General features: G+C 62.2%; 62 protein-coding genes and 1 riboswitch (2 of these 63 only partly in view). Of the genes, 25 read left to right on the top strand and 37 right to left on the bottom strand.

Annotated features, from left to right (window positions below; all coding sequences use genetic code 11):
- The 4 genes from infC to ACX3VQ_RS09185 all read left to right on the top strand — a co-directional run.
- Positions 1-434, top strand: partial view of a translation initiation factor IF-3 gene (gene infC / locus ACX3VQ_RS09200; protein ID WP_462570284.1) — the 3' portion only. The gene continues 85 nt to the left of window position 1, outside the view; 434 of the gene's 519 nt are visible here — the last part of the coding sequence; its start codon lies off the left edge, out of view; its stop codon occupies positions 432-434.
- Positions 435-469: 35 nt separating this feature from the next.
- Positions 470-1,879: an SLC13 family permease gene (locus ACX3VQ_RS09195; RefSeq protein WP_462580632.1), complete on the top strand. Its 1,410-nt coding sequence runs from the start codon at positions 470-472 to the stop codon at positions 1,877-1,879.
- A gap of 344 nt (positions 1,880-2,223) precedes the next feature.
- The gene (locus ACX3VQ_RS09190; protein WP_462570286.1) at positions 2,224-3,543 is read left to right on the top strand and encodes a cystathionine gamma-synthase family protein; all 1,320 of its coding nucleotides are present in this window, start codon (positions 2,224-2,226) and stop codon (positions 3,541-3,543) included.
- A 44-nt stretch (positions 3,544-3,587) separates the two neighbouring features.
- Positions 3,588-4,409 (top strand): SDR family NAD(P)-dependent oxidoreductase, encoded by an 822-nt coding sequence (locus tag ACX3VQ_RS09185; protein WP_462580631.1) that lies wholly within the window; start codon positions 3,588-3,590, stop codon positions 4,407-4,409.
- Between the two features lie 66 nt (positions 4,410-4,475).
- On the opposite strand, the gene ACX3VQ_RS09180 is transcribed toward ACX3VQ_RS09185, so the two are convergent.
- On the bottom strand, positions 4,476-5,009 hold the full coding sequence (locus ACX3VQ_RS09180; RefSeq protein WP_462570289.1) for a J domain-containing protein: 534 nt from the start codon (positions 5,007-5,009) through the stop codon (positions 4,476-4,478).
- A 160-nt stretch (positions 5,010-5,169) separates the two neighbouring features.
- Here ACX3VQ_RS09180 and ACX3VQ_RS09175 point away from each other — a divergent pair, with 160 nt between their 5' ends.
- Positions 5,170-5,340: a hypothetical protein gene (locus ACX3VQ_RS09175; protein ID WP_462570290.1), complete on the top strand. Its 171-nt coding sequence runs from the start codon at positions 5,170-5,172 to the stop codon at positions 5,338-5,340.
- Here ACX3VQ_RS09175 and pal read toward each other — a convergent pair.
- The 12 genes from pal to hisB form a co-directional block, all read right to left on the bottom strand.
- Complete coding sequence (gene pal / locus ACX3VQ_RS09170; RefSeq protein WP_462580629.1) at positions 5,337-5,855, bottom strand: peptidoglycan-associated lipoprotein Pal; 519 nt, start codon at positions 5,853-5,855, stop codon at positions 5,337-5,339. The genes ACX3VQ_RS09175 and pal overlap by 4 nt on opposite strands.
- Positions 5,856-5,922: 67 nt before the next feature.
- Positions 5,923-7,305, bottom strand: a complete 1,383-nt coding sequence (gene tolB / locus ACX3VQ_RS09165; protein WP_462580626.1) for a Tol-Pal system beta propeller repeat protein TolB — start codon at positions 7,303-7,305, stop codon at positions 5,923-5,925.
- A 2-nt stretch (positions 7,306-7,307) separates the two neighbouring features.
- Complete coding sequence (locus ACX3VQ_RS09160; protein ID WP_462580625.1) at positions 7,308-8,075, bottom strand: energy transducer TonB; 768 nt, start codon at positions 8,073-8,075, stop codon at positions 7,308-7,310.
- 14 nt (positions 8,076-8,089) lie between these two features.
- A complete protein-coding gene (locus tag ACX3VQ_RS09155; protein WP_462580624.1) occupies positions 8,090-8,536 on the bottom strand; it encodes an ExbD/TolR family protein in 447 nt (148 codons plus the stop codon).
- Positions 8,537-8,672: 136 nt separating this feature from the next.
- The gene (tolQ, locus tag ACX3VQ_RS09150) at positions 8,673-9,374 is read right to left on the bottom strand and encodes a protein TolQ (protein WP_462580623.1); all 702 of its coding nucleotides are present in this window, start codon (positions 9,372-9,374) and stop codon (positions 8,673-8,675) included.
- A complete protein-coding gene (locus ACX3VQ_RS09145) occupies positions 9,371-9,823 on the bottom strand; it encodes a YbgC/FadM family acyl-CoA thioesterase (protein WP_462580622.1) in 453 nt (150 codons plus the stop codon). Before ACX3VQ_RS09145 ends, tolQ begins: the two co-directional genes overlap by 4 nt.
- A gap of 74 nt (positions 9,824-9,897) precedes the next feature.
- Positions 9,898-10,281 (bottom strand): histidine triad nucleotide-binding protein, encoded by a 384-nt coding sequence (locus tag ACX3VQ_RS09140; RefSeq protein ID WP_462580621.1) that lies wholly within the window; start codon positions 10,279-10,281, stop codon positions 9,898-9,900.
- Between the two features lie 2 nt (positions 10,282-10,283).
- Positions 10,284-10,601: a phosphoribosyl-ATP diphosphatase gene (locus ACX3VQ_RS09135; RefSeq protein ID WP_462580618.1), complete on the bottom strand. Its 318-nt coding sequence runs from the start codon at positions 10,599-10,601 to the stop codon at positions 10,284-10,286.
- Positions 10,602-10,709: 108 nt separating this feature from the next.
- Positions 10,710-11,474, bottom strand: coding sequence for an imidazole glycerol phosphate synthase subunit HisF (gene hisF / locus ACX3VQ_RS09130; RefSeq protein ID WP_462580617.1), 765 nt, complete (start codon positions 11,472-11,474; stop codon positions 10,710-10,712).
- Positions 11,471-12,202, bottom strand: a complete 732-nt coding sequence (gene hisA / locus ACX3VQ_RS09125; RefSeq protein ID WP_462580616.1) for a 1-(5-phosphoribosyl)-5-[(5-phosphoribosylamino)methylideneamino]imidazole-4-carboxamide isomerase — start codon at positions 12,200-12,202, stop codon at positions 11,471-11,473. The genes hisF and hisA overlap by 4 nt, the downstream gene beginning before the upstream one ends.
- Before the next feature lie 112 nt (positions 12,203-12,314).
- Positions 12,315-12,944 carry an imidazole glycerol phosphate synthase subunit HisH gene (gene hisH, locus ACX3VQ_RS09120; protein WP_462570302.1) on the bottom strand — a complete coding sequence of 210 codons (630 nt, stop codon included), beginning with the start codon at positions 12,942-12,944 and terminating at the stop codon, positions 12,315-12,317.
- Position 12,945: 1 nt separating this feature from the next.
- On the bottom strand, positions 12,946-13,539 hold the full coding sequence (gene hisB, locus ACX3VQ_RS09115) for an imidazoleglycerol-phosphate dehydratase HisB (RefSeq protein WP_462570303.1): 594 nt from the start codon (positions 13,537-13,539) through the stop codon (positions 12,946-12,948).
- A 108-nt stretch (positions 13,540-13,647) separates the two neighbouring features.
- Between hisB and ACX3VQ_RS09110 the strand changes: the two genes are divergently transcribed.
- Positions 13,648-14,151 carry an SspB family protein gene (locus ACX3VQ_RS09110; protein ID WP_462570304.1) on the top strand — a complete coding sequence of 168 codons (504 nt, stop codon included), beginning with the start codon at positions 13,648-13,650 and terminating at the stop codon, positions 14,149-14,151.
- A 58-nt stretch (positions 14,152-14,209) separates the two neighbouring features.
- Positions 14,210-14,845: a guanylate kinase gene (gene gmk / locus ACX3VQ_RS09105; RefSeq protein WP_462570305.1), complete on the top strand. Its 636-nt coding sequence runs from the start codon at positions 14,210-14,212 to the stop codon at positions 14,843-14,845.
- Between the two features lie 31 nt (positions 14,846-14,876).
- On the opposite strand, the gene ACX3VQ_RS09100 is transcribed toward gmk, so the two are convergent.
- Positions 14,877-15,185 (bottom strand): alkylphosphonate utilization protein, encoded by a 309-nt coding sequence (locus ACX3VQ_RS09100; RefSeq protein WP_462570306.1) that lies wholly within the window; start codon positions 15,183-15,185, stop codon positions 14,877-14,879.
- 191 nt (positions 15,186-15,376) lie between these two features.
- Here ACX3VQ_RS09100 and ACX3VQ_RS09095 point away from each other — a divergent pair, with 191 nt between their 5' ends.
- Together ACX3VQ_RS09095 and ACX3VQ_RS09090 are read left to right on the top strand one after the other, a co-directional pair.
- On the top strand, positions 15,377-15,805 hold the full coding sequence (locus ACX3VQ_RS09095) for a COG3650 family protein (RefSeq protein WP_462580614.1): 429 nt from the start codon (positions 15,377-15,379) through the stop codon (positions 15,803-15,805).
- A gap of 2 nt (positions 15,806-15,807) precedes the next feature.
- Positions 15,808-16,173, top strand: coding sequence for a hypothetical protein (locus ACX3VQ_RS09090; protein ID WP_462580613.1), 366 nt, complete (start codon positions 15,808-15,810; stop codon positions 16,171-16,173).
- A 2-nt stretch (positions 16,174-16,175) separates the two neighbouring features.
- Here ACX3VQ_RS09090 and ACX3VQ_RS09085 read toward each other — a convergent pair whose 3' ends face one another.
- Positions 16,176-17,609: a S41 family peptidase gene (locus ACX3VQ_RS09085; protein ID WP_462580611.1), complete on the bottom strand. Its 1,434-nt coding sequence runs from the start codon at positions 17,607-17,609 to the stop codon at positions 16,176-16,178.
- 245 nt (positions 17,610-17,854) lie between these two features.
- On the opposite strand from ACX3VQ_RS09085, the gene ACX3VQ_RS09080 reads away from it, so the two are divergent.
- The 3 genes from ACX3VQ_RS09080 (at position 17,855) to ACX3VQ_RS09070 (ending at position 20,209) form a co-directional block, all read left to right on the top strand.
- Positions 17,855-18,448 carry a YbhB/YbcL family Raf kinase inhibitor-like protein gene (locus tag ACX3VQ_RS09080; RefSeq protein ID WP_462570310.1) on the top strand — a complete coding sequence of 198 codons (594 nt, stop codon included), beginning with the start codon at positions 17,855-17,857 and terminating at the stop codon, positions 18,446-18,448.
- A gap of 27 nt (positions 18,449-18,475) precedes the next feature.
- Entirely contained in the window at positions 18,476-18,721 is a 246-nt protein-coding gene (locus ACX3VQ_RS09075; RefSeq protein WP_462570311.1) for an SWIB/MDM2 domain-containing protein, read from the top strand.
- A gap of 225 nt (positions 18,722-18,946) precedes the next feature.
- On the top strand, positions 18,947-20,209 hold the full coding sequence (locus ACX3VQ_RS09070) for a dipeptidase (RefSeq protein WP_462580610.1): 1,263 nt from the start codon (positions 18,947-18,949) through the stop codon (positions 20,207-20,209).
- 3 nt (positions 20,210-20,212) lie between these two features.
- On the opposite strand, the gene ACX3VQ_RS09065 is transcribed toward ACX3VQ_RS09070, so the two are convergent.
- Together ACX3VQ_RS09065 and dapD are read right to left on the bottom strand one after the other, a co-directional pair.
- A complete protein-coding gene (locus ACX3VQ_RS09065) occupies positions 20,213-20,365 on the bottom strand; it encodes a hypothetical protein (RefSeq protein ID WP_462570313.1) in 153 nt (50 codons plus the stop codon).
- A gap of 88 nt (positions 20,366-20,453) precedes the next feature.
- A complete protein-coding gene (gene dapD / locus ACX3VQ_RS09060; RefSeq protein ID WP_462580609.1) occupies positions 20,454-21,293 on the bottom strand; it encodes a 2,3,4,5-tetrahydropyridine-2,6-dicarboxylate N-succinyltransferase in 840 nt (279 codons plus the stop codon).
- A 156-nt stretch (positions 21,294-21,449) separates the two neighbouring features.
- On the opposite strand from dapD, the gene ACX3VQ_RS09055 reads away from it, so the two are divergent.
- Entirely contained in the window at positions 21,450-23,840 is a 2,391-nt protein-coding gene (locus ACX3VQ_RS09055; RefSeq protein WP_462580607.1) for a S8 family serine peptidase, read from the top strand.
- 16 nt (positions 23,841-23,856) lie between these two features.
- Here the strand turns inward: ACX3VQ_RS09055 and ACX3VQ_RS09050 are convergent, their stop codons facing one another.
- From ACX3VQ_RS09050 to ACX3VQ_RS09030, 5 genes are all read right to left on the bottom strand, one after another.
- Positions 23,857-24,939: a phosphotransferase family protein gene (locus ACX3VQ_RS09050; RefSeq protein WP_462580605.1), complete on the bottom strand. Its 1,083-nt coding sequence runs from the start codon at positions 24,937-24,939 to the stop codon at positions 23,857-23,859.
- Complete coding sequence (locus ACX3VQ_RS09045) at positions 24,939-26,027, bottom strand: Zn-dependent alcohol dehydrogenase (RefSeq protein ID WP_462580604.1); 1,089 nt, start codon at positions 26,025-26,027, stop codon at positions 24,939-24,941. The genes ACX3VQ_RS09050 and ACX3VQ_RS09045 overlap by 1 nt, the downstream gene beginning before the upstream one ends.
- Before the next feature lie 21 nt (positions 26,028-26,048).
- Entirely contained in the window at positions 26,049-27,386 is a 1,338-nt protein-coding gene (locus tag ACX3VQ_RS09040; RefSeq protein WP_462570319.1) for an acyl-CoA dehydrogenase family protein, read from the bottom strand.
- Positions 27,387-27,484: 98 nt separating this feature from the next.
- A complete protein-coding gene (locus tag ACX3VQ_RS09035) occupies positions 27,485-28,915 on the bottom strand; it encodes an MFS transporter (RefSeq protein WP_462570321.1) in 1,431 nt (476 codons plus the stop codon).
- Complete coding sequence (locus tag ACX3VQ_RS09030) at positions 28,912-29,769, bottom strand: SDR family NAD(P)-dependent oxidoreductase (protein ID WP_462580602.1); 858 nt, start codon at positions 29,767-29,769, stop codon at positions 28,912-28,914. Before ACX3VQ_RS09030 ends, ACX3VQ_RS09035 begins: the two co-directional genes overlap by 4 nt.
- Before the next feature lie 173 nt (positions 29,770-29,942).
- Between ACX3VQ_RS09030 and ACX3VQ_RS09025 the strand changes: the two genes are divergently transcribed.
- The 4 genes from ACX3VQ_RS09025 to ACX3VQ_RS09010 all read left to right on the top strand — a co-directional run bounded on the left by ACX3VQ_RS09025 (position 29,943) and on the right by ACX3VQ_RS09010 (position 33,832).
- Entirely contained in the window at positions 29,943-31,133 is a 1,191-nt protein-coding gene (locus ACX3VQ_RS09025; protein WP_462570323.1) for an acyl-CoA dehydrogenase family protein, read from the top strand.
- A 3-nt stretch (positions 31,134-31,136) separates the two neighbouring features.
- Positions 31,137-32,276, top strand: coding sequence for an acyl-CoA dehydrogenase family protein (locus tag ACX3VQ_RS09020; RefSeq protein ID WP_462580600.1), 1,140 nt, complete (start codon positions 31,137-31,139; stop codon positions 32,274-32,276).
- 14 nt (positions 32,277-32,290) lie between these two features.
- Positions 32,291-33,097 (top strand): SDR family NAD(P)-dependent oxidoreductase, encoded by an 807-nt coding sequence (locus ACX3VQ_RS09015; protein WP_462580598.1) that lies wholly within the window; start codon positions 32,291-32,293, stop codon positions 33,095-33,097.
- Positions 33,098-33,187: 90 nt separating this feature from the next.
- On the top strand, positions 33,188-33,832 hold the full coding sequence (locus tag ACX3VQ_RS09010; protein WP_462580597.1) for a hypothetical protein: 645 nt from the start codon (positions 33,188-33,190) through the stop codon (positions 33,830-33,832).
- Between the two features lie 31 nt (positions 33,833-33,863).
- Here ACX3VQ_RS09010 and ACX3VQ_RS09005 read toward each other — a convergent pair whose 3' ends face one another.
- A complete protein-coding gene (locus tag ACX3VQ_RS09005) occupies positions 33,864-34,208 on the bottom strand; it encodes an HPF/RaiA family ribosome-associated protein (RefSeq protein WP_462580596.1) in 345 nt (114 codons plus the stop codon).
- Between the two features lie 278 nt (positions 34,209-34,486).
- Between ACX3VQ_RS09005 and ACX3VQ_RS09000 the strand changes: the two genes are divergently transcribed.
- Positions 34,487-34,945 carry a YaiI/YqxD family protein gene (locus tag ACX3VQ_RS09000; protein WP_462580594.1) on the top strand — a complete coding sequence of 153 codons (459 nt, stop codon included), beginning with the start codon at positions 34,487-34,489 and terminating at the stop codon, positions 34,943-34,945.
- A 37-nt stretch (positions 34,946-34,982) separates the two neighbouring features.
- On the opposite strand, the gene ACX3VQ_RS08995 is transcribed toward ACX3VQ_RS09000, so the two are convergent.
- The 3 genes from ACX3VQ_RS08995 to ACX3VQ_RS08985 form a co-directional block, all read right to left on the bottom strand.
- Positions 34,983-35,177 (bottom strand): hypothetical protein, encoded by a 195-nt coding sequence (locus ACX3VQ_RS08995; RefSeq protein WP_462580593.1) that lies wholly within the window; start codon positions 35,175-35,177, stop codon positions 34,983-34,985.
- Positions 35,178-35,198: 21 nt separating this feature from the next.
- Positions 35,199-35,405 (bottom strand): hypothetical protein, encoded by a 207-nt coding sequence (locus ACX3VQ_RS08990; RefSeq protein ID WP_462570331.1) that lies wholly within the window; start codon positions 35,403-35,405, stop codon positions 35,199-35,201.
- An 88-nt stretch (positions 35,406-35,493) separates the two neighbouring features.
- Positions 35,494-35,736 (bottom strand): cold-shock protein, encoded by a 243-nt coding sequence (locus tag ACX3VQ_RS08985; protein WP_462580591.1) that lies wholly within the window; start codon positions 35,734-35,736, stop codon positions 35,494-35,496.
- A 262-nt stretch (positions 35,737-35,998) separates the two neighbouring features.
- On the opposite strand from ACX3VQ_RS08985, the gene ACX3VQ_RS08980 reads away from it, so the two are divergent.
- Together ACX3VQ_RS08980 and ACX3VQ_RS08975 are read left to right on the top strand one after the other, a co-directional pair.
- A complete protein-coding gene (locus tag ACX3VQ_RS08980) occupies positions 35,999-36,133 on the top strand; it encodes a hypothetical protein (RefSeq protein WP_462570333.1) in 135 nt (44 codons plus the stop codon).
- 99 nt (positions 36,134-36,232) lie between these two features.
- Positions 36,233-36,658 carry a hypothetical protein gene (locus ACX3VQ_RS08975; protein WP_462580590.1) on the top strand — a complete coding sequence of 142 codons (426 nt, stop codon included), beginning with the start codon at positions 36,233-36,235 and terminating at the stop codon, positions 36,656-36,658.
- Positions 36,659-36,826: 168 nt separating this feature from the next.
- Here ACX3VQ_RS08975 and ACX3VQ_RS08970 read toward each other — a convergent pair whose 3' ends face one another.
- The 6 genes from ACX3VQ_RS08970 to ACX3VQ_RS08945 all read right to left on the bottom strand — a co-directional run bounded on the left by ACX3VQ_RS08970 (position 36,827) and on the right by ACX3VQ_RS08945 (position 41,649).
- On the bottom strand, positions 36,827-37,225 hold the full coding sequence (locus ACX3VQ_RS08970; protein WP_462580588.1) for a type II toxin-antitoxin system death-on-curing family toxin: 399 nt from the start codon (positions 37,223-37,225) through the stop codon (positions 36,827-36,829).
- A gap of 116 nt (positions 37,226-37,341) precedes the next feature.
- On the bottom strand, positions 37,342-37,569 hold the full coding sequence (locus ACX3VQ_RS08965) for an AbrB/MazE/SpoVT family DNA-binding domain-containing protein (protein ID WP_462580586.1): 228 nt from the start codon (positions 37,567-37,569) through the stop codon (positions 37,342-37,344).
- A 184-nt stretch (positions 37,570-37,753) separates the two neighbouring features.
- A complete protein-coding gene (locus tag ACX3VQ_RS08960) occupies positions 37,754-38,272 on the bottom strand; it encodes a hypothetical protein (RefSeq protein WP_462580585.1) in 519 nt (172 codons plus the stop codon).
- A 48-nt stretch (positions 38,273-38,320) separates the two neighbouring features.
- A complete protein-coding gene (thiC, locus tag ACX3VQ_RS08955; protein WP_462580584.1) occupies positions 38,321-40,222 on the bottom strand; it encodes a phosphomethylpyrimidine synthase ThiC in 1,902 nt (633 codons plus the stop codon).
- 37 nt (positions 40,223-40,259) lie between these two features.
- A riboswitch (TPP riboswitch) is annotated at positions 40,260-40,371 on the bottom strand.
- A 61-nt stretch (positions 40,372-40,432) separates the two neighbouring features.
- Positions 40,433-41,062, bottom strand: coding sequence for a hypothetical protein (locus ACX3VQ_RS08950; protein WP_462580583.1), 630 nt, complete (start codon positions 41,060-41,062; stop codon positions 40,433-40,435).
- 143 nt (positions 41,063-41,205) lie between these two features.
- Positions 41,206-41,649, bottom strand: coding sequence for a MarR family winged helix-turn-helix transcriptional regulator (locus tag ACX3VQ_RS08945; protein ID WP_462580582.1), 444 nt, complete (start codon positions 41,647-41,649; stop codon positions 41,206-41,208).
- A 69-nt stretch (positions 41,650-41,718) separates the two neighbouring features.
- Here ACX3VQ_RS08945 and ACX3VQ_RS08940 point away from each other — a divergent pair, with 69 nt between their 5' ends.
- Positions 41,719-42,534, top strand: coding sequence for an amidohydrolase family protein (locus ACX3VQ_RS08940; RefSeq protein ID WP_462580581.1), 816 nt, complete (start codon positions 41,719-41,721; stop codon positions 42,532-42,534).
- Between the two features lie 32 nt (positions 42,535-42,566).
- On the opposite strand, the gene ACX3VQ_RS08935 is transcribed toward ACX3VQ_RS08940, so the two are convergent.
- Positions 42,567-42,968: a hypothetical protein gene (locus ACX3VQ_RS08935; protein ID WP_462580578.1), complete on the bottom strand. Its 402-nt coding sequence runs from the start codon at positions 42,966-42,968 to the stop codon at positions 42,567-42,569.
- Between the two features lie 32 nt (positions 42,969-43,000).
- Positions 43,001-44,560, bottom strand: a complete 1,560-nt coding sequence (locus ACX3VQ_RS08930) for a flavin-containing monooxygenase (RefSeq protein ID WP_462580576.1) — start codon at positions 44,558-44,560, stop codon at positions 43,001-43,003.
- Between the two features lie 131 nt (positions 44,561-44,691).
- Between ACX3VQ_RS08930 and ACX3VQ_RS08925 the strand changes: the two genes are divergently transcribed.
- The gene (locus tag ACX3VQ_RS08925) at positions 44,692-45,810 is read left to right on the top strand and encodes an NAD(P)H-dependent flavin oxidoreductase (protein WP_462580574.1); all 1,119 of its coding nucleotides are present in this window, start codon (positions 44,692-44,694) and stop codon (positions 45,808-45,810) included.
- A gap of 54 nt (positions 45,811-45,864) precedes the next feature.
- On the opposite strand, the gene ACX3VQ_RS08920 is transcribed toward ACX3VQ_RS08925, so the two are convergent.
- The 3 genes from ACX3VQ_RS08920 to ACX3VQ_RS08910 all read right to left on the bottom strand — a co-directional run bounded on the left by ACX3VQ_RS08920 (position 45,865) and on the right by ACX3VQ_RS08910 (position 50,142).
- Entirely contained in the window at positions 45,865-47,688 is a 1,824-nt protein-coding gene (locus tag ACX3VQ_RS08920; RefSeq protein ID WP_462580572.1) for a DUF885 domain-containing protein, read from the bottom strand.
- A 185-nt stretch (positions 47,689-47,873) separates the two neighbouring features.
- Positions 47,874-49,145: a metal-dependent hydrolase family protein gene (locus tag ACX3VQ_RS08915; RefSeq protein WP_462580570.1), complete on the bottom strand. Its 1,272-nt coding sequence runs from the start codon at positions 49,143-49,145 to the stop codon at positions 47,874-47,876.
- Positions 49,146-49,224: 79 nt separating this feature from the next.
- Positions 49,225-50,142, bottom strand: a complete 918-nt coding sequence (locus ACX3VQ_RS08910; protein ID WP_462580568.1) for a MipA/OmpV family protein — start codon at positions 50,140-50,142, stop codon at positions 49,225-49,227.
- 132 nt (positions 50,143-50,274) lie between these two features.
- Here ACX3VQ_RS08910 and crtY point away from each other — a divergent pair, with 132 nt between their 5' ends.
- The 3 genes from crtY to ACX3VQ_RS08895 form a co-directional block, all read left to right on the top strand.
- Complete coding sequence (crtY, locus tag ACX3VQ_RS08905; protein ID WP_462580566.1) at positions 50,275-51,468, top strand: lycopene beta-cyclase CrtY; 1,194 nt, start codon at positions 50,275-50,277, stop codon at positions 51,466-51,468.
- Entirely contained in the window at positions 51,468-53,033 is a 1,566-nt protein-coding gene (locus ACX3VQ_RS08900) for a phytoene desaturase (RefSeq protein ID WP_462580564.1), read from the top strand. The genes crtY and ACX3VQ_RS08900 overlap by 1 nt, the downstream gene beginning before the upstream one ends.
- Positions 53,034-53,288: 255 nt before the next feature.
- Positions 53,289-53,507: the beginning of an LOG family protein gene (locus ACX3VQ_RS08895; RefSeq protein ID WP_462570350.1), read on the top strand. Its footprint extends 363 nt past the window's final position; 219 of the gene's 582 nt are visible here — the first part of the coding sequence; the start codon lies at positions 53,289-53,291; its stop codon lies off the right edge, out of view.

The following is a 53,507-nucleotide window of genomic DNA, read 5'->3' as shown; positions in this document are numbered from 1 at the left end:
ACCTCGGAGTCATGTACACGAAGGAAGCTATGGAGCAGGCCAACGAACTGGGCCTGAACCTGGTTGAAGTTTCCCCCAATGCGGACCCGCCGGTGGCCAAGTTCCTCGATGTCGGCAAATACCGCTACGAGGCGCAGAAGAAAGCCAATGCAGCGCGCAAGACCCAGAAGACGCAAGAGATCAAGGAGATCAAGATGCGTCCCAATATCGACACGCATGATTATGACGTGAAGATGCGCAATGTGACGAAGTTCCTCGAAAACGGAGACAAGGTGAAGCTCACGCTGCGCTTCCGCGGGCGCGAAATGGCGCACCAGGAACTGGGCATGAACCTGCTCAAGCGGGTGCAGGACGATGTGGCAGAAATCGCCAAGGTCGAGGCATTCCCGCGGCTTGAAGGGCGCCAGATGCTGATGGTGCTGGCACCTAAGTAAAGCGCCGCCACTGGCGCAAGGGGGGCCGGCAGGACATGACAGCCCGCAAGATTGGCCTTGTTCTCGGCCCCTTGGCCTTTGCCCTCACCGCACTCATCACTCCACCCTCCGGCATGAGCGGCGAAGCCTGGCTGGTTGCCGGGCTGGTGGTGTGGATGGCGGCCTGGTGGATGACCGAGGCCGTCCCGCTCACCGTCACCGCGCTGCTACCCTTCGTGGTGCTGCCATTCAGCGGCGTGGGCAGCGCGGGCCAGGTCGCCTCGAGCTATTATTCGCCCATCCTGTTCCTGATCCTGGGGGGCGCATTTCTGGCGCTGGCAATCGAGCGGACGGGGCTGCACAAGCGGCTGAGCCTTGCCATCCTGCGCATGGTTGGCACGGGCGGCGGGCAGGCGCGCCTGCTGCTGGCCTTCATGATCAGCGCCGCACTGCTTTCGATGCTGATTTCCAATACCTCGACCGCGCTGATCATGATGCCGATGGCCATGGCTGTGCTGGCCGGCGGCGGGCTGTCCGACGAAGAGCAGGAAGGCCTGGCCGGCGCGCTGCCGATGGGCATCGCCTTTGCCGCCAGCATCGGCGGGTTGGGCACAGTGGTCGGCTCCCCCACCAATGCCATAGCGGTGGGCCTGCTCGACACGATCACCGGAGTGCAGATCAGCTTTGCCCAATGGTCGCTTTACGGCGTGCCGGTGGTAATCCTGGGGGTGCCGATTGCGGCCTGGATCGTGGCGCGGGTGCAGCAGGTTGCCAGCCATCCGTTCGACGTGGCCAGGGCGCGCGCGGCGATTGACACCCACGCGGCATGGTCCGCACCGGAAAAGCGGCTGGTACCGCTGGTGGCGCTGATATTCCTCGCCTGGATGACCCGCCCGCTGGTCAGCCCCTATCTGCCCGAAGATTCATGGACCGACGGGACCATTGCAATCGTGGCCGGCCTGGCGCTGTTCCTGCTGCCTGACGGCACCGGGCGTCCGCTGCTGGTGTGGAAAGAGGCTGACCGCGCGCCTTGGGCCGTAATCATGATGTTCGGCGGCGGGCTGGCGCTGGCGGCGGGTATGCAATCGTCGGGGCTCGCCGAATGGCTGGGCCAGGCGTTGCTGCCGCTTGAGGCTGTGCCACTGCTGCTGGTGGCGCTGGCTATCGTGGCGATGGTTATTCTGGTGACCGAGTTTGCCAGCAACGTTGCCACCGCCAGCGGGATCATTCCGGTGGTCGCCAGCCTGATCGTGGCGCTGGGGGTCGATCCGGTGCTGCTGGCCATGCCCGCTGCGCTGGCCGCCAGTTGGGGATTCATCCTGCCCGCAGGCACCGGCCCCAATGCCATCGCCTGGTCGACCGGGCGCCTCAGGATCGAGCGGTTGGCAAAGGCCGGTGCGCTGCTCGATCTGATTGGCATTTTCCTGATCGTGGGAATGGTGTGGGCAATTGCAGCGATTGCCTGACGCTGTCCTACATGGCCGATGCCGCGCTACAGGTGGGGCATGGTTTCACCCCGCGCCCTGATCGTCAAACTTGCTCACCGGCCGGTTTGCAAGCGGTTCGATTTCAATTCCTTTACTGTGTTCCATGTGTTCCAAGCGTGCCCCACATGCGACGAACCGAGTGCTATCGCACAGCCAAAAAAGGCCTGGTTGCAACTGCAACTAGTCCGCGATAATCGAAGAATCATTCCGGGCCGAAGGCGGAGAAGCGTTCCTGCGGAGGTTAGGGACGGGCGCCCCGGCGGCCCAGTTTGTCTATGCTCCTGCCTTCCTGGGGGCGCTCGAAGAGGAAGGATACTCTCCCCATGACTGACGCCGTCGATGCTGTCGACCAGCCTACGCCGCGCCGCAAGCCCAAGGAACCGATTGCCAAGATCGGCGGGCGGCCGATGAAGCCCAGCACGTTGATGATGGGCTATGGCTATGATCCGGCGCTGTCCGAAGGTTCGCTCAAGCCGCCGATCTTCCTTACCAGCACCTTTGCCTTCGAAAGCGCTGCCGCGGGCAAGCGCCATTTCGAAGGGATCACGGGCAAGCGCCCGGGCGGCGCCGAAGGCCTGGTCTATTCGCGCTTCAACGGCCCCAACCAGGAAATCCTGGAAGACCGGCTGGCGATCTGGGACGGTGCGGAAGACGCGCTGACCTTTTCCAGCGGGATGACCGCGATCTGCATCCTGATGCTGGCCTATTGTTCGCAGGGCGATGTGATCGTGCATTCCGGCCCGCTCTACGCCGCCAGCGAAGGCTTCGTCGCCAAGGTGCTGAGCAAGTTCGGCGTGACCTATGTCGATTTCCCTGCCGGCGCGACCCGCGAGGAGATCGATGCGGTGCTGGTGAAGGCTCGGGCGCAGGCCGATGCCAATGGCGGCAAGGTGGCGATGGTCTATCTCGAAAGCCCGGGCAATCCCACCAATGCGCTGGTCGATGTAGAGGCAGTCAAGGCCGCGCGGGACGAATTGCTCGATCCCGAAATCACCCCGATCGCGATCGATAACACCTTCCTTGGGCCGCTATGGCAGCGCCCGCTGGATAATGGTGCGGACATCGTGTGCTATTCGCTGACCAAATATGTTGGCGGCCATTCCGATCTTGTCGCGGGCAGCGTAGCTGGCGCGAAGAAATGGATGGACCCTGTGCGGGCGCTCAGGAACACGATGGGGGGCATCGCCGATCCCAATACTGCCTGGATGCTGCTGCGCAGCCTTGAGACGGTAGAACTGCGGATGCAGCGCGCTGGCGAGAACGCGGCCAAGGTGTGCGAATTCCTGCGCGCCCACCCCAAGGTGGAGGGGCTCGGCTATCTCGGCTTCATCAAGGATGCGCGCCAGCAGGACATCTACAACCGCCATTGCAGCGGCGCGGGTTCGACCTTCTCGGTGTTCATCAAGGGCGGCGAGGCAGAATGCTTTGCCTTCCTCGATGCACTCAAGGTGGCCAAGCTGGCGGTGAGCCTGGGCGGCACTGAGACGCTCGCCAGCCATCCCGCCTCGATGACGCATCTTTCGGTGCCCGATGAGCGCAAGGCCGCGCTGGGCATTACCGACAATCTCGTGCGCATCAGCATCGGGATCGAAGATGCTGACGATCTGATCGCCGACTTCGATCAGGCACTGGCGAAGGTGTAAACCGGCGCATAGTCTGACGGCCTTGAACCTGGGGAGTTTGCGACATGGCAAGTGACAAGCCGGTGTTTCTCGTCATCGGCGCAGGCGCGGGGATTGGCGGACACGCCGCCGCGCGCTTTGCCGCCGGGGGCTATCACGCGGTGCTGGCGCGCCGCAGCGACGAGGAAGGGCTGGCGCGGCTGGTGAGCCAGATCGAGCAGGCCGGCGGGTCCGCCAGCGGAACGTTGCTCAACGCGGCAGAGGACGGCACGATCGAGGAACTGGTCGAGCGGGTCGAACGCGACATCGGCCCGATCGACTGCGCGCTCTACAACCTTGGCGCCCAGATCGGCACCCGCAGCCTGGAAGATACACCGCACCGTATCTTCGAGCTGGGCTGGCGGCTGGCAACGTTTGGCCTGTTCCGCCTCGCCCATGCTATGTTCCCGGCGATGGCCGCGCGCGGCAAGGGCTCACTGCTGGTGACGTCAGCCACCGCCGCCATACGCGGCAATGCCGGGCAGCACAGCCACGCCGCCGCGATGGGCGGGCGGCGGATGCTGTGCCAGACGCTCAATGCCGAGTTCGCGCCCAAGGGCATCCATGTTGCGCATGTAGTGGTGGATGGCGCGGTCGATGCGCCCGACACTTTGGGCAAGATGTTGGGCGACAGATTCGACGCCTTCAAATCAGCCAAGGGAGAGGGCGGGGTGGTAGCCCCTGCTGCGCTTGCGGAAACCTATTGGCACCTGGCGCACCAGCCGAAAAACTGCTGGACGCATGAGCTTGATGTCAGGCCATGGAAAGACGTTGCCTGGTGGAACGACAATCCTGACACGGCGATCAATGCAACCGCCAGGGGATTGGCAGGGCCCAAAACCGAATGAAAACTGTGCGCTTTCCTACTCGCTGCGTCACTCGCTAAGGACAGAAAGGTTCGTTCTTTCGGTTGATCACCCCTTCCACTCGCGGCGTTCCTCCGCCGCCTTGAGCACTTCATAAGCGAGCTGAAATTTCTGGAACTCGGCGGCGGCGCCCTTGTCGCCGGGTTTCACGTCGGGATGGACGGTCTTGGCCTTCTCGCGCCAGGCTTTCTTGATCGTCACGAAATCGGCATCGATCTCAAGCTCGAGCACATCAAGCGCACGTATTTCATCGGCGCTGCGCGAACCGTCACCCGCCCCGCCCCAGCTATAATGCGCAGCCTCGGCATAGCCCGCATTGTCGCGCCGTTCGGCCTTGGCGCGAGCTTCCGTCTCGGCCTTGTCGAGCCCCTCGAAATAATCCCACTTCGAATTGTATTCGGCAGCGTGCGCCTGGCAGAAATACCATCGCTCGGGGCTATTGGGTGATTTGGGTGCGGGGCAATTGCCGGGCTCATCGCAACCATGCCGGTCGCAAATGCGCACATTGGTTGCCTCACGCGAGCTGCCATAGCCGCGCCAGCGCGGGAAACCCCAGTCGTTGGATCGGCGGGCTTTAGGCATTTGTGCCCGTTTCGGTTGCAGTTGGTCTGGCCATAATCGCGGCTAGTCTAGGGCTGGTTGCAATCCAAGGGAAGATGCGGGAACCAGTTTCAGCGTGAAATGTTGCATTGCAATAGGTCCGTAACCATTTGACCCTAGGGACACCGTCCAGGACAAACCGATGAGCAAACAACTCGCCATTTCCAGCAGCTTTGCAACCTTCGCCATGGCGGCGATGGCGCTGTTCCTGACCCCTGACCAGCGCGGGCTGGATGGCGGCAGTGGCATGTTGGCGGTGCAGGCCGAAGCATCAGCCCCTGACCTGCCCCGCCCGTCGTTTTTCCTCGACTAGTTGATCACCACACTCACGGCGCGGCGGTTCTTCGCCCAGGATTGTTCGTCCGAACCCAGCGCCACCGGACGTTCCTTGCCGTAACTGACTGTCGCGACGCGGCCGGCGTCAACGCCCAGCCCGACGAGATAGTTTTTCGCGGCATTGGCCCGGCGTTCGCCCAGCGCAAGGTTGTATTCGCGCGTGCCGCGTTCGTCGGCATGGCCTTCCACGGTGACCAGGACCTGCGGATAGCGCGCGAGATATTGCGCCTGTGTCTGCAGCGCTGCAGCATCCTGGCTATCGATATTGAAACGGTCAGTGTCGAAATAGATCACGTTCTGGCCGTTCACCGCACTCACGAAATGCTCCTGGCTGCCAACCTGTGGGCCGGTGGGCGTTGGCGCGGGGATTGTCGTGGACGGAGCAGTGGTGCTCGGCGGCGGCGGCGGCAGTTGCTCGGGTGCCTTCTTTGAGCAGGCACCCAGCGCGGCTGCTGAAGCAAGCAGCATTACAGTTGCAAATCGCGTGTTCATGATTCGGTATCCTCTCGGAAAATGGGTCATCACAGACCTTAGGGGGTTATATCACAAAAGAAGATAATCAGGGGAGTATCGGCCCCCAAGCCGGGTCCGACGCATCTACCGGCGTCGGCAGCCTTCTTTCATTGCGGCCCGTCAGATCGACTTGCCACAGCGACGAACGGCCCGAATTGCGTTCGGTCCGGAAGAACTGGATGATGCGGCCGTTGGGCGCCCATGTGGGTGCCTCATCCTGCCATCCGCCTGTCAACACGCGCAGGTTGCGCCCATTGGGGCTCATCACCGCGATATTGAAATCGCCCGCGATGCGGGTGAAGGCGATCTGGTCGCCGCGCGGGCTCCATTCCGGCGTCGCACAACGCCCGCCGCCAAAGCTGATCCGGCGCTGGTTCGTGCCGTCGGCGTTCATGATATAGCACTGCTGGCTGCCCGAACGATCGCTCTCGAACACGATCTGGCGGCCATCGGGTGAATAGGACCCGCCAATGTCGATCCCGGGCGCATCGGTCAACCGCACACTGCGCCCGCCGCTTGCAGGAACACGGTAGATATCGGTGTTCCCGGCGACCGCCATCGAATAGAGGATGGTCTGCCCGTCGGGGCTCCAGCGCGGGGCAAAGGTGGGGTTGGTGCTTTGCGTTACCAGCGTCTGGCGCCCGGTACCGATGTCATAGACATAGAGGCGCGGATTGCCATCGACATAGGAGAGGTAGAGCAGCTTCGAATAGTCGGGGGAGTAACGCGGGGTGAGAGCAGTGGCGCTGCCCAGCGTCAGGAAGCGGTGATTCGCGCCATCTGAATCCATGATTGCCAGCCGCTTGACCCGTTTGTCCTTGGGCCCCGTTTCCGCGATGTAAGCGATGCGGCTGTCGAAGAACGGGCTTTCACCGGTCAGCCTGGCATAGATGATGTCCGAACATTTATGTGCTGCGCGCCGCCAGTCAGCCGGTGGAACCACCCAGCCTTCGCGCACCAGCTCATCCTGCAGCGCCACATCGTAGAGATAGCAGCCGATCACCAGTTTGCCGTCGCCGCGTGCACGGACATAGCCGTGCACCAGCATTTCCGCCCCACGCCCGCGCCAGTTTCCCCAGGCGGGCGCAGTGATTTCGGCAAAGCCGGGTTGCGGCAGCCTGTTGGGGCCGATCGGCTGGAACAGCCCGTTGTTCTGCAGATTGGCGGTGATGACACGTGCGATCTCGCGCCCCAGCGCGCCGGTGCCGTCGGCATTGGCAGGCGTGGGCACATCGCGGTCAGCGGCAAAGCCGGGAATGGCGATGCTGAGATCGGCCCAGTCGCTTTCATCGGTGGTCGCGCCGGTAAGCCCACCTTCGTCTTGGAATGCAGTCTCGACAACGCCACCTTCGGTTGTCGGCTGTGCCAGATCCTGCGCGGCCAAAGGCCCAGCAAGGAACACAAACAAGCTAGCGATCAGCTTTTTCATTCTCATAGCCTTCTGTCAAAACGCCACTCGGTAACATTTTTCCAGGCGTTGTAATACTCGGAGGGTAGATCGAAAGGCGCAGCCAGCTGAACCGCGCGGATCGCGCGTTCGGCGTGAAGTGACGCCTGCGTACGGTTTGCATCGTTGATACCCAATTGCCGGACGAGACGAGGTCTGCCCACCAGGGTGCCATCTTCATTGAGACGAAAAGCCAGAATTGTCACAAGCTGCTCGACATCGACGCCTTGCGGCGCATTCCAATGCGGCTTCAACTGACGGTTGATTGCCTGCCGCAGGGATGCCTGCGCGCTGGCACCGATCTGGTCGGCAGGGATGCGGGTGTCATCAGAGGCCCGGTTGGAACCCACGCCTTCAAGGAAGTTTTCACCCACCTGCGTGCCAGTGGCCTGGCGCGGCGGGGTTTGGGCAGCCTGGCGCGGTGCCTGCGTTACAGCATTGCGCGAATTGCTGGTTGTTGGCGGCGGTTGGCGGATTGGCTGCGTTGTCGGCTGTTCCGGCGAAGCTTCGACCGCTGTCTGCACCTGTTCTGCCACTGTAGGCGCCAGCGCCGCTCGGCTATCAGCCGCGATCTGCGGCGCGGTGGAGCGCAGCGCAACGTCGGTAGTGAGGCTGACCGTCATGCGTTCGGGCACTTCGAGCCCTTCGCCCGGCCCAGGCTGGAACAGCAGCACTCCGGCCAGCGCCAGGTGCAGGCCCAGCGCAATTGCCAGTCCCACCTTCTCATCCTGCCTCAGAGCGGTTGTTTGCATCGCAGTCACACCGACTATGGCGGTGAAACTGAACTGTTGGTGACCAGCGAGATCGAATTGAAGCCCGCGCGGTTGAGCTCGCCCATCACCGCCATCACCCGGCCATATTGCAGGCTGCGATCTCCGCGCAGCACGATCACCGGGCCTTCGCCGTCGGCGCCGCGATCGATCGCCGCCAGTGCATCGGGCAAGCTGCCAGCCTCGACCCGTTCGTCCCCCACATAGATCGTGCCGGTGGGATCGATGCTGATCGTCACCTGGTCAGGAGTCTGGTCGATCGGGTTGGCGCGGCTGTCAGGCAGCTCGACCGGCACGCCCGAGGCGAGCAGCGGTGCGGTGACCATGAAGATGATGAGCAGCACCAACATCACATCGACGAAGGGCGTGACATTGATTTCGGACATTGGCGCACGCCGGCTTCGGCGGCCGGATTTGCCCGAAGCGGAAAGGTTCATGGCCATCGCCGGGCCTCCGCAATTTTCTCGTCATTGCGAGCAGCCGAAAGGCTGCGCGGCCATCCAGGGACTGTCCATGGATTGGTTGACCTGCGGTCGCCTTCGGCCCGCTGCGCTCGCAATGATGAATCAATAGTCCACATCACGCCTTGTCCAGTTCGCGGCTCAGCGCAGAGTGGAACTTGTCCGCAAAGCGTTGCAGGCGCGATTCATAACGGTTCACGCGGTGGCTGAAGCGGTTGTACGCAATTACCGCCGGAATGGCGGCGAACAGGCCGATGGCAGTGGCAAAAAGCGCTTCGGCAATGCCGGGGGCGACCACGGCAAGCGAGGAGCTTTCCTGCATCCCGATCTGGAAAAAGCTGTTCATGATTCCCCACACCGTGCCGAACAGGCCAACGAAGGGCGCGACAGAGCCGACCGTGGCGAGGAAGTTGAGCCGTTCGGATAGATCGTCAGCCTCCTTCGCCACCTGGCTTTCCATCGCGCTGGCCAGCCGCTGGCGCGTGCCGTCGCGATCAACCGGTGGATGCTGTGTCGAACGTTTCCATTCATTGAGCCCCGCTGCCGCGACCCGGGCAGAGGGCAGATCCTTGCGCGCACGCCCGGTGGTGAGGCTGTCAAATTCCTCGGCGTCCCAGAAATCGCCTTCGAATTCGCGGCTTCCGCGTTCGAGCTTGCCCATCCGCAGACTGAAGGAAACGATGATCGTCCACACCCATACGCTGGCGAGGAGCAGGCCGACCATCACCGCCTGCACGACGATATCTGCATCCAGGAACAGCTCAAGCGGATCAATTCGCGTGGGCGCGGCGGCAAGTAGGGAAAGCAGGCTGGCAGTCATGCGAGAGTATCTTCCATGAAATGCTTGAAGGCTGTGCGCCATTCATCGGGCTGGCGGCGCGGGCGGCCATCGGGCGAGATAAAGCCGACGCGCAATGTCGCTTCGCACAGCAGCTCATCGCCGCGAAAGGCGCGCTGCTGCATCCGGCAGCTTGCCGCACGCAGTTCGGTACAGGTGGTCTCGATCAGCACATCATCATCGAGCTTTGCCGGGCGCAGATATTTGAGGCTGATCTCCGACACGGCATAGGCGCCCTCTCCCGCCTCGATCGCGGCGCGCTGGTCAATGTGGAGCATGCGCAGCAGGTCGCTGCGCGCACGTTCGAACCAGCGCAGGTAATTGGCGTGATAGGTGATGCCCGAAAGATCGGTGTCCTCATAATAAACCCGCACGGCATAAAGGTGCCGCGCGCCGTCAAAACAGCCACCGGGAGGATTGGGCCTGGTCATCTGAAAAGCGCTCTAGCTGAGGCACGACTCACCCCGCAAGGCAAACCGACGAAACGAGTCTGAATTGCGGTGAATTACGACCTTCTCGCCAGCATCGGCCCCAGCGGGTGCCCGCCGAAGATATGCACGTGCAGATGCGCCACTTCCTGATGCCCATGCCCGCCGATATTGGCGAGCAGGCGGTATCCGGGCTCGACCAGCCCCTTCATCCGCGCCACTTCGCCCACCGCGCGCACGAAACCGGCGATTTCCTCATCCGGTGCCTTGGCGGAAAAATCGTCCCAGCTGACATAGCTGCCCTTGGGGATCACCAGCGTATGGATCTCGGCCTGCGGGTTGATGTCTTCAAAGGCAAAGGCCCACTCGTCTTCATAGACCTTGTTCGAAGGGATTTCGCCGCGCAGAATTTTTGCGAAGATATTATTGTCATCATAGGGCTGGGTCGCGTCGATCGGCATGTCTATTCGCTCCTGTTCGCTTTCTCCTCAAGGCCCGAAGTGCCTTCCCGCCGGTCAAGCTCGGCCAGCACATCGGCCAGCGCAATGTCCCTTGCGCCGAGCAGCACCAGCAGGTGGAACAGCACATCGGCCGCTTCGCCCACCAGATCTTCCCGAGTTCCGGCAAGGCTCGCAATCACCGCCTCGGTCGCTTCCTCGCCCAGCTTCTGCGCGATCTTGGGCAAACCGGCGGCGTTGAGCCGCGCGACATAGCTTGAATCGGGCGAGGCGGCGCGCCGGGCGGCGATAGTCTGTTCAAGTCGGGTGAGGATGTCTGACACGGTTCAACTCTCGTCATTGCGAGGAGCGAAGCGACGCGGCAATCCAAAGCCGCATCGCGTGACGCTCTGGATCGTGTCGCTACGCTCGCAATGACGACAATTCAACGGCTAGATGCCGCGCGCGGGCAAGCCTGCAGCGCGGAGCGCCGCATGTGCATCCGAAATCGAGTAAGTGCCGAAGTGGAAGATCGAGGCCGCCAGCACCGCGCTGGCGTGGCCCTTGGTCACGCCTTCCACGAGGTGCTCGAGCGTGCCGACGCCGCCGCTGGCAACCACCGGCACATTGACCGCGTCTGCAATCGTGCGGGTCAGCTCGAGATCGTAACCCGCATGCGTGCCGTCGCCATCCATCGATGTGACGAGCAGTTCCCCCGCACCCAGCTGTGCCAAACGCACCGCATGTTCCACCGCGTCCACGCCGGTCGGCTTGCGTCCCCCGTGAGTGAAGATTTCCCATTTTCCCGGAGCGGTCCGCCGGGCATCGACGCTGGCGACCATGCACTGGCTGCCGAATTTCGCCGCGATGTCCGCTACCACCTCGGGCCGGGCGACCGCGGCGGAATTGACCGCCACCTTGTCGGCGCCCGCCAGCAAAAGCGCGCGGGCATCCTCAGGCGAGCGCACCCCGCCGCCCACGGTCAGCGGCATGAAGCACACTTCTGCCGTGCGCCGCACGATATCGAGCAACGTGCCGCGCCCTTCGTGGCTGGCGGAGATATCCAGAAAACACAGTTCGTCCGCGCCCGCCTCGTCATAAGCCTTGGCCTGTTCGACCGGATCACCGGCATCCTTGAGGTCGACGAAATTCACGCCCTTGACCACGCGCCCATCGGCAACGTCGAGACATGGTATGACACGAATGCGGACTGTCATGATGCCCGCGCGCCCATCGCGATCGCAGCGGCGAGGTCCAGCCGTCCCTCGTAAAGCGCGCGCCCGGTAATGACGCCCTCGATCCCCTCATGCGCGTGGAGAGAAAGGACGTGAATGTCGTCCAGTCCCTTGACCCCGCCGCTGGCGATCACCGGAATATCGACCCGGCGCGCCAGATCGACAGTGGCGTCGATATTCGCGCCCTTGAGCAAGCCGTCACGCCCGATATCGGTGAATAGCAGCGCGGCAACGCCCGCATCCTCGAACCGGCGCGCAAGGTCGACCACGGGCACGTCGGAGACTTCTGCCCAGCCTTCGGTCGCGACCATGCCGTCTTTCGCATCCACCGCGACGACGATGCCGCCTTCGAACTCGCGTGCCATGTCCTTCACGAATTCGGGGTCTTTCAAGGCCGCGGAGCCCATCACCACCCGCGCCACGCCAAGGTCGAACCAGCCCTCCACCGCTTCGCGTGTGCGGATGCCGCCGCCCAGTTGGACATAGCCGGGGAAAGCCTCGACAATTGCCTCCACCGCCTCGCGGTTCTCGGCCCGGCCGGCGAAGCTGCCATCAAGATCGACCACATGCAGGTGCTGCGCCCCCGCCTCGGCAAAGATCAGCGCCTGCGCGGCAGGGTTGTCGCCATAGACGGTGGCGCGATCCATATCGCCTTCGGCCAGCCGCACGACTTCGCCGCCCTTGAGATCGATGGCCGGAAAGACGATCATGAATTTCTCTCGCGCTCGGTGCCAGCCCACTCCCCCGCCCAGCCATCCGATAGCTTGACTGTCACCATATCGGGTGGCTGGGCGGGGGAGTGGGCCGGTGCCGCGATCACAATCATGGCCGCCACTCCAGAAAACGTTGCAGCGTCGCCAGCCCATAGGCCTGGCTCTTTTCGGGGTGGAACTGCACCCCAATGATATTGTCGCGCGCAACCGCTGCAACCAGCCCCTCGCCGTGATCGGTCATCGCCGCCACGTCATGCCCCTCGCTCACCGCGAAGTGATAGGAATGGAGAAAGTAGGCTTCGCCTTCCTCCAGCACCGGGTGATTGCGCGCATGGGGCAGCAGGGCGACATCGTTCCAGCCCATATGCGGCACCTTGATCGAAGGATCGGCAGGCTCGATCAGTTCAACATCGCCGCCGATCCAGCCGAGCCCGCGCGTGCTGCCGTGCTCAAGCCCGCGGGTAGCAAGCAGCTGCATCCCGACACAGATGCCCAGGAACGGCACGCCGTGCTGCAACACCCGCTCTTCCAGCGCCTCGACCATGCCGGGAATGGAGCGCAGCCCCTTGGCGCAGGCCTTGAAGCTGCCCACGCCAGGCAGCACGATCCGGCGCGCGCCGCGCACCAGATCGGGATCATCGGTAACGGCGACATGCTCGGCTCCCGCAGCCATCAGTGCGTTGTGCACCGAGTGGAGATTGCCCGCGCCGTAATCGATCAGGGCCAGAGCCTCGGCCATTCTACCCGCCCAGTTGGCCCTTCGTTGACGGAATCGCTCCACCCTTGCGTGGGTCAAGCTCAACCGCGCTGCGCATCGCGCGGGCAAAGCCCTTGTAGATGCTTTCGCAGATATGGTGGTTGTTGGTGCCGTAAAGCAGCTCGATATGCAGCGTCAGCCCGGCAGTCTGCGCCACCGAATGAAACCAGTGCTCGATCAGCTCGGTGTCCCATTCGCCAAGGCGTTCCTGGGTGAAGCCGGCTTTCCATACGAAATAGGGGCGCCCGGAAATGTCGAGCGCGACCCGGCTAAGCGTTTCGTCCATCGGCGAATAGGCGGTGCCGTAACGCCCGATACCTGCCTTGTCGCCCAGCGCCTGGGTGATCGCCTGGCCCAGCGCCAGCGCACTGTCTTCAGTGGTGTGATGCTGGTCGACGTGCAGATCGCCCGTCACCTTCATCGTGACATCGATCAGCGAGTGTTTGGAGAATTGTTCGACCATGTGATCGAGAAAGCCGATCCCGGTGGCAACGTCATAATTGCCTGTCCCGTCGAGGTTGACCTCGACAAGGATCCTGGTTTCGGCGGTATTGCGTTCGATCCTGCCAGTGCGCATGGGGGCGCTATAGGCGCTCTGCCGCCGCGTGCAAGCATTCGCGATCCACAACAAGTGTGTCGATTGCCGCTTGACCAGCGGCGCGCGCAGCGCCACGATTCACGCGATATGAGTGAAGAAACGCCTGATAGCCTGATCCCTTACGACGAAATCGTGCAGGAAGCCCTGCGCGCGGTGGTGGGCCGCGTTCTGGGTGAAATCGTGCAATCGGGCAGCGAATTGCCGGGCAATCACCATTTCTACATTACCTTCAAGACCGGCGCCGCCGGCGTTTCGATACCGCCGCAGCTGAGCGAACGTTTTCCCGATGAAATGACGATCGTGCTGCAGAACAAGTTCTGGGATCTCGAAGTTCGCGAAGACGGATTCTCCGTCGGGCTCAGCTTCAACCAGATTCCGGCCAAGCTCAACGTTCCGTTCAGCGCGATCACCGCTTTCGTCGATCCGGCAGTCGATTTCGGCCTGCAGTTTCAGGCCACAGCGCCCGACCTTGAGCCTGAAGCGCATGACAATGCCCAAAATGACGGGTCCGTTGACGGCGATGATGACAGCCCGCCCAGCGGCGATGACGGCTCAAACGTCGTGACGGTCGATTTCGGACGCAAGAAATAGGTCGATTGCGCGCTGCAGTGCACTTGATTCCACCCCCCGCTTTGCGCCAACAGCACACATGGCCAACCAAGATGCTCTCCAACGCCGCGGACTGATGTTCATTCTTTCCTCGCCTTCGGGCGCGGGCAAGACCACGATCTCGCACATGCTGCTGATGGCAGATGAAGAGGTCAAGCTATCGGTTTCAGCCACCACGCGCCCGCGCCGCCCGGGCGAAGTCGACGGGATCGACTATCATTTCGTAAGTGACGAAAAGTTCGACCGGATGATCGCCGAAGACGAATTCTACGAATGGGCGACGGTGTTCGGCTACCGGTACGGAACGCCCAAGGGTTATATCCGCAAGGGGCTGAAAGAAGGGCAGGATTTCCTGTTCGATATCGACTGGCAGGGCACCCAGCAGCTCTACCAGAAAGACCAGCAGGACGTTGTGAGCGTGTTTATCCTGCCGCCCAGCCTGGCCGAATTGCGCCGCCGCCTCGAAAGCCGCGGGCAGGATAGCGGTGAAGTGATCGACACCCGGATGGAGCGCGCCCGCGGCGAGATCAGCCACTGGGCGGAATATGACTATGTCGTGGTCAATGACGATGTAGACCAATGCTTCGTCAAGGTGCGGGAAATCCTGCACGCCGAGCGAATGCGCCGCACCCGCCAGACAGGCCTGATCCCGTTCGTGCGCACACTGATGGAGTAGCGGCGACGCTGCAAATAGCCAGTCGGCGGCCCTAGCGTTTCTTGACGAACTCCGCGCGCAGCACCAGCCCCTTGATCCCGGGATACTTGCAGTCGATCTCCTGCGCGTCACCGGTGAGCCGGATGCTCTTGATCAGCGTGCCTTGCTTCAGCGTCTGACCCGCGCCCTTGACCTCGAGATCCTTGATCAACGTCACCTGATCGCCATCGGCCAGCAGATTGCCCACCGCGTCGCGCACCTCAACGGCATCGGCTGCGGCCTGCGCGGCGGCGAATTCGGACGCAGGCATCCATTCACCGCTTACCTCGTCGTAGACATAGTCTTCGTTGCTATCGGCCATCCTTGAGCTCCTTTGCGGGGCGCCTTGGCACTTGCAGGCAGATCTTTCCAGTATCTTGCGCGAAAACAACCCTGGCAATTCAGCCAAAACACACACCGCCGAAAACTCTACCCGTTAGCAACAGGGGGGGTGACGCAACAGGCGCAATGGCTTAACTGCCACCTTAGAGACGGGGTAGGGGAATCGCTTCAATGGCAGGCACGAAGCCAATCACAGCTGCGGCTTTGTTGCTGCTGGCAGGATGTTCGCAAGGGGCCGACCCGGCACCGGGCGATGTGCCGCAGTTTGATGGCATAGGCGAAAACGAGACGATCAAGGCGCTGGGCAACGAGCCGTTCTGGAGCGCCAAAGTTGCCGGTTCGACCATGACCTATTCGACGCCTGAGAACATCGAGGGGACAATCATCGAAGTCTCCCGGTTTGCCGGCAATGGCGGGCTGGGTTTCAGCGGCACGCTGGATGGTGCGCCGCTGCTGATGGCGGTCACGCCGGGCGAATGCTCCGACCATATGAGCGACCGCAGCTATCCCTACACGGTCACGATCACCATCGACGAAACGCAGCTCAATGGCTGCGCCTATACTGACCAACAACCTTTCACGGGCGAAGGAGCACCTTGAACATGAATGCACATGGAGATGCGGGGCGCGGCTGGCGGATGTTCTTCTGGATTGCCGCCGCATACAATTTTGCGATCGGGCTGGCGGGCATGCTGGTTCCCGAATCGACGATCGACGGCCGGACCATCGGCCTGCTCGTCTTTTCCTTCGGGCTGGTCTACCTGATCGTGGCGACCGATCCGCTGCGTTATGGCCGCGTGCTGTGGGCGGGCGTGCTGGGGAAAGTTGGCGTGGTTGCGCTGCTTGGCCCGCGCGAATTTGCCGGTGAAGGCGGCTCGCTGATCGCGGCGGTACTGGCGGGCGATGCGCTGTTCGCCTTCGGTTTCCTGGTGTTCCTGTTCACGCGCACCGATGCGAGCGCGGATTAGCGTCAGAACAATCCTGGGACCTGATATTGCGCGGCATTTGGGCGCCGGGGTTGCAGCAAGATCCGTTCTGCGCCCACAGCCTGCGTGGTGCGCACACCCTCGGCCGCGATGGCGGTGCAGCTGCGACCGGCAAGAAAATCGAGCGCGGTGGCGATTGATGCCTCGGTCGGCTCGCCCAGCTGAGTGAAGATATCATCGTTGGCGCGGCAGGTGTTGGGCACGACATCGGCCAGCCCACCGAAATAGTCGCCTGCATCATCCGCATTCACGGTTTTGAAAGTGACTGCGCGCAAGCGATCATCGCACTCGTCGCGGTCGAAGCCGAACTGGCCAACCGGCTTGCCGAATGTATTGGCGCCTACCAGCGCAACGTTGTTGCCAAGGTAAGGCAGCATGGAATTGATCACCAGCTCGCTGGCCGATGCGGTGCCGCCGCGCCCGATGAAGGCGACCTTGGTGGGCGTGATCGATTGCGGTTGTGCAGCGATATTGGTTGTTTCGTTGAATTGCGCCGCCTTCGAATCGCGCACAATGGTCTTCGACCAGACTTGCCCGATCCTGCCGGCATTCATCAGATCACCCATCAGATCGGCGATCCGCACCAAACCGCCGCCATTATAGCGGAAGTCAATGATCAGTTCGGTGACGCCCTGGTCCTTGAACTGCTGGAACGCGGCCCGCAGATCAGCATCCGCACTGTCTACGATGAAGGTGCGCAGGTTGAGATAGCCGACCTTCTTGCCTGCATCGTCTATGATCCGCACACCATAACGATCAGACACCGGGTCAAGCGAGAAGTTGGTCTTGGCGATGCTTCGCTCAAGCGTTGCCCCGGCTGCGGTGCGGAACTGGATGACGCGCGTCACCCCTGGATCGGATGGCCCCAAGGCATCGATTACCGCTTGCGGGCCACCCGCGGCCATCAGCGAAGAGACCGATTGCAGATTGCTGCTGCTGGTGCCGATGGCGAGCAGTTCCGTGCCCCGGTCGAGCCCCGCAGCCAGGCCGGGCGCATTCTCGAAAGCCTCGATCACGAATACCCGGTTGTTGACCGTGTCATAACCCAACCGCACACCAAAGCCCGCGCTGGCACCCGAATTTATCAGTGCCTCTTCCTCGCTTTTCGAGGTTATGAAGGTGAAGAAGCGGTCACGCCCCTGATCACGCGCCGGCGCAACCAACGCATCAATATAATCCTGCACCGTGGCAAAACTTGCCGGATTGGCATTGCGGTTGAGCAGGGTCGGGAACAGATACCATTCATCGATGACGGCAAAGCTCCAGTCCTGGCGATCGCGCACCGAGCAAGCCGTGGGTGTGGGCGTAGGCGTGGGTGTAGGCGTAGCACCGCCGCCAGAAGGGCTGCTTCCGCCACCGCCGCAGGCTACGAGCGAAAAAGCCAGCGTGGCGGCTAGGGTTGTGCGACCGATACCCATTTTGTCCCTCTTCGATTGACCGGATCCGGCGACTGGAGGCTTGGATCGCGCACAGAATGCCGACATGTCGACAAGCGGGCAATCCCCGCACAAATGGCCCTCAAGGGGGGAATTCGCCGTTTCAGGCCGAATTACCCACAGATTCGGGCCCAAAACCGGTGTAAATTTGCCTTAATCACCTCGTCACGCCGGATGGAAACCCCTAGTTTTGGGTTCAAATATTGCGTGAGAGGGACTTCAGTAACGTGACCGACCTGCCTCAATGGCTCCAATCCGCCTTGCCGCCCGCCGCCCGCCACGGCGGGCTGGCCATTGCGCGCGTCGGGAATGAGCGTTCGCTGGGGCGCGGCGGGTTCGAACTGACCAGCCCCGCCTTTCGCGCGGGCGCCGAACTCGATCCCTGCTTTACCGCAGACGAGGAAGATGCGGTTGCCCCACCGCTCGAATGGACGGCCCCGCCGCCAGCCGCGCAGGAACTGGTCGTAATAGTCGAAGATGCGACCACAGGTGCTGCAGAGCCCCGCTGCCATTGGCTGGTGTGGGGTCTTGCGGGCCAGCGCGGCAAGCTGCTCGAAGGCGAAGTTCCGCCGCGCACCGGCAAGAACTCGCTTGGCAATTCAGAATGGCTGCTGCCGGATCTGCCGGACGGTGAGACCCATTATTTCGTATTCCAGTTGTTTGCGCTCGAACTGCCGCTGACCCTCATGCCGGGGGCATCGCGGGAAGACCTGCTCGCAACGATGGAAGGGCAGGTTGTCGCCAGCGCGTTGCTGGTTGCCCAATACACCCGGTCGCAGGATGACGAGGAAGACCGGGAAGATGACGACGCCGAATTGTAACGGCCATAACAAGGAAAGGAATTGAACATGGCTGGAAACGCGCTGCAAAAGCCCGTGACCCTGTCGCCCGCTCTGGAGGCAGTGATTGGCAAGGGTCCTTTGACCCGCGCCCAAGTCACTTCGAAAGTGTGGGAATACATCAAGGCCAATGGCCTGCAGGACAAGACGGATAAGCGTCAGATCAATCCCGATGCCAAGCTTGGCGCGGTGATCGGCAACGCTCAGATCTCGATGTTCAAGATGACGGCTGCGGTTTCAAAGCACCTAAGCTGATAAGTTGATCGGGCGGTGCCTGCCTCATCAGGGAGGCACCGTCCCTTCACCCCGTGTTGGCATGCCGCGCGTGCGGCAAGCGCCATTTCTGGCGCGCGGGGTCGTGTCTTCGCTGTTGAAGCAATCTGCAGTAATCCGCGCTTTGCGCCTGAATTCCAGCGTGCCAGCATGCGTAATGGCGCGCCGGACATACATGTTTCGAAACATCATCTGCGGGAGTCCTTGATGAAACCGTTCACGCTATGCGTTGCCGCCGCCATGGTGGTCATCCCCACAGTCGCTGCCGCGCAAACTGCCGAGGAAGTGGCCTCGGCCGCGCTGGACGCGGCGCCGGTATGGGATGGGCACAATGACGTACCGATGCAGCTTCGTTCGCGTTTCGGTAATGTCATCAACCAGTTTGACTTCCACGATACCGGCGAAACCGGCTCCACTCATCCGCAAGGAGCCACAATGCACACCGATCTTGCACGCCTGCGCCGTGGCAAGGTGGGTGCGCAATATTGGTCGGTTTATGTGCCAGCCTCACTCAAAGAACCCGAGGCGGTCCAGATGACGATCGAACAGATCGACGTCGCCAAGCGGCTGGTTGCAGGCAACCCCGATGATATGCAGCTGGCTTTGACGGCAGATGATGTCGAAGCGGCGCTGGCAGCGGGCAAGATCGCTTCGCTGCTGGGCATGGAAGGCGGGCATTCGATCGGTTCCAGCCTTGCCGTGCTGCGCCAGATGTATGATCTGGGCGCGCGCTATATGACGCTGACCCACTCGATGAACACGCCCTGGGCCGACAGCGCCACCGACACACCCGAGCATGATGGCTTGACCGATTTTGGACGCAATGTCGTGCGCGAGATGAACCGCATCGGCATGCAGGTCGATTTGAGCCATGTGAGCGAGAAGACCATGCACGATGTGCTTGATGTTGCGCAGGCTCCGGTGATCTTCAGCCATTCCGGCGCGCGGGCGGTGAACGGCCATGCCCGCAATGTGCCCGACAGCGTGCTGGCCCGCCTGCCTGAAAACGGCGGGGTGGTGATGGTGGTCGCCCTGCCATGGTTCATTACCGAGGAATTGCGCCAGCATCAGGCCGCGCAGAGGGCTGAAAACGCCCGGCTTGCGGCTCTGTTCCAGGGCCAGCCTGATCGTGTCGCTGCGGGAATGGAGGCCTGGGACAATGCCAATCCAGCACCGCAATCGACCATTGCCGACATGGCCGACCATATAGATCACATTCGCGGCGTGGCCGGGATCGACCATATCGGGATCGGGGGCGATTATGACGGGATGCCGAGCGGCCCCGTGGGCATGGAAGATGTCTCAGGCTATCCGGCGCTGTTCGAAGAACTGGCCCGGCGCGGTTACAGTCAGGCCGATCTGGAAAAAATCTCGCTGCGCAATGCGCTCAAGGCGCTGCGTGGAGCCGAAGAATTTGCCGCCAGTCAGCAAAATGCGCCGGTTATCGAAACTCCCGCTAACGCCGGATAGCGATCAGGCAGTGAGCGCCGGAATTACCCATACCAGCGTCATGGCGATGATTGCCAAAGTCAGGCCGATGCCCAGAACCCAGCGCAAACCGGTATTGCCCACGGCAGCGCGGGCCTCGTCATCCTCAATGTGGACTTTACCGTCTCTGTTTTCCATGGTCTTCTCCCACTTCCCGTAATTCGTACAAATGGCACGTTTGGTTACGGATGGTGAGCGGGATTGTTCCTGAAATCTATCGTCTGGTTCAATCCCGCAGCAGTTCGTTGATCCCTGTTTTGGCGCGGGTTTGTGCGTCCACGGTCTTAACAATTACCGCACAATAAAGCGAGGGGCCGGGGCTGCCATCGGCCAGCGGCTTGCCCGGCAGCGCGCCAGGCACGACCACGGCATAGGGGGGTACTTCGCCGCGGTAGATCTTGCCGCTTTCACGATCAATGATCTTGGTTGATGCGCCAAGATAAACCCCCATCGAAAGCACCGCGCCTTCGCCCACGCGCACGCCTTCGGCCACTTCCGCACGCGCACCTATGAAGGCGCCGTCGCCGATCACCACCGGCCCTGCCTGCAAAGGTTCGAGCACGCCGCCGATCCCGGCACCACCCGAAATATGCACGTTCTTGCCGATTTGCGCGCAGGAACCGACCGTGGCCCAGGTATCGACCATGGTGCCTTCATCGACATAGGCGCCGATATTGACGAAGCTGGGCATCAGCACCACGCCCTTGCCGATATAGCTGCCGCGCCGCACCACCGCACCTGGCACAACCCGGAAACCGGCTTCGCTGAAGCGATTATCGCCCCAACCGGCAAATTTGTTCGGCACCTTGTCATAGGCGGCCTCGCCGGCAGAGCCGCCTTCCATGATGCGGTTGTGGCTGAGCCGGAATGACAGCAGCACTGCCTGCTTGAGCCACTGATTTACTTTCCACCCGCCCTCGCCGTCAGGTTCGGCCACCCGGGCAGCACCGCTGTCGAGCATGCCGATCGCTTCTTCAACCAGGACGCGGAGATCCTGGTCCGCAGGCGTGATTTCGCTGCGGCGTTCCCAAGCTTCTTCGATGGCATTGACGAGTTCGCTGGACATACTGGGGCACTCCACGGGCAGAATTAGGATCGTCTCGCGCTGCTAGCGGGGGGCTCAAGTGGCGGCAAGTGCCGAGGCGCGTAGAAAATCTTGCTCTTACGATAACCCAAGGCCTAAACTTGGCATTTGCAGGGGCAGGGTTAGGAAGGTCGCACAATGCCTGTGCTCGCTTCGTTTTGCCGTTTCGGTCCGCACCGATTGGGGGCAATTTCTGCTGCCGCGCTGCTGGCCGCGTGCGGTGGTGGCAGCAGCCCTGGCCCCATAAGCACACCCCCGCCCATCACCCCCACTCCGGCGCCCGCTCCGACCCCCACGCCAACTCCCACGCCATCGCCAACGCCAACCAGCTTCAATACCCAGGAATTGCGCGATTCCGACGGGCCAGCCTTTCACAATGCCATTACGGCATGGGAAGGCGGGATCACCGGCCAAGGGTCGATAATCGCAATCGTTGACAGCGGGATTGATAGTGACAGCCCCGAATTCGCCGGGCGCATTCACCCCGCCTCCACCGATGTAGCGGGCAATCGCGGCGTTGACGGTATCGACGATCACGGCACCAATGTTGCCATGGTCGCGGCCGCCGCGCGTGATAATACAGGCATATTGGGCATCGCCTTCGATGCACAGGTGTTGGCCCTTAGGGCCGACGAGCCGGGCAGCTGCACCGCCGACACGCCGCAGGACCCATCGCTGGGATGCCAGTTTGTCGACAGCGCGATTGCAGCGGGTGTCGACCTGGCAGTGAGCAATGGCGCCGCAGTGGTAAACCTCAGCCTTGGCGGCGGGGCCGCATCGCAAATCCTGCTCGATGCTATAGCGCGCGCCGCCAGTGCGGGAGTGGTGATCGTGGTTTCGGCGGGCAATTCCGGCGACGGGAGCGATCCCGCGATCGATCCTGACCAGCCAGATCCCTTTGCCGCCAGCCTGCTCCAGGCAGGTGGAGGGAATGTCATTATCGTCGGCTCGATTGACGCCAATGGCCAATTGTCCGATTTCAGCAATCGCGCGGGGATTGCGCAGGCCTCTTTCCTGACAGCGCGCGGAGAGCGGATCTGCTGCGTATACCAGGATGGGCAGTTATTCGTCGAAAACATCAACGGCCAGCAATTCGTGACCCTGTTTTCAGGCACCAGCTTTTCCGCTCCTCAAGTAGCGGGCGCGGTTGCCCTGCTGGCGCAGGCATTCCCCAATCTTACCGGTGCCGAGATTGTGGAGATACTGCTCGATAGCGCGGTGGATGCCGGGGCGACCGGCACCGATGCGCTGTTCGGGCGGGGAATCCTGGATATTGCGCGCGCGATTGCCCCGGCTGGCACAACCACGCTGGCGGGCCAGCAGACCGCCATGGGGCTGAGCGACCGGATCGCGATTGCCTCACCCGCGATGGGGAATGCGCTGGGCGGACAAAGCCTGGCAACGATCGTCACCGACAAATATGATCGGGCCTATGGCTTCGATCTGGCCACAGGCATTGCCGGGTCGAGCGTGGTCCCGCGGCTCGGAGGAGCCGTAGAACGGCAGGGAAGGCATATCGCGGCAGGCAGCGGGGAAACTGTGCTGGCGTTCCATATCGGTGACGGTCCGCGTGCCGCCGGGCTCGAATGGTCCGGGCCGTTGCAATTGACGGCTGACGATGCCGAGCGCGCCAAGGTTCTGGCGGCGCGCGTGGCGACGCGCATCGCACCGGGCACCCAGCTGGGCATTGCCTTTGCCCAGGGTGCGGAAGGGCTGGTGGCGCAGATACAGGGACGATTGACAGCCGCGTTTCGCATCGCACCCGGCACCCGCAGCGATGCGGGCTTCTTTCAGGCCGCAACGGCGGCGCTGGCGCTGCGTCATGAACTGGGCCCGTGGGGGGTGACTTTCCATGCCGAGAGCGGAGACGCGCGCCTTGGTTACGCGCCGAGGTTCGAGGAAGCGATCTACCGCCCGCGCGAGCGTTTCCCGACGCAAAACTTCGGGCTCGCGCTCGACCGTGATTTCGGTGCGCTGACCGCGACCCTGGGGATGAGCTGGCTTCGCGAAGAGCGCAGCGTGCTGGGCGCTAGGTTTCATCCAGCAGTGGCGCAAGGCGGGGCAGACACGATTTTCATCGATAGTGGCGGACGCTGGCAATTGAGCCGCGGCTGGACATTGGGCGGCGAAACGAGGCTTGGCTTCACCCGGCCGCAGCATGGCGACGTAATTGCCCACGGCTCTGGCTTTTCCAGCCGGGCCTGGGCGTTCGACCTAACGCGCAGCGGTGCGATTGCGCGCGGCGACACACTGGGGCTGCGAGTCAGCCAGCCGTTGCGGGTGGAAAGCGGCGGACTCAGCCTCTACCTGCCCGCCAGCTACGACTATGCCACTGAAACCGCCAGCTTTGCCTTGCAACGCCTGTCGCTTGCGCCGCAAGGCCGCGAAATAGTGAGCGAGCTCGCCTGGCAAGGTCCGCTGCTATCGGGCCGGGGCGCCGCCAGCCTGTTCTATCGCCACGAACCGGGGCACTATGCCGATCAACCTGCCGATCTGGGCGCCATGATCAGCTTCAGCGCCGATTTCTGACGCCGAATTGCCGGGTTTATTCAGGCATGCCCGCTGCCAGCGCGAACTCGTATGCGCGCTCGATCAGCGGGGTCACCCGTTCGCTCATTTGCTTGGCATGGGCAGATGAGGCGGTGCCATCGATCACGCGTTTCTTGATCCCCTGCATGATCCCGGCCAGCCGGAACAGATTGTAGGCGAAATACCAGTCCATCGGCGGCACAGGGTAGCCGGTGCGCGCCACATAACGTTCGACCGCCTCATCCTGCGAGGGGATGCCGAGTTCGTCGAGATCGAGGCCCAGCAGGCCCGCACGGCCATCGGCCGGGTTGTGCCAGTTGAGCATGAGATAGCTGAAATCGGCGATCGGATCGCCCAGCGTCGATAGCTCCCAGTCGAGCACCGCAATGACGCGGTTCTCGGTCTTGTGGAAGATCACATTGTCGAGCCGGTAATCGCCATGCACGACGCTGGAATTGTGCTGCGGCGGAATGGTTTCGGGCAACCATTCGATCAGCCGTTCCATCTTGGGTTGATGCTCGGTTTCGGAAAGCTTGTATTGCTTGGTCCAGCGGTTGATCTGGCGCGCGCAATAATCGGTCGGTTTGCCGTAATCGCCAAGACCGATCGCCTCAGGGTCCTTGAGGTGAAGGTCGGCAATGGTGTCGATCAGCGAATGGTAGATCTCGCGGCGATCGTCCCGCGTGCAACTCGGCAGCGCACCGTTCCAGAGGCTTCGTCCATCGGCCATGCTCATCACGAAGAACTTGGAGCCGATCACATCCGGATCCTCGCACAGGCCGAAGGTGCGCGGCACCGGGAAACCGGTGGGATAAAGCCCGGTCATTGCCGCGTATTCGCGGTCTACGGCGTGAGCGGACGGCAGCAGCTTGCCGAACGGCTGGCGTCGCAACACGTAAGATGCTCCCGGAGTGTCGATCCGGTAGGTCGGGTTGGATTGCCCGCCCTTGAACTTGGTGTAACTCATCGGCCCTGCATAGCCATCGACATTGGCTTCGAACCAAGCGGTCAAACGTTCAAGATCAAGCTGATCCTGCTCCGGCACCTCGATCGTACCGACCATTTCCTTGTCAAAATCAATTGGCTGCTCGTCGGCCATCAGTCGAACACCACCACGCTACGCGCCGAATGGCCGCCCTTCATCTTTTCAAATCCTTCGTTGATGCGTTCCAGCGGAATTCGTTCAGCGATAATCGTGTCGAGGTCGAGCAGCCCGCGCAGATAGAAATCGACCAGGCGAGGAAGATCAACCGGGAAATGGTTCATCCCCATGATCGCGCCCTGCAGTTTCTTGCCCGAAAGCAGGTCAAGCGCGCCAAGGCCCACCTTGCAGTCGAGCGGCATCATGCCGAGGATCGTGGCCGTGCCACCACGCCGCAGGCACGCCACCGATAGATCCGCAGAGGCCTGCCGTCCGACGGCTTCGATGGCATGGTGCACCCCGCCCTTCGAGATCGCGATGATTTGCTGCGCCGCATCGCTGGCCATGGCATCGACGGTGTGGGTTGCGCCCAGTACCATGGCAAGTTCGCGCTTTTCCGGCATCGGATCGACTGCAATGACCTGCCCTGCCCCGGCGATCTTGGCGGCATTGATTGCTGCAAGGCCGACGCCGCCACAACCGATTACCGCCACGCTTTCACCTGGAACCACCGAACAGGCATTGAAGATCGTGCCCGCACCAGTCGTCACCGCGCAGCCGAGAATGGCGGCGCGATCGAGCGGCATATCCTTGTCGATTGAAACGCAGGCGTGCTCGTGGATCAGCATCTGTTCGCTGAAGGCCGAGAGGTTGAGCATCTGGTTGACGGTTGAGCCATCGGCGCGGGTAATGCGCGGTGCCCCATCGGCGCTGCGCCGCGTATCCGCGCCCAGGCACAATGCCATGCGCCCGGTCACGCAGAACTCGCAGTGACCGCAAAATGCGGAAAGGCAGGAAACGACATGGTCGCCCGGCTTCACCGTTTTCACTTCGCTGCCCACCGCGCGCACCACGCCCGCCGCCTCATGGCCGGGAATGGCCGGAAGTGGGTGCGGATAGGTGCCTTCGATAAAGTGCAGGTCCGAATGGCACAGGCCGCAGGCCTTGGTGTCAATCAGCACTTCATGCGGCCCCGGATCGGCGATCTTGACTTCGCCGATGACCAGGCCCTGTCCGGGCGCTTCGAGAATGGCTGCCTTTGTCAAAGTCTCTCTCCCTGCCTGGCCTTAGCGCGCTACGCCCATGTCACCCGAGCTGAGGCGATCGTCGCCGCCCATGCTCGGCCCCTTGCCATCGCGCAGGGCGTTGGCGGTTGGCCCTGGCTGGGGCATATGCTTGGCGAATTCCATCCGCGCGATCGAACGCGAGTGGACCTCGTCCGGGCCGTCAGCCAGGCGCAGGGTGCGCTGGTGGGCATAGGCATTGGCAAGGCCATAGTCGTCCGACACGCCGCCGCCGCCATGGGCCTGGATTGCATCGTCGATGATCTTCAATGCCATGTTCGGGGCCTGCACCTTGATCATGGCGATTTCCTGCTTGGCGCTCTTGTTGCCGACCTTGTCCATCATGTCGGCAGCCTTGAGGCAGAGCAGGCGGGTCATGTCGATATCGATCCGCGCGCGCGCGACGCGTTCTTCCCACACCGAATGCTTGTAGATCGGCTTGCCGAACGCCTCGCGTTCCTGCAGGCGGCGGCACATCTTGGCGAGTGCTTCCTCTGCCACGCCGATGGTGCGCATGCAGTGATGGATGCGGCCCGGGCCAAGCCGGCCCTGCGCGATCTCGAAGCCGCGCCCTTCGCCCAGCAGCATGTTGGTGACCGGCACCCGCACGTCCTTCAGCTCGACTTCCATGTGCCCATGCGGCGCATCGTCATAGCCGAACACCGGCAAATGGCGCAGGATGTTCACGCCCGGAGTGTCGATCGGCATCAGCAGCATCGATTGCGCGGCATGGCGGCCGGCGCTGAAATCGGTCTTGCCCATCACGATCGCGATCTTGCAGCGCGGATCGCCGAGGCCGGACGACCACCACTTGCGGCCGTTGATTACATATTCGTCACCATCACGCTCGATCCGGGTTTCGATATTGGTCGCGTCGGATGAAGCAGTGAAGGGTTCGGTCATGAGGAAGGCCGAACGGATTTCGCCGTTCATGATCGGCCCCAGCCATTCTTCCTTCTGTTCGCGCGTGCCATAGCGGTGGAACACTTCCATGTTGCCGGTGTCGGGCGCGGAGCAGTTGAACACCTCGCTGGCAAACCCGATCCGGCCCATTTCCTCGGCACAAAGGGCATATTCGAGGTTGGTCAGGCCCGGGCCTTCGAATTCGAAAGTATCATCGACGTGGTGGTGGCTGTCATTGCGCGGCGGCATGAACAGGTTCCAGATGCCGTCGGCCTTCGCTTTGGCCTTGAGCTCCTCCAGCACCGGGATCACCTTCCAGCGATCGCCTTCTGCATCCTGAGCCTTGTAGGTCGGAACTGCGGGGCGCACGTGGCTTTCAATGAAGTCGCGCACCCGGTCGCGCCAATATTGCTGCCGTTCGGTGGGTTCGAAATCCATGGGTGCGTTCTCCTGTGTGTCAGATGATTCAGTGATCGAATCTTGTGGTTGATCGTGGCACGCCCTCGGGACCGCGCCAAGCTCTCATTTATGGCGTCTCATGGCATCAGGGCATGGGCATCGGGGTCTGCACGCGCAGCCGAATCCAGTGCGGCAAGCCTGGCCTCGTGATCCTCTCTGGCAATCGGGAAACGTGCCAACCAGAAGGCCGATATCAGCCCGGCGATAGTAACCACCAAGCAGTATTGTACAATCAGGCTATCAATAATGGGGTCCGCGACCGCACCCGGTTGTGCGTTGCTTGGCAGGCCGGAAAGCGAAACGATCAGCCCGGCCGCCAGAATTCCCAGTCCGGTCGCACATTTCTGCATAAACCAGTTGCCCGAGTAGAATGACCCTTCGGCGCGCCGTCCAGTCTTCTCCTCGAAGGCCTCGACGATTTCGGCGACCATCGACGATGCGGACACCATCACCATCACGCCAAAGGTGTTACTGACCAGCACGAATGCGAACAGCAAAGCGGTGGAAATATCGCTGCCGACTTCCGGCCAAAGCCCCAGCAAGCGCAGCCCGTAGGGGGTTAGCCAGGAGGCCATTGAAAGCATCGTGGTGACAGTGGCGACTTTTGCCTTGCCGAAGCGGCGGTGCAATCCGCTGAGCGTGAGGAATACAATTACCACGCTGGCGAACAGGATGAAGGGATAGATCGCCAGGGCGGATTCGTCGAATTCCCAGACGAAGTAATAGAGATAGTTCGACAGGGCGAAGGTCATCCCCTGGCTGACATAGGCTGCCACGGCGCCGGCCGAGAGGATCAGGAAAGCGCGCTCGGCAAAGGCCTCCTTGATCTCGGCAAATGCGCTGCGCCATGAAAACGGGGGCGGCCGGCTGTCCGGGTAATGCGCCACGCGGCTGTGCTGCCCAGCTGCGGAAACCAGCGTCGTGATGACGATCATGACAGCGCCTGCCGCGCCGTACACCACATAGCCGTCACGGTTGAGCAGTCCGTCGCGCAGGAACACATTGTAGGCCAGGAACAGTATCGCCAGCCCGCCGGTCCAGCCGAACAGATAGCGATAGCGAAACAGCGTTGTGCGCTCGTCATAGTCGCGCGTCAGCTCTGGCACGAGCGCGACCGACGGCACTTCGCAGGCTGACAGCAACAGCCGGATCAAGATTGCCATGCCGAGCAGGAGCCAGAAACTGGGCGGTCCGTCGACCGGCGGGGACCACAGGAAATACCAGGCAATGCCCAGCGGGATAGGTGCGATGTAAAGCCACGGCAGGCGCCGTCCCCAACGCGTGTAGGTGCGGTCGGACAGATTGCCCAGCAAGGGATCAACGAAGGCATCGACCAGCAAGGCGGTGACCAGCGCGACGCTGACCAGCCACGCCTCCATCCCCAGGACCAGATTGTAGAAGGTGAGCAGGAATACGGAAAAACCGTTGTCCTTGACCCCGAAGGCGACCGAGCCGAACCCGTTGGCCAGCTTGATCCGCATGGGGAGTGGTTGGGCTGCCTTGTTCATACCGCGCCGCTCTGCCGGGCCTGCTCTTCCATGCTTTCGAGCGGGTCATAGACGCCCGGTTCCTCCGGGTCCCAGCTGTAGCGCGGGCCGAGCGTCAAACCGCCGTCAACCAGAAGCGAGGTGCCGTTCAGGAAGCTCCCTGCCTCGCTGGCGAGATAGGCGCATGCCTCGGCAATGTCGCGCGCCTCGCCGCTGCGCGCAACCGGCTGCGCGTTCGAAATCATCTGCCGCAACGCATCCTTGGCCAGTACTTTCTGCTCCTCAGACACTTCGAGATTGCGGGTGAAGATATTGGTCATGATGAAACCTGGCTGGATCGCGTTCACGCGAATCCCGAATTGCGCCAGATCGGCAGCGGCCATCTTGGTCAGGTGAAGCACGCCCGCCTTGGCCACCGAATAGGCGGTTGGGGCATAGCCCGGCCCAACTGCAGCAACGCTGGATACGTTGACGATCGAGGAACCCGGCCGCCCCTTCATATGTGGCACGGCATAGCGGATGCCCATTGCGACCGAGCGCAACAACAGGTCCATGGTGCTGTCCCATTCGTCGGGCTCGATCTCGTTGATCGGCGGACGGGCCCCGCCTGCGCCAGCATTGTTGAACAGTACGTCGATCCCACCAGTCTCGGCGGCGGTATCATCCATCAGCGCCTTGATCTCCGCAGGTTTGCACACATCACAGCGCCTGAAGCGCACGTCACCTTGAGCTGCATCTGCCACCCGCTGCCCGTTCGCTTCATCGATGTCGCTGGCGATCACGATAGCGCCTTCACGCGCGAAAAGCCTGGCCGCCTCCTCGCCAATGCCCGAGGCCGCGCCGGTAATCACCACGGTCTTGTTAGAGAATCGCATGCCACATCTCTCCCATTTCATTTTGAAACCAGCTTAGGCGCGAGCAAGCGCGCGTCAACGGCTCGCTTGCTGACGCTACGGCATGGCTGGCTATCATAAGTGTGCTTGCGACCCCGACCCGAATCACCCTAACGTAAGCGTCAACCAATAGAGGTGAGAGGAGAGTCGGCCCCATGTCTGAAACCCCCGATCTGGAAGCTTTCCGCGCGGAAACCCGCGCCTGGCTTGAAGCGAATTGCCCCCCTGAAATGCGCCAGCCCGTGCGCGGCGATGAGGACATTTTCTGGGGCGGCCGGGGCGCCACTTTCAAGTGCGATGCGCAAAAGGCATGGTTCGAGGCCTGCCGTGACAAGGGCTATACCGTACCGGCCTGGCCCAAGGCATACGGCGGAGCCGGGCTCAATGCTGCCGAAGCCAAAATTCTGCGCGAGGAAATGAACCGCATCAATGCGCGTCCGCCGCTCTCCAGCTTCGGCATATGGATGCTTGGCCCGGCGCTGCTTCACTTCGGCACCGAAGGTCAGAAGCAGCGTTTCCTCAACGAAATCGCCCGCGGCGAAATCCGCTGGTGCCAGGGCTATTCAGAGCCCGGCAGCGGGTCAGACCTCGTCTCGATGCAGACCTTCGGCGAGGATAAGGGCGACCATTGGGTGGTCAATGGCCAGAAGATCTGGACCTCCTATGCTGACAAAGCGGACTGGATTTTCTGCCTCGTCCGCACCGACAAGGAGAACAAGTATCAGGGTATCACCTTCATGCTGTTCGATATGGCAAGCCAGGGTGTCACCACCAAACCGATCCTGCTGATCAGCGGCAATAGCCCGTTCTGCGAAACCTTCTTTGACGATGTCAGCGTGCCCAAGAGCTATGGCGAGGATTGCCCCGGCTACGTGGGCGAAATCAACCGCGGCTGGGACGTGGCGAAATATCTGCTCGGACACGAGCGCGAGATGATCTCGGGCGCGGGCGGTGATGATCGCAGCGCTGCGATCGGCGCCGCGATGAAGCGCCATGCAGGCGAGCTCGATCCAATGCTGCGGGCGGAGCTGGCAATGTTCGATGTCGACGCCCTGGCCTATACCTGCATGGGCGAGAAGTTTCTTGACGAGATCAAGGTCGGCAAGGCGCATCCGGCGCAGCCCAACATGATGAAATATGCCGGGACCGAGCTCAACAAGCGCCGCCACGAACTGATGATGAGCGCGGGCGGATCGCGCAGCCTTGAATGGGACAGCGAGGAAACGGGTGGCGGGAAGCCTTCACGCAACTGGCTGAGAACCAAGGCCAATTCGATTGAGGGCGGCACCAGCGAAGTCATGCTGAACGTCATTTCCAAACGCATTCTTGACCTTCCGGGAGCCTGAGCCATGCCGCTTTATCATGACGAAGATCAGGCGATGCTGGCCGAAACCGCCAGCCAGTTCATGGCCGAGGAAGGCGCGATTCCCAAGCAGCTGCGTCACTGGCGCGACAAGGGCTGCAAGGATGGCTTCGGCCACGAATTGTGGAAGCAGATGGCCGAGCTCGGCTTCACCGGAATTCTCGTTGGCGAGGAGGATGGCGGGCTGGGCATGGGCCATGTCGAAGCTGGCATCGTGCTGGAAGAAATCGGCCGCAATCTCACTCCGTCGCCTTTCCTGACCAGCACCGTTCTGGCGGCAACCGCACTCAGCGAAGCGAGCGCGGATCTGCGCGCACGTTACCTGCCCGGACTTATCTCTGGCGATAGCGTGTTTGCCGTCGCGATTGACGAAGGTGCCAAGCACCGGCCAGAGCGGGTTGCCTGCAAGGCGGAGAAATCGGGCAACGGTTTCAAGCTGTCGGGCAAGAAGGACTTCGTGATCCACGGGGCGAGCGCCGACATGATCGTGGTCGCCGCGCGCACATCGGGCAGCGATGCTGACGCCGATGGCATTACCCTGTTCGCGGTTCCCAGGGACGCGGCAGGCATGAGCCATGATGCCGTGCGGCTGGTCGACAGCTCGATGGCGACGCACACCACATTCGACAATGTCGATCTCGATGGCGATGCCGTGATCGGCGAAGTCGACGGCGGACGCGCGGTACTCAATAAGCTGCTGATGGCGGGCCGCGTCGGCGCGGCAGCCGAAGGTGTTGGCGTTGCTCGCGGCGCGATGGACATGACCATCGATTATCTCAAGCAACGCAAGCAATTCGGCAGGCTGATCGGCGAATTCCAGGCCCTGCAGCACCGCGCTGCGCATCTTTATTCCGAAGTCGAGATCGCGCGGGCCGCGGTGATCAAGGCGCAGCAATTGCTCGATGCGGGCAGCGAGCGGGCCGATCTGATGGCGTCGGTTGCCAAGGCCAAGGTGGCCAAGGCGGCCGGCCTGGCGGTGCGTGAAGGTGTGCAGATGCACGGCGGCATCGGCATGACCCACGAATATGACATCGGCCTGTACATGAAGCGCGACCGCGCGCTGCAGGAATTTCTGGGCGATGCCTATTACCACGCCAATCGCGTAGCGGAACTGAGCGGATACTGAAAAGGACACAAGACATGGATCTGAAATCGCTTTTTGGCCTTGATGGCCGCGTCGCCCTGGTCACGGGCGGATCGCGCGGGATCGGCAAGATGATCGTCGAAGGCCTGCTCGCGGCAGGCTGTGCGCGGGTCTATATCGTCGCGCGCAAGAAAGAGCAGGTTGACGCGACTTCTGCGGAACTGGGCGACAAGGTGATCGGCCTGGTCGGCGACCTGTCGCAAATGGACGGGATCCAGCAGCTTGCCGACGAAATCGCCGCGCGCGAGGACAAGCTCGACATACTGGTCAACAATGCCGGTGCGGCATGGGGTGAACCCTTCGATGACTTCAGCGAGGCAGGCTGGCACCGCACGGTCGATCTCAATCTCAAGACACCGTTCTTCCTGACCCAGAAGCTGCACGGGCTGCTCAAGGCGGCGGCCACGCCCGAGCGACCGGCGAAGGTGCTGATGATCGCCTCGATCGACGGGATGAAGACCAACCCCTGGCCGACCTATCCCTATCAGGCGTCGAAGGCCGGGCTGATCCATCTCACCCGGCGCATGGCGGCAGAGCTCGCCCGCGAAAACATCATCGTCAACGGCATCGGCCCTGGGGCTTTCCCGTCGGATATGAACCGCGCCGCGCGCGACAATGCCGATCTGGTCGAGAAGGGTATTCCTTCGGGCCGCATCGGTGTGACCGAGGATATGGCCGCTGGCGCGATCTACCTCCTCAGCCGCGCGGGCGATTATGTGGTGGGCACCACGATCCCGATCGACGGCGGCGTGGTCAATGCCAATATCGGAGCGGGCAATTTCGTTGACCCATCGGGCCAATAGGCTGGCCGGTCCGATCGGCACGTAACAATTCCCTCCGGTCCGGCGAACCAGCCCCTGGTGCCCGGCACCATGTAGCATGGGGGATTGATCATGGTGTGTCGTAAATCACTGGCTTTTGCCGCCTGCCTTGCATTGCTGGCGTCAGCAGCGTCCGCATTGGGCCAGGACAATGCGCCAGCGCAAGACAGCGGCCAGCTCGATGATTTTTCGGACCTGGCATCCGACCAGAGCGAAGAGACAGCGCCCCAGGCCCCGGCTGACATCGAGCCCGCACGGCGCGCCGCGCTGGATCGGATCGCCGAGGTGATCGAAGCGCTCGATCCCGATGCGCAGCGCCAGGCCAACAACTGGCAATTTGCGATCGATGAGGTGCAGATCCTGGTGGTGACCGATCCGGTCAACGATCGCATGCGCATTCTCACCCCCGTCTCGCTGGCCGAAGCCCTGCCCGAAGAGGCACTGCTGCGCCTGCTCCAGGCCAATTTCGATACCGCGCTCGATGCCCGCTATGCCGTGGCGCAAGAGCTGGTGTGGGGCACCTTCATTCACCCGCTCGAATCGCTCACCACGCGCGAGTTCGCTTCTGGTGTGTTGCAGACCAAATCGCTGGCCGATACGTTCGGCACCACTTTCTCCAGCGGGCTGCTGAGCTATGGCGGCGGCGACAGTTCGGCCATTATCGAACAGCAGGTCGAAGAGCTGCTCGATCAGCTTGAGCAAAGCAACAAGATCTAGCTAGGGGGGAAGTCCCCAGGCGCCACGCGCGCTACATCACCTTGTCGGGCGAGGGATCGTGCTTGTGCCGTTCAGCCTTGCCAAAATGCCGTTCAAGCCGCTGGGCCAGCGTGCCCGCAGCCTGCCGCGCTGCAGTGTCGACATCGGCAGCATGTGCAGTAACGCCGATCGGCTTGCTGCCGCGCGGGCGCGCCTCGATGGTGCAGGCCTTGTCATCCGCCCCGCCCTTGCGCCCGTTCTCGTCGCTGACATGAACTTCGAGCCGGGTCAGGCGATCCTCGAACCGCTCTAGACGGTGGCGAACCGACGCCTCGATCCTTTCCGCGACATTTTCTGTGCCCATCACGCTGGAATCGGAATTGAACTGGAACTGCATGGGGGATGCTCCTCTCTTATCGTTTCTTCCTTGATTCAAGATGGGGATTGGCGCCGCCAAATCCAGCGAAATCGGACGCGGCGCAGCCAGATAATCCTACAGGATGGAACACATGGAACACGCTCCAAAGGAAAGAAAAACCACGTGGCCAAACGCGCATGGAAAGGGCGCGGATAATGGGAGCACGTTGCGAACATTCCATGCCGCAGGTTAGGCCAGATTTCGCGCGCGTAGGAAAGCTTGGGTATCGGCCCCCACAAGGCTAAAGCCCTACTGCCATGCCCGCGCCTGTCACCATTCTCGTCGACGCCGATGCCTGTCCGGTAAAGGAAGAAATCTACCGCGTGGCCACTCGCCACAGGGTGGAAGTGCGGATCGTCAGCAACAGCCCGTTCCGGATTCCTGATAACGAGCGGGCCAAACGCGTGGTGGTGGATGGGAGCTTCGATGCTGCGGACAACTGGATCGCCGAACAGGCCGACGCGCGCAGCGTGGTGATCACCGCCGATATCCTGCTGGCCGAACGGTGCCTGAAGGCGGGCGCAAAGGTGCTTGCGCACAACGGCAAAGCGTTCGACGCCGCCAGCATTGGCGGCGCGATTGCGACGCGCGCGATCATGGAAGATTTGCGCGCCGGAATGGATGGTGCCGGTGGCGGTCCGCCGCCGTTCAGCAAAGCCGACCGGTCACGATTCCTGCAGGAACTGGACAAGGTGCTGGTAAAGCTGGGGCGCTGATGGAAATGGCTGATGGAAATGGTGGTTCGAAATCCGTTCAGCCAGCCATTGATTGCGCCTGGCGGTTTCGTTCGGATATCGCGTGGGACAGATCGGTATAACGGTACGTCCCAACCCTGTATTCACGGACAAGCTTCGTGGTGATTCCTTCCGGCAGGGCACCTCCAAAGGCGCTCAATGCGCCTCCCTCGTCTTCCCAATCAGCGATGCTGGCGGCCTTGATGATGGTCACGGGGCAAGTTCCGGATGATGGTCACGGGGCAAGTTCCGATCGCGGCGTTTCGCCATCGAGAAAGGGGATGCTGGTATCGGGAACGCCGTTCGCCATACGGTGTTCGCGGATACGCTCCGCATAGCTTGCAATAATATCAAACTGCGTCTGGCGCTCTCCCGCCTCAACTGCCTCGCTCGCCCGCATGGCGGCGACCTGGTGGGCATGAAGCAGTTCGTTAAGGTCCATGATGCTGGCTCCGGTGCAGGCGGATGAAGGAGGATTCACAGCGCAAGCCGGGGACACTGGTCACAGCGGCCCCGGCCAGCGTTGAACATTAGGCCCGCGGCGAGCTGGCCTGTTCCTTCTGACCCTGCTCCATCTGGAGGCTCACAGCATGCCTTACGCCGCCATCGACCTGCTTGGTTTCATAACCATAGCGCTGATCGATCTTGGGTTCCTGGCCCTGCTGCTGCAGGTCGGACTTGTTGAACGGCAGTGCATCGCCGCCCTTTTCAGGGGTAATCAGGCCCGCACCCTTGCCGCTGTCATATGATTTGATCTTGCCAAAATGGGCCATGATAAAGTTCCTTTTGTCACATGCAGGCGGCCAAAAGCGGCCGTTTGTGCACGGTGCTAAGAGGCGGAAAATAAAGGAGGTAATACTTTGCAGTATTAATAACCGTCGTTCACGACTGGTAGCATTTTAATATATAATCATTTATTTCTGACTTTCAACCAATTAAGATTCATTATTTCTTTTCGCCGATGTTTTGTTTGGACACAATTCTACACTGCATATATAGACGTAATGGGGCATTCCGCCCTGATTGGAAAACGTGATGGCCAAGGGTCAACGCAAGAAAAGCCGGGAAATCCGAAAACCCAAAGCAGACAAGGGGCCTAAACAGAATGCCAGCCAGCCCAGCCTGAAACCGGGCGGGATCAAGGGCCTGGAAAATATGAAGAACGGTTAGGTTCAGCACCCAGACCGCCGATTGACCTGCTTCGTGCGGCGGATAAGGTGCCGCCTTCAATCGCGCGCGTAGTCGCGCCCAGCCGAAAGCGGTCGCACCATGAATGATAGCACAACCCTCGCCCCCACCCTCGCTGAGGCGATGATGCAGCAGCCACTGTGGCTGCAGGCATGGATCGGCCTGTTGATGGCCGTCAATCTGGCGGCGGTGTTCTTCGTTGCCCGCCGTGGCGATAGCGGCGCGTGGAAGATCTGCTGGCCCGCGCTGGCCATTCTGGGTGCCTTTTTCGGCGCGGCGATGCTGATGAACTGGCTCTACGATCAATATGGCTATGTCCGCCTGCTGGGCCTGGCGCATCTGGTGTTCTGGACCCCGGTCTATGGCTGGATCCTGATGAAGCGCAGGGACATTGCCGACCCGGCATCGACCTTCGGCAAATATCTGATCGCCTATCTGGTGGTGGACGGCATTTCGTTGGCAGTCGATGCGCTCGACATGGTGCGATACTTCACCGGCACCGCGTAGCTGTGCGGGGCGCAGCCCTGCACGATGGAACACATGGAACACGGTCCAAAGGTAAATAGCGGCATTGTGTAACTCTAGGGTCTGTGAGGATAAGCCATCGATGGGGGCGTGTAGGAAAGCCTATCGTGCCACTTCGTCACCCCGGCGCAGGCCGGGGTCCAGTTCTCTTCACGCCAGGTGCAGTCGGAACCAGTCGGCCAGTTCGTCTTCGGAAAGCTCGCCGGCGGCAAGGGCCTGGACCTGGCGCAATGCGTCGATCTTGTCGAACGCCAGTTCGGCCGCATTCAGGGCCAGAAAGCTGCGCGCCAGCACCCATGCTGTACGCTTGTTGCCGTCAGTGAAAGGATGGTTGCGCGCAAGTCCGAAGGAATAAGCGGCGGCGAGCACACACAGATCGTTTTCGCCATACTCCCACCGGTTTCTGGGTCGCGTCAGCGCGCTTTCGAGCGCACCGGCATCGCGCACACCGGACGGTCCGCCATGTTCGGAGAGTTGGCGGTCATGGATCGCAACGGCAAGCTTGGCCGTGAGCCAGACGGGTTCGAGGCGGATGGGTTTGCCGTTCACGCGCCCACCCCCAACCCCTCCCGCAAGCGGGAGGGGAGCGAGACTTGCCAAGGCCCGAACTCGCTTCGGGGCGCGGCTAGTCGCAGCGGGGTGGGCATGGCAGGCTCAATCGGGCGCTATTTCGCCAGTTCGCGCAGGATATCGCGATCCTCGCGCATGATCCGCTCGGCCACTTCCATCTGCTCGGCAAAGGAAGGATCGGATGCGGTGATCCGGATGCCATCGGGCGCTTCGGAAACATACACCTCGTCGCCCAGCCCCACGCGCAGGCGTGCAAGCAATTCCTTGGGCAGGACGATCCCGGCGGAATTGCCGATCTTGGTAATTTTGAGAGGCTTGTTCATACGAGTGTTATAACGGAAGGTGGCGAGAGGAGCAAGCGTGGCGACTTGTACGCCGCTCGCATTCATTGTGACTCGCCTTCACATACAAATCCCCGCCGTCGCGGTATTTCTCCGCCATCTCTGCCATGCCCTTCAGCGGCAGCATCGGCCCCGCCCTGCATGCTGGCGATGGAGCATTCCATCTCTAGCCGCAGGCGGCGATGAAGGCGCGGGCAAGCTCTGGTGGTGGTGCCGGGTGCGGGCCGCTGTTCTGCGCGCCATAGTTGACCGAGATCGGCCCGCCGATCAGCGCACCAAGATTGTCCGGCACTGCGCCGGTGCCGCTCACGCCGCCGCGCTGGCTGTCACCGCGCGTATCGGCGACCAGTGCCTCGACGTTCCCGCCGCTGCCAAAGCTCAGCCGCTCCTCGCTACCGATCGGGCGGAGAGCGGGGACGTTGACGAGAATCTCGCCTTTGCGGGCGGGACAGAACAGCCTGATCACCGCATCGCCCGTGGCCGGGAACAGCAGCACCGTGCCTTCATCGCTCGTGGCGAGATTCCAGGCGGCGGGTTGCTCCGGGGGCAATGGCTGGTCCGCCTGCGGTGGAGCGGGCGTGGTGGTGGCAGAACCGCCATCTGCGGCGGGATCAGCTTCGCTGGATGGCTGCGAATTGCAGGCCGCCAGCAGGGCGATTGGCACAAGGATAAGAATTTGCTTCATATGGTCGATGTCCCTTTGGCGGGCGCGGGGTGAACGGATGGGGGTAGGTTAGTCCCCCGCCTTCACATACAGATCCCCGCCGTCGCGGTATTTCTCCGCCATCTCCGCCATTCCCTTCAGCGCGGCCTCGCGGCTCGCGGCGGCGGCTTCGGCCCCGCTCTGTATGCTGGCGATGAAGCCGTCCGCGCCCTGGTTCTGCTTGCTCGCGAAGTCCCGCACGTCCTGGCTGATCTTCATGCTGCAGAATTTCGGCCCGCACATGCTGCAGAAATGCGCGGTCTTGGCGCCTTCTGCGGGCAGGGTCTGGTCATGATATTGCTCGGCGGTATCCGGGTCCAATGACAGGTTGAACTGGTCGCGCCAGCGGAATTCGAAGCGCGCTTTGCTCAGCGCATCGTCGCGCAGCTTGGCCGCCGGGTGCCCCTTGGCCAGGTCAGCCGCGTGGGCGGCGAGCTTGTAGGTGATGACGCCCACTTTCACATCGTCCCGGTCAGGCAGGCCGAGGTGTTCCTTGGGCGTGACGTAGCAGAGCATGGCGGTGCCGTACCAGCCGATCTGCGCCGCGCCGATGCCGCTGGTGATATGGTCATATCCCGGCGCAATATCGGTGACGAGCGGGCCAAGCGTGTAGAAGGGTGCCTCGCCGCACACCTCCAGCTGCTTGTCCATGTTCTCCTTGATCTTGTTCATGGGCACATGGCCCGGCCCCTCGATCATCACCTGCACATCCTGTTTCCAGGCGCGGTGGGTGAGCTCGCCCAGCGTGTAGAGCTCGGCAAACTGCGCCTCGTCATTGGCATCGGCGATGCTGCCGGGGCGCAGACCGTCACCCAGCGAATAGGCGATGTCATAGGCCTTCATGATCTCGGTGATCTCGTCGAAATGCTCGTAGAGGAAGCTTTCCTTGTGATGCGCCAGGCACCATTTCGCCATGATCGATCCGCCACGGCTGACGATGCCGGTCACGCGCTTGGCCGCGAGCGGCACATAGGGCAGGCGCACGCCCGCATGGATGGTGAAATAGTCGACGCCCTGCTCGGCCTGCTCGATCAGCGTGTCACGGAAGATCTCCCAGGTCAGCTCCTCGGCCACGCCGCCAACCTTTTCCAGCGCCTGATAGATCGGCACGGTGCCGATCGGCACCGGCGAATTGCGCACGATCCATTCGCGCGTGTCGTGGATGTTGCGCCCGGTGCTGAGGTCCATCACCGTGTCCGCGCCCCAGCGGGTGGACCACACCATCTTGTCGACTTCGGCTGCAACGTCGCTCGCCACCGCCGAATTGCCGATATTGGCGTTGATCTTGACCAGGAAATTGCGCCCGATCGCCATCGGCTCTGACTCGGGGTGGTTGATGTTGGAGGGGATGATCGCCCTGCCCCGCGCCACCTCGTCGCGCACAAATTCCGGCGTGATGAGATCGGGGATCTGCGCGCCCCAGCTTTGCGCGAACTCGCGATTGGCCGCGATCAGTTCCTTCGCCGTTTCGCGCCCCAGATTCTCGCGCTCGGCGACATATTCCATTTCAGGCGTGATGATCCCGCGGCGGGCATAGTGCATCTGGCTAACGTTGGCCCCGGCTTTGGCGCGCAGCGGGCGCTTCACCACATTGGGGAACGGGGGCACGCCGCCCGAACGATCAGGCCCCAGCTGGCCGTTATCTTCCGGCTTGACCTCGCGCCCGTCATATTGCTCGACATCGCCGCGCGCCATGATCCATTCGCGCCGCAGCGCGGGCAGGCCGGCCTGGATGTCGATGGTTGCCTCAGGATCGGTATAGGGACCGGAGGTGTCATAGACCCGCAGGCTGGGCTCATCGCCCTCAAGGTCGATCTCGCGCATGGCAACCCGGATGCCGCTGCCGGTACGCGCGCCCACATGCACCTTGCGGCTGCCGCGGATCGGCCCGGCGGTGACACCGATTTCGAGCTTGCTGTTGATGTCGGCCATGTGAAAACTCTCCTCACAGCGGGAGAGTGGTGGCGGGAATGCGCGCGCCATCCACTCCCTCCGCCGATGCTAATCGGTTCAGGTTCGACGGGTCGTGCGGAGCATACCCACACCTCTCAGCCAGACTGCTGGCTCCCCGGGGATAGGCGTGGTCTAGGCGTTTTGCCTGACCGGGTCCATAGGCGCATGCACCTTTTCAGCCGACCTGCGTCAGCGCCAAGGCGGGGGCGGATTCGCAATCGGACGGGTGGCGTCGAACTCCACCCGGAACAATCGTGCGTTGGGTGGCTGGCGGCTCAGCTGGTAGGCGAAAATCGCACCGGGTTCACCTGCGGGGTCGATCTCGACCCGCCAGACATTGGTGACTGAGCGGTCAAGCCCGTTGGCGCGGAACATCGCCACGCTTTCCGCATCAACCGCGAAGTCCTGCGCCCGCGAGGTGCCGCCGCCAGCCGCGCCGTCTCCGCCATACATCGTCACCGCATCGTGGCTGCCGTCCTCATGCCGGTGATCGTGCTTGAGCCTGAGGCCAGAGGCGGTGCGAGTGACCAGCCATGTGCGCGAGCGATCCCAGCTGCCATCGGCACGCTGGATATGGAACGGGATGGCGATTCGCGCGGCGCTGCATTCGCGCAGCTCCATCACCATGGCCGCGCCGCGCATTTCGGCATCGGCTTCCTCGCCAGACACCAGCCGCCCGGCATAGGCCTTGCCGCAATGGCTGGACAGTGCTTGCCAGAAACGAGCCTGCGGATCAGCCTCGGGCATCGTCTGGCAGGCAGCAAGCGGCAGGGCGAGAGTGGTCAGGGCCATGGCAACTAGCGTGGATTTGCGTGTCATTGCCCCACGCTGCCAGCACAGCCGCAGCAGCGCAATAACTGGCACGCTTTGCCTGACCAGGTTTGTGTTGCCATTTGATCGCTAAACGAAGCGCATCCCGCGCTCACTCAGCTGTGAACGGGGCGATCTGGACTAAAATCGAACTATGGTTGATCTGCATGGTCAGACAGGAGGTTCAGCAAGCGGGCAAGCTCGGCAATCTCATGCGGGCTCAGCCTGGCCTCAATCGCCCGATTTACCTCGCCAAATGCTGCACGGGCTTGTTTGAGCGCATTGGTCCCTGCCGTCGTGATCAACAGATCCCATCTGCGCACATCGTCTGCCGCACGCTGCCTCTCTACATAGCCCAGCGCCATCAGCCGCCTGACCATCGCTGTCATCGCAGACTCATTTTGTTCCAGGATTCTGGCGACCTCACGCTGCGAGACAGGCGCCCTCTGGCCGATGATCATCAGCGCAGCGGCCTGTGCCGTCGTAATTTCACCTTCAGCCAGCAACGCATAATCAGCGCGCTTTTTCAGCGAATGCGCGGCGCGTTGCAGGTTGAAAAAAATGCGGCTTTCTGCGGCCGTGCCTTGCTTGCTCATTTTCCTTGCCCCAATTCCCGAGTGCAAATATACTTCACTAGTAAACTATATTCAATGAGGATTCGAAACATGGGCGCGATTGACGTTTGGGCACAAATCACGACTGAGCGGATGGCGGCACAACCATGGCTGGCACCGCTGCTTCGCTGGACCGGCCAGGACAGCGATCGTATTCTTCCGACAGTTGCATCAACAGTAGACGCCATGGATGCGGCAGGCGTCGATGTTTCGATCCTTTCAGCATGGTATGGCCCCAATGGCTCACTGATCAGCAATGAGGAAGTTTCCGAACAGATCGACACCGCGCCGGGCAGGCTGCGCGGCCTTGCCAGTGTAAATTTGAACAGGCCGATGGAAGCTGTGCGCGAAATCCGCAAATGGGTGGATGGCAAGCGTTTTGTCGGGGTGCGCGTGGTGCCATGGCTGTGGGAACTCACCCCCGACGATCGGCGATATTACCCCATCTATGCCGCATGCGTGGATGCTGGCGTGCCTTTCTGCACCCAAATTGGCCATACCGGCCCGCTGCTGACATCAGAAACCGGGCGGCCACTGCCTTATCTCGAGCGTGTGATGCTTGATTTCCCGGAACTGGTGGTTGTTGGCGGCCACGTCGGCTTCCCGTGGATCGACCAATTGCTGACCATGACGATCAAATTCCCCAATTTCCATGTCGATACATCGGCCTATGCGGTGCACCGCCTGCCACCTGCCTTTGTCGAGTATATGAAGGGGCCGGGGCGCAGCCGGGTGATGTTCGGTACCAATTGGCCGATGCTATCGCCTGCGCGCTGCCTTGAAAAGCTCGACGAACTGGGCCTCGATGACGAGAACCGCGAGGCATTCCTCTCCGGCAATGCCCGCCGCGTATTCAAACTTGGCTAAGGTCAGGTCTCCAGTGCGCGGCAGACCTTACTTCACACGAAGCGCAGCATCCCCGCGCCCGCCAGCGCCGCGCCTATCACCAGCGTCGCGATGGGCCAGCCGCGGCGCATCGCCGCCAGATTCTTGAGCCAGGTCTGGAAATAGAGATCGGAAATCGCCATCACCACCAGCGCCTCGGCCATCATCAGCCCGCCGATAGCCTTCATCAGCATCGATAGCAGGTCAGCCGAATCCCATGGATTGATGAGATAGATCGCCGCGCCGATGAACAGTTCGGCAAAGCCGCACAGCAATTGCAGCGCGGGCGATTCCTCGATTTCGAGCACCATCTGCGCCCATTTGCCCGGCGTTCTCAGCGCGCCAACCGCAACTGCAATCGCAAAGACGCCAAGCAGCGTGGCGCTCCACGCGACCGGATCGAAGGTGCTGTCCATCGCCTGTATCCTCCCCCTGCGGCTTGCGGCGATTATCCGCCCGCCAGTTCCATATCGATGTTGTCAGCAGTTTCACGGCACGGGCCGCTATAGACGAATTCCGGTGCATCGAGATCGATCCTGGGTATCTCGTCCTTTTCGCGCCAGTAATCCTGGTTGTGCCGCCATTCGGGCTTGTCACCCCGGCGCGGCAATTTGTCGAGCCCGCGCATCAGATAGCCGGGATTGAAATTGTCGCGCTCGATCCAGGGATGAAGCTCCATACCCTCATCTTCGGGTCGCAGTGCCACTTCGACCCGCGCGGCATGTTTCTCATCCATGTGGTTTAGCAGCGCGCAAACGAAATCGCCCAGCATATCGACCCGCAAGGTCCAGCTGGCGCGGAAATATCCCATCACCCACGCCATGTTGGGCACGCCGGTGAACATCATCCCGCGATAGGTGACGGTATCGTGCCAGTCGACCGGTTCGCCATCGACGACAAAGGGGATGTCGCCCATCACCGACAGGCGGAAACCGGTTGCCGCCACGATCAGGTCAGCCTCGATCTCCTCGCCCGAGGCGGTGCGCACGCCCTTTGCGGTGAAGCGTTCGATCTCGTCCGTCACGACCGTCAGCTTGCCTGCCACCGCGGCGCGGAAAACATCGCCTTCGGGGCAGAAGGCCAGCCGCTGCTGCCACACCCGGTATTTGGGGGTGAAATGCGGCTCGAACTCGAAATCGGGCTTGCCGGTAAAGGCGCGCACCAGTTCTTTCAGCTCTTCGAACACCACGTCCGGCTCTTCCTGGCAGCGCCGCGTCATCAGATCCTGGTCATGCATGATCTGCGCGCGCACGACGCGGTGGATGGTCGGTTCGTCAATGCCGATTTCGCGCAGCCGGTCGGCCAGCTCGTTCTTGTTCTCGCTGCAATAGAAATAGGTCGGCGAGCGCTGCAGCATGGTGACATGCGCGGCCTTATCGGCGAATTCGGGCACCACGGTGGCCGCAGTCGCGCCTGATCCGATCACCAGGATCCGCTTGCCGGCATAGTCATAATCCGGATCCCACAGCTGGGCGTGGACGAAGTCCCCCTTGAAATCCGTCAGCCCCCGCTCGTTCCATTCGGGCGGGATGTAGGGCGTTTCATGGTCGTAATAGCCCTGGCACATCCACAGGAATTTGCAGGTGAACACGCGCTGTGCCCCGTCTGCCAGCCGGACCGCCTCCACCGTCCACAAATTGCTTGTCCGCGAGAAGGAGCAGCGCGTGATCCGGTGGCCATAGAAGATGTGCTCACCGATCCCGTTTTCCTCGATCACCTCGCCCATATATTTGAGGATTTCCTCCGCGCTGGCGATCGGTGCGCCCACCCACGGCTTGAAGCGATAGCCGAAGGTGTAAAGATCGCTGTCCGAACGCACGCCGGGATATTTGTGCGTTTCCCAGGTTCCGCCGAATGTGTCCTTCATCTCAAGGATGGCATAGCTTTTCCCCGGGCATTGGTGCTGCAGGTGATAGGCAGAGCCGATTCCCGAGATTCCCGCCCCCGCGATCAGCACGTCCACGTGCTGGGTCTCTGTCTTCGGTTCGATGCGGTCGATGGAATTCATGGCACACTCCTCTCACGTTCAAGGATGGAGCATATAATGCAGGGGTTCATTGACCAGAATCAATTGTGGCAGGTCGCGCTTGCGGCAGGCTGCGCTATGGATAGAACGAATTGCCACAGGAGAGAAAAACGATGCCGTTCCGCATGACCGAGATGGTGGGTTGCGAATTCCCGCTGTTTGCCTTTTCGCATTGCCGCGACGTGGTTGCCGCCGTCAGCCGCGCGGGTGGTTTCGGCGTGCTGGGCGCGGTAAGCTTCACGCCTGAGCAGCTTGAGGTAGAGCTGCAGTGGATCGACGATCACATCGACGGCAAGCCTTACGGTGTCGACGTGCTGATCCCGGAGGTGCAGGCGGTCGACCATTCGGTGACGGCAGACGAGGTCATCGCGGCGATCCCGCAGCAATATCGCGATTTCACCCGGCAGATCCTGCGCGAGGCGGGGATCAGCGAAGATGCCGCCGCGCCGCTTGGCGGGTCGCAGCGGCCCAATACATCGCTGGGGCAGGAACTGCTGGAGGTGAGCTTCAATCACCCCGTGCGCCTGATCGCCAACGCGCTGGGCACCGCCCCGCCGCAGATGATCGCGGCGGGCAAGAAACACGGCATCCCGGTGGCGGCGCTGGTTGGCGCCAAGGAACATGCCATGAAGCAGATCGAGGCCGGGGTGGATATCATCGTGGCGCAGGGCGGCGAAGGCGGCGGACACTGCGGCGAGGTGTCCACCATCGTGCTGATCCCCGAAGTGCTGCAGGCGATCGAGCAGGCCGGTGCCGACATTCCAGTGCTGGCGGCGGGCGGCATCATGAACGGCAAGCAAATGGCCGGGATGATGGCAATGGGCGCTGCGGGCGCTTGGTGCGGCAGCGTGTGGCTGGCGACGAGCGAGGCGGAAACGAACGAGGTGTTCCGCGACAAGATGGTTGCTGCCACCAGCCGCGACACGATCCGTTCCAAGCACCGCACCGGCAAATACAGCCGCCAGCTGCGCAGCGGCTGGCACGCCATGTGGGAAGATGCTGGCCTGCCCGCGCTGCCCATGCCGCTGATGATGCTGCTGTCCGAACCGGCGCTGCGCGCGATCGACAAGGCGGCGGTGAACGGCAACCCCAAGGCGCGCGAGCTGTGCTCCTATTGGGTGGGCCAGGGCGTGGGGCTGGTGCGCGAAGTGACCTCTGCCGGGCAGGTGGTGCAGCAGTTCAAGCAGGATTTCGTGGCAGGATACGAGAACCTGGCCGAAGCACTGGCCTGATCGCGCTGCGCCGGGGTTTGCGTCACCGATCCCGCCACCCCGGCGGCGATGGCGCTACCCCTTCTTCGCCGCGATCCAGCGGTCGATCTTCTCCTCCAGCACCGCCAGCGGCAGCGCGCCGGTGTTCAGCACCTGGGCATGGAATTCCTTGATGTCGAACCCGTCGCCCAGCGCTTGTGCCGCCCGCTGGCGCAGTTCCTGGATCTTGAGCGCGCCAATCTTGTAGGCCAGCGCCTGGCTGGGGATGGCGATATAGCGTTCGACTTCGGCCACCACTTCAGTGCGGGTCATGCCCGAATTTTCCAGCATGAAGTCGATCGCCTGTTCGCGGCTCCAGCCCTTGGCATGGATGCCGCTGTCGACAACCAGGCGCATGGCGCGCATCTGTTCGTCCTGCAGCGTGCCATAACGGTTCCATGGGTCGTCGAAGAAGCCCATCTCGTAGCCCAGCGTTTCGGCATATAGCGCCCAGCCCTCGACAAAGGCGGTATTGCCGCCGAAGCGCATGAACGCTGGCAGGGCATCGTTCTCCTGCGCCAGGCTGATCTGGAAATGGTGCCCAGGCGCGCCCTCATGCAGATACAGCGTGACATTGCCCGTGGTCAGGCGGCTGGGCAGGTCATAGGCGTTGAAATAGAAGGTGCCCGGGCGCGAGCCGTCGGGCGTGCCCTGCTGATACGAGCCGCCGGCGCTGAACTGCTCGATCGCCGGGTCATAAGGCTGGATCTTCAGCTCGGATTTGGGAAGCAGCGAGAAATATTCGCCGATCTTTGCATCGACCTGCTTGCCGATATCGTAATAGCTCTGCGTCAGCGCTTCGCGGCTTTCGGGCTTGAACTGCGCGTCGGTGCGGACGAAGTCGAAGAATTCGTTCAGTGTGCCGGCAAAGCCGACCTCCGCCTTGAGCTTTTCCATTTCGCCCTTGATCCGGGCCACTTCGCTCAGGCCGAGATTGTGCACGTAATCGGCGGTTAGCGGCAAGGTCGTGGTCTGCTCGATCATCAGGGCATAGAGCTTTTCGCCGCCCTTCATCTGGCTGAGGCCCACGTTTTCGCGCGCGACCGGCAGATATTCGTCGCGCAGGAAATCGCGCAGCCGCTCATGCGCCTTGTAAATGTCGTTGGTCTTGGCCTTGTAAGCGGCGGCAAGGCGATCCTTGTCTGCCTGCGAGAATCCGTCCGGAAAGACCTTGAGCGGCCCCATGAACTGCGAATCCTCCACCGGAATGGCGAGCTGTGTATCGAGCTGCTTGATCACCCGGTCGATGGTCAGCCGGGTTTCCAGCACCCCGCTCTTCATGCCTTCGCGGAACTTGCCGATCGCACGGTCGGTAATCACGATGTAATCGTCATGACGGGACAGGTTGTCTTCGTAATTGGCAAGCGTCTTGAAAGGCGCCGCGCCCTGCCCGCTGGCGAAGGTGGGATAGAAAGTGTGGAAGCCCGAAAAATGGTTGACCGGGCGGACCTCGGTCAGCGCGCGCAGCTCATCGGTCTGGCCGCGCAGCGCCTGTTCCTGCTGGTATTTGAACACGTCATAGGCAAGCTGGTCAGTCTGGTTCAGTTTGGTGCGGTCGATCAGTGCCAGCAGCGCAAGGTTGAGCTGGGTATCGGTCCGGCTGGCCAGGAACTGGGCATCGGTCAGATAGTCGCCAAGCCGGCCCGCATCCTTGTCATCGCCGCGGAAAAGCCGCCCAAGCGGATTGAGCGCCAGCTCGCGCGCATCGGAATCCGCGAACAGGGCGTGGAGCTGGTCATGTTCGGATTGTTCGCTGGCCGGGGCGGCAACTGCCTGTCCGCCATGGTGGTCGGCGGCAGCTGGCGCCGCCGGCATGGCAATTGCGGCGGTAGCGAGCAGGAACGGGCGAATGAATTTCATGAATGCACCCCTGTTATGTCAAAAATCGCCGCCACTCGGGCATGGCAGCATTGCATGGCGCGTCTAATTCACGAAGTGGCGCGCGTCGGCCACCCGCTGCTCTATGAATTGCATGCCCGTTCGATGAACGGCACGGGGCCAAAACTCCGGATCAAGCGGGCCCGGCTGAAAGGCCGCGCCGGGTTTCACTCGATCACCCGGCCGCGCACCATCACCCAGTCGACATTTTCCAGCAGGCTGACATCGGCCAGGGGGTTACCTGTAACCGCGATGATATCGGCCGAATATCCGGGGGCGAGCCGGCCGATTTCCTGCTCCATCCCCAGCACGCTTGCCGCTGTGGTTGTGGCGCTGGCCAGCACTTCGCGGTCGCTCATCCCGCCCTTGCGCATCAGCGCCAGCTCGCCTGCATTTCGGCCGTGCGGAAAGACGCCCGCGTCGGTGCCGAAAGCAATCTTCACCCCCCATTTGCGCGCGCGCTCGACAATGCTTTCGGCAAAGGGCGCAACTGCCCGCACCTTCTCTTCCACCACCGGAGTGTAGAAACCCGTGCCCAGATTGGTCCTGATGGCCTGGAATGCCATCAGCGTGGGAACCAGTACTGTGCCGTTTTCGCGCATCGCCCTAGCCGCAGCTTCATCGATATAGGTGCCGTGTTCGATCGTATCGATCCCGGCTCTCGCGGCTGCTTCGATCCCGCGCGCGCCGTGGGCATGGGCGGCCACCTTGAGCCCCAGCGATTGCGCGGTACGCGCGATGCTGCGCATTTCCTCGTCGGAGAAATGCGCCTCGAGCCCGCGCCCCTGTTGCGACAGCACCCCGCCGGTGGCGGTAATCTTGATCAGGTCAGCCCCGTATTTCGAGGCCAATCGCACTTTTTCTGCACATTCGTCCGCGCCGGTGCAGGTGAAACCGCTGGCAAGCGCATCATTCACTTCCTTGCGGAAACCGCTGGTATCGCCATGCCCGCCGACGATCGCGATGGTCCGCCCCGAGGTAACGATACGCGGCCCGGGAACCAATCCCTGCTCTGTTGCGCGGCGCAGCGCCTGAGTCACCTGGTCGCTGCGCGAGCCCAGATCTCGCACCGTGGTAAAGCCCGCAAGCGCAGTGATGCGCGCATTCTTGGCCGCCACCATCGAATACCATTCAGGCGGATCCACCGCCGCCCGCCAATAATCGCCGCTGGGATCGCCTGAGATATGCGTGTGCAGATCGATCAGGCCCGCCAGCACTGTCTTGCCACGAAGATCGACATAGCGATCGGCATCCTCGAACGGCTGGTGCCCCGCCTCGATGCTGATGATGCGCCCGGCGGTAACGGTGATTGTCGCGGGTCCGCTGGGCTCGGCAGCGGCGTCGCTGATGACCGATCCGGCGTGGATGACGGTGGTATCGGCCAGTGCCGGGCTGGCTATCAGCGCCATTGCCGCACCAAGCATGGTGATGAATTTCATCGGTTTTCCTCTCGATTTGCCGGCAGTGATGCCCGCAGATGGAGCGGAACGCAAGTCGGTCCTGTGCCGAGGTTTCAGGCTAGAATACGTAAGCCACGCCGAAGATTGCGGTGAGCTGGTCGGCATCGCCGCGCAGGCTTGTAAACGGCGTAGCTGCGGCATCGCCAAGCATGCGGCGATAACCCAGCGCGCCGCCGAATATCAGCCCGCCGTCGCGGAAGTTTCCATTCAGGTCGAAGCCCGTCGCCAGCGTAACTCCGGCCTTGTGCCAGCCGCTATCGGCATCGAATTCGGGCAGGCCGCTGGCGGCGGATTGTGCGGGCGTGACCGAATAGTAGTAATCGGCGAAGTCGCCATCGACATATTGTGCACCCGCGCTCAGTGCCACAATCGCGCCGGGCCCCAACGGGGTCGAATAGGAGATGCCCGGATCGATGATTGTGCCGCGGTGGGCACCGGCCACGTCGAACAGCACGTCAATCCCGGCAGATACGCGGTCATAGCCGGTGAACACACCATTGAAGGTCACCCCCGCCTGCCCGCCCAGTTCAATGGCGGTTTTGAGCTTGCCAGCTGCTGCGACTACGTCATCCTTGATGGTTCCGGTGCGATCACTGCGGAAACGGAAAATCGGGCCAGCGGAAAAAGTCACATCGCCGCGCATGGTTTCGAGAAAATTGAACGACAGACCGGCCGCGCGCGGACGCACCCCGATCCCCTTGTAGTTGCCGGCCACGACCGGCACGGGAAACACGCGGGATTCGTCAGAACCGCTGTAGGAATTGGCATAGACGAAGCCCGCGCCCAGCGCGATCCAGTTGCCCGCAAAGATCGAGCGGGGGCGTGCCGGGGGCTCGATCGACAGGGCTAGGCCTTCTTCCTGGCTGGCGGAAGGCTCCGCTCCGCGCGCGCCATCATCATCACCGGCCGCTTGCGCTGAAAGCGGCGCAGCCACCATGGCGAGTGCAAGCGGCACGGCCAAAAGGCGAATTTTCATGGTCTGGACATTCTCCTGAATCCCTTAGCCAACGTGCCGCGTCTGCTTGCGTTCCGCAATGGCCTAGCTCGACCAAGGCGATTGCCCCATCACCCTGGCTGCCCTAGTGGCTGGATTGTAATGAACGGGCGCATGATCGATGTGGCAATTGTGGGCGGCGGGCTTGCCGGCGGGCTGATCGCGCTCGCGCTGATCCGCGCGCGGCCTGAATGCCGCATCGAGCTGATCGAGAGCGGCGCCATGCTGGGCGGCAACCATCGCTGGAGCTGGTTTGCCAGCGACCTTTCGGCTGAGGGGGAGGCGCTGCTGGCAGCCTTTCGGCAGGTGCAGTGGGATAATGGCCATGAGGTCGCTTTTCCCGCCTATCGCCGAGTGCTTGGAACCGGCTACCGCTCGCTCACCAGCGCAGATTTCCACCTCGCGCTGCAGCGCCTGCTGCCACAAGGCGCGATCCGGCTGAACACAAGCGTGGCAAGTGTGGATGCCGAAAGCGTCATGCTCGACGGCGGCGAGCGCATTACGGCGCGCACAGTGATCGACTGCCGCGGCTTTGCCCCGACACCGCATTTGCGCGGCGGCTGGCAGGTGTTCATGGGCCGGCATATCAGCTTCGATGCTGCGCACGGGATCAATCGCCCGGTCATCATGGACGCCGCCGTCACGCAGAACGCCCCGGTGGGCAATGGCGGTGCCTATCGCTTCGTCTATGTCCTGCCGATTGCCGCGCACGAGCTGTTCATCGAAGACACTTACTACGCCGATAGCCCTGAATTCGACCCTCGCCTGCTCTCGGGACGGATTGACCGCTATGCCGAGCGCCACGGGTGGGCCGATGGCACGGATGCAGGCCATGAAACCGGCGTTCTTCCGGTCATCACCGGGGGCGATTTCAACGCCTATCTCAAGCAGATGCAAGTCCCCGGGGTAGCATTGGCGGGCGCCCGTGGCGGCTTCACCCATCCGCTCACCAGCTACACCCTTCCGATCGCGGTCGAAAACGCGCTGGCGATCGCTGCACGCGGCGATCTCGCCGGGCCGCAGCTCGCTGCCTTCGTCGAAAATCGCGCGCGCGCGCACTGGCGCAAGACGGCGATCTACCGCGCCTTGGGCCGAATGTTGTTCAAGGCTGCGGAACCTGATCGCCGTGTGGACATTTTCCAAAGGTTCTATGGTTTGCCCGAAAGGCTGATCGAACGCTTTTACGCATGCCGCTCGACGCTTCCTGACAAGGCCCGCATCCTGATCGGCAAGCCGCCCGTACCTATCCCGCGTGCAATCCGCGCGCTTGCCGGCAAGGGTAACCCCTTGGCCATGGAGAAAGTCTGATGACCACGCAGACCCCGCCTTTCACGCCGCCGCTGAGAGCGAAACCGCTGGTTGATCCGGCGCGCTATGAGGGCCGCAGCGCCTGCGTGATCGGTTCCGGATTCGGGGGGCTGGCGCTGGCAATCCGGCTGCAATCGGCGGGCATTGCCACGACCGTGATCGAAGCGCGCGACAAGCCGGGCGGACGGGCCTATTTCTGGGAAAAGGAAGGCTTCACTTTCGATGGCGGGCCGACGGTGGTGACCGATCCTGACTGCCTGAAAGAGCTGTGGCAGCTGAGCGGGCACAACATGGCCGAAGATGTCGAGCTGATGCCGGTCATGCCGTTCTACCGGCTCAACTGGCCCGACGGGACAAACTTCGATTATTCGAACGACGAAGACAGCCTCAATGCCGAAATTGCCAAGCTCAATCCGGCGGATGTCGCGGGTTACCAGCGCTTCCTGGAATATTCGGCCGGAGTCTATGAGGAAGGCTATCTCAAGCTTGGTGCGGTGCCGTTCCTCGATTTCAAATCGATGCTCAAGGCGGCGCCCGCGCTGGTGAAGAAACAGGCATGGCGCAGCGTCTATTCGATGGTCTCCAGCTTCGTGAAGAGCGAAAAACTGCGTGAAGCGCTGTCATTCCATACGCTGCTGGTGGGCGGCAATCCGATGACCACCAGCGCGATCTATGCGCTGATCCACAAGCTTGAGATGGATGGCGGCGTGTGGTGGACGCGCGGCGGCACCAATCGCCTGATCGCGGGGATGGTGCGCCATTTCGAGCGGCTTGGCGGCACCATGCGGCTCGGCGATCCGGTGGTGCAGGTGCACACGCTCGGCTGCCGCGCGAGCGAGGTCGAGACTGCCAGCGGGTGGAAGCAGCGCTTCGATGCAGTGGCCAGCAATGCTGACATCATGCATTCCTATCGCGATCTCCTGAGCGGAACCAAGCGTGGGCATGATTATGCCAGGTCGCTTTCCCGCAAGAGCTTCAGCCCTGGCCTGTTCGTGGTCCATTTCGGGCTTGAGGGCACCTGGCCCGGCATCCCGCATCACATGATCCTGTTCGGTCCGCGCTATAAGGGCCTGCTGGATGACATCTATACCAGTGGCGTTCTGCCGCAGGATTTCAGCATTTACCTGCACCATCCCACGGTAACCGATCCAAGCATGGCACCCAAGGGCAAGAGCACATTCTACGCGCTGGTGCCGGTCGCCCACCTGGGCAAGCTGGCGGTCGATTGGGACCAGATCGGTCCGGTGCTCGAAAAACGCATCCTCGACGAGGTCGGCAGGCGGCTGATCCCCGATATCCATGACCGGATCGTGACCAGTTTCAGCTATGCGCCCAAGGACTTCGCTAGCGATCTGAATGCGCATCTGGGTAGCGCCTTCAGCCTCGAACCGGTGCTGTGGCAAAGCGCCTGGCTGCGCGGCCACAACCGCGACGATGTGATCGAAAACTTCTATCTTGTCGGTGCGGGCACGCATCCGGGCGCGGGCATTCCCGGCGTGGTTGGCAGCGCCAAGGCAACAGCAAGCTTGATGCTGGAGGATCTGGCAACGAAATCCTCCCCGTGACGGGAAGGGGGACCGCGACGCGAAGCGGCGGGGTGGAGGGGCGCCATGGCACGCTGCGCGAAGGGATGTTGCTCGGTCCGAATTCCTGCGACTGCGAGGTATCGCCACCACGCGCATCCCGGCCATCTTGGTGCTTGAAGATATCGAGGCGGTGATTATGCGCGTATGCGAGATTTGCAATCAACGAACGGAACTTGCCATGGTGCCCCTCCACCATCCTGCGGATGGTCCCCCTCCCCTTGCAGGGGAGGATATATGAATCGCATTGCTGTCTATTGCGGGTCCGCGACGCCGCAAGATCCACGTTACGCCGAACTCGCCCACGAGGTCGGCCGTTCGCTTGCCTTGCGCGAAATCGGCGTGGTCTATGGCGGAGGGCGGCTGGGGCTGATGGGCGCAGTGGCACGCGGCGCGCTGGAGGCGGGCGGCGAAGTGATCGGTGTGATCCCCGAAGCGCTGGTGAACAGCGAAGTC

It is taken from the genome of Altererythrobacter chaiwopuensis, from assembly GCF_054957735.1.
Note: the sequence above shows the minus strand (reverse complement) of the source record. Positions and strands in the feature narration are given on the sequence as shown.

Excerpts from the sequence above, each read along its gene's own strand:
- ACX3VQ_RS09195 (WP_462580632.1), top strand. The coding sequence starts at position 470 with ATGACAGCCCGCAAGATTGGCCTTGTTCTCGGCCCCTTGGCCTTTGCC.
- ACX3VQ_RS09190 (WP_462570286.1), top strand. The coding sequence starts at position 2,224 with ATGACTGACGCCGTCGATGCTGTCGACCAGCCTACGCCGCGCCGCAAG.
- ACX3VQ_RS09185 (WP_462580631.1), top strand. The coding sequence starts at position 3,588 with ATGGCAAGTGACAAGCCGGTGTTTCTCGTCATCGGCGCAGGCGCGGGG.
- ACX3VQ_RS09180 (WP_462570289.1), bottom strand. The coding sequence starts at position 5,009 with ATGCCTAAAGCCCGCCGATCCAACGACTGGGGTTTCCCGCGCTGGCGC.
- ACX3VQ_RS09175 (WP_462570290.1), top strand. The coding sequence starts at position 5,170 with ATGAGCAAACAACTCGCCATTTCCAGCAGCTTTGCAACCTTCGCCATG.
- pal (WP_462580629.1), bottom strand. The coding sequence starts at position 5,855 with ATGAACACGCGATTTGCAACTGTAATGCTGCTTGCTTCAGCAGCCGCG.
- tolB (WP_462580626.1), bottom strand. The coding sequence starts at position 7,305 with ATGAAAAAGCTGATCGCTAGCTTGTTTGTGTTCCTTGCTGGGCCTTTG.
- ACX3VQ_RS09160 (WP_462580625.1), bottom strand. The coding sequence starts at position 8,075 with ATGCAAACAACCGCTCTGAGGCAGGATGAGAAGGTGGGACTGGCAATT.
- ACX3VQ_RS09155 (WP_462580624.1), bottom strand. The coding sequence starts at position 8,536 with ATGGCCATGAACCTTTCCGCTTCGGGCAAATCCGGCCGCCGAAGCCGG.
- tolQ (WP_462580623.1), bottom strand. The coding sequence starts at position 9,374 with ATGACTGCCAGCCTGCTTTCCCTACTTGCCGCCGCGCCCACGCGAATT.
- ACX3VQ_RS09145 (WP_462580622.1), bottom strand. The coding sequence starts at position 9,823 with ATGACCAGGCCCAATCCTCCCGGTGGCTGTTTTGACGGCGCGCGGCAC.
- ACX3VQ_RS09140 (WP_462580621.1), bottom strand. The coding sequence starts at position 10,281 with ATGCCGATCGACGCGACCCAGCCCTATGATGACAATAATATCTTCGCA.
- hisF (WP_462580617.1), bottom strand. The coding sequence starts at position 11,474 with ATGACAGTCCGCATTCGTGTCATACCATGTCTCGACGTTGCCGATGGG.
- hisA (WP_462580616.1), bottom strand. The coding sequence starts at position 12,202 with ATGATCGTCTTTCCGGCCATCGATCTCAAGGGCGGCGAAGTCGTGCGG.
- hisH (WP_462570302.1), bottom strand. The coding sequence starts at position 12,944 with ATGGCCGAGGCTCTGGCCCTGATCGATTACGGCGCGGGCAATCTCCAC.
- hisB (WP_462570303.1), bottom strand. The coding sequence starts at position 13,539 with ATGCGCACTGGCAGGATCGAACGCAATACCGCCGAAACCAGGATCCTT.
- ACX3VQ_RS09110 (WP_462570304.1), top strand. The coding sequence starts at position 13,648 with ATGAGTGAAGAAACGCCTGATAGCCTGATCCCTTACGACGAAATCGTG.
- gmk (WP_462570305.1), top strand. The coding sequence starts at position 14,210 with ATGGCCAACCAAGATGCTCTCCAACGCCGCGGACTGATGTTCATTCTT.
- ACX3VQ_RS09100 (WP_462570306.1), bottom strand. The coding sequence starts at position 15,185 with ATGGCCGATAGCAACGAAGACTATGTCTACGACGAGGTAAGCGGTGAA.
- ACX3VQ_RS09095 (WP_462580614.1), top strand. The coding sequence starts at position 15,377 with ATGGCAGGCACGAAGCCAATCACAGCTGCGGCTTTGTTGCTGCTGGCA.
- ACX3VQ_RS09090 (WP_462580613.1), top strand. The coding sequence starts at position 15,808 with ATGAATGCACATGGAGATGCGGGGCGCGGCTGGCGGATGTTCTTCTGG.
- ACX3VQ_RS09085 (WP_462580611.1), bottom strand. The coding sequence starts at position 17,609 with ATGGGTATCGGTCGCACAACCCTAGCCGCCACGCTGGCTTTTTCGCTC.
- ACX3VQ_RS09075 (WP_462570311.1), top strand. The coding sequence starts at position 18,476 with ATGGCTGGAAACGCGCTGCAAAAGCCCGTGACCCTGTCGCCCGCTCTG.
- ACX3VQ_RS09070 (WP_462580610.1), top strand. The coding sequence starts at position 18,947 with ATGAAACCGTTCACGCTATGCGTTGCCGCCGCCATGGTGGTCATCCCC.
- ACX3VQ_RS09065 (WP_462570313.1), bottom strand. The coding sequence starts at position 20,365 with ATGGAAAACAGAGACGGTAAAGTCCACATTGAGGATGACGAGGCCCGC.
- dapD (WP_462580609.1), bottom strand. The coding sequence starts at position 21,293 with ATGTCCAGCGAACTCGTCAATGCCATCGAAGAAGCTTGGGAACGCCGC.
- ACX3VQ_RS09055 (WP_462580607.1), top strand. The coding sequence starts at position 21,450 with ATGCCTGTGCTCGCTTCGTTTTGCCGTTTCGGTCCGCACCGATTGGGG.
- ACX3VQ_RS09050 (WP_462580605.1), bottom strand. The coding sequence starts at position 24,939 with ATGGCCGACGAGCAGCCAATTGATTTTGACAAGGAAATGGTCGGTACG.
- ACX3VQ_RS09040 (WP_462570319.1), bottom strand. The coding sequence starts at position 27,386 with ATGGATTTCGAACCCACCGAACGGCAGCAATATTGGCGCGACCGGGTG.
- ACX3VQ_RS09035 (WP_462570321.1), bottom strand. The coding sequence starts at position 28,915 with ATGAACAAGGCAGCCCAACCACTCCCCATGCGGATCAAGCTGGCCAAC.
- ACX3VQ_RS09030 (WP_462580602.1), bottom strand. The coding sequence starts at position 29,769 with ATGCGATTCTCTAACAAGACCGTGGTGATTACCGGCGCGGCCTCGGGC.
- ACX3VQ_RS09025 (WP_462570323.1), top strand. The coding sequence starts at position 29,943 with ATGTCTGAAACCCCCGATCTGGAAGCTTTCCGCGCGGAAACCCGCGCC.
- ACX3VQ_RS09020 (WP_462580600.1), top strand. The coding sequence starts at position 31,137 with ATGCCGCTTTATCATGACGAAGATCAGGCGATGCTGGCCGAAACCGCC.
- ACX3VQ_RS09015 (WP_462580598.1), top strand. The coding sequence starts at position 32,291 with ATGGATCTGAAATCGCTTTTTGGCCTTGATGGCCGCGTCGCCCTGGTC.
- ACX3VQ_RS09010 (WP_462580597.1), top strand. The coding sequence starts at position 33,188 with ATGGTGTGTCGTAAATCACTGGCTTTTGCCGCCTGCCTTGCATTGCTG.
- ACX3VQ_RS09005 (WP_462580596.1), bottom strand. The coding sequence starts at position 34,208 with ATGCAGTTCCAGTTCAATTCCGATTCCAGCGTGATGGGCACAGAAAAT.
- ACX3VQ_RS09000 (WP_462580594.1), top strand. The coding sequence starts at position 34,487 with ATGCCCGCGCCTGTCACCATTCTCGTCGACGCCGATGCCTGTCCGGTA.
- ACX3VQ_RS08990 (WP_462570331.1), bottom strand. The coding sequence starts at position 35,405 with ATGGACCTTAACGAACTGCTTCATGCCCACCAGGTCGCCGCCATGCGG.
- ACX3VQ_RS08985 (WP_462580591.1), bottom strand. The coding sequence starts at position 35,736 with ATGGCCCATTTTGGCAAGATCAAATCATATGACAGCGGCAAGGGTGCG.
- ACX3VQ_RS08980 (WP_462570333.1), top strand. The coding sequence starts at position 35,999 with ATGGCCAAGGGTCAACGCAAGAAAAGCCGGGAAATCCGAAAACCCAAA.
- ACX3VQ_RS08975 (WP_462580590.1), top strand. The coding sequence starts at position 36,233 with ATGAATGATAGCACAACCCTCGCCCCCACCCTCGCTGAGGCGATGATG.
- ACX3VQ_RS08965 (WP_462580586.1), bottom strand. The coding sequence starts at position 37,569 with ATGAACAAGCCTCTCAAAATTACCAAGATCGGCAATTCCGCCGGGATC.
- ACX3VQ_RS08960 (WP_462580585.1), bottom strand. The coding sequence starts at position 38,272 with ATGAAGCAAATTCTTATCCTTGTGCCAATCGCCCTGCTGGCGGCCTGC.
- thiC (WP_462580584.1), bottom strand. The coding sequence starts at position 40,222 with ATGGCCGACATCAACAGCAAGCTCGAAATCGGTGTCACCGCCGGGCCG.
- ACX3VQ_RS08950 (WP_462580583.1), bottom strand. The coding sequence starts at position 41,062 with ATGACACGCAAATCCACGCTAGTTGCCATGGCCCTGACCACTCTCGCC.
- ACX3VQ_RS08945 (WP_462580582.1), bottom strand. The coding sequence starts at position 41,649 with ATGAGCAAGCAAGGCACGGCCGCAGAAAGCCGCATTTTTTTCAACCTG.
- ACX3VQ_RS08940 (WP_462580581.1), top strand. The coding sequence starts at position 41,719 with ATGGGCGCGATTGACGTTTGGGCACAAATCACGACTGAGCGGATGGCG.
- ACX3VQ_RS08935 (WP_462580578.1), bottom strand. The coding sequence starts at position 42,968 with ATGGACAGCACCTTCGATCCGGTCGCGTGGAGCGCCACGCTGCTTGGC.
- ACX3VQ_RS08930 (WP_462580576.1), bottom strand. The coding sequence starts at position 44,560 with ATGAATTCCATCGACCGCATCGAACCGAAGACAGAGACCCAGCACGTG.
- ACX3VQ_RS08925 (WP_462580574.1), top strand. The coding sequence starts at position 44,692 with ATGCCGTTCCGCATGACCGAGATGGTGGGTTGCGAATTCCCGCTGTTT.
- ACX3VQ_RS08920 (WP_462580572.1), bottom strand. The coding sequence starts at position 47,688 with ATGAAATTCATTCGCCCGTTCCTGCTCGCTACCGCCGCAATTGCCATG.
- ACX3VQ_RS08915 (WP_462580570.1), bottom strand. The coding sequence starts at position 49,145 with ATGAAATTCATCACCATGCTTGGTGCGGCAATGGCGCTGATAGCCAGC.
- ACX3VQ_RS08910 (WP_462580568.1), bottom strand. The coding sequence starts at position 50,142 with ATGAAAATTCGCCTTTTGGCCGTGCCGCTTGCACTCGCCATGGTGGCT.
- crtY (WP_462580566.1), top strand. The coding sequence starts at position 50,275 with ATGATCGATGTGGCAATTGTGGGCGGCGGGCTTGCCGGCGGGCTGATC.
- ACX3VQ_RS08900 (WP_462580564.1), top strand. The coding sequence starts at position 51,468 with ATGACCACGCAGACCCCGCCTTTCACGCCGCCGCTGAGAGCGAAACCG.